General features: G+C 68.5%; 61 protein-coding genes (1 of these 61 cut by a window edge). 56 read left to right on the top strand and 5 right to left on the bottom strand.

Translation table 11 applies throughout. From position 1 onward, the window contains the following. The 6 genes from ACZ4TG_RS28320 to ACZ4TG_RS28295 all read left to right on the top strand — a co-directional run. On the top strand, positions 1-382 hold the final stretch of the coding sequence (locus tag ACZ4TG_RS28320) for an SCO4651 family lipoprotein (protein ID WP_468167656.1). It extends 491 nt beyond the left edge of the window; 382 of the gene's 873 nt are visible here — the last part of the coding sequence; its start codon lies beyond the left edge, outside the window; it ends in the stop codon at positions 380-382. A 53-nt stretch (positions 383-435) separates the two neighbouring features. Further along, a complete protein-coding gene (locus ACZ4TG_RS28315; RefSeq protein WP_468167654.1) occupies positions 436-1,347 on the top strand; it encodes an SCO4651 family lipoprotein in 912 nt (303 codons plus the stop codon). 283 nt (positions 1,348-1,630) lie between these two features. Next, positions 1,631-2,161 carry a 50S ribosomal protein L10 gene (gene rplJ, locus ACZ4TG_RS28310; protein ID WP_385000460.1) on the top strand — a complete coding sequence of 177 codons (531 nt, stop codon included), beginning with the start codon at positions 1,631-1,633 and terminating at the stop codon, positions 2,159-2,161. A 110-nt stretch (positions 2,162-2,271) separates the two neighbouring features. Continuing rightward, positions 2,272-2,655 carry a 50S ribosomal protein L7/L12 gene (rplL, locus tag ACZ4TG_RS28305; protein ID WP_468167652.1) on the top strand — a complete coding sequence of 128 codons (384 nt, stop codon included), beginning with the start codon at positions 2,272-2,274 and terminating at the stop codon, positions 2,653-2,655. Between the two features lie 597 nt (positions 2,656-3,252). Then, positions 3,253-6,735 carry a DNA-directed RNA polymerase subunit beta gene (gene rpoB / locus ACZ4TG_RS28300; RefSeq protein ID WP_468167650.1) on the top strand — a complete coding sequence of 1,161 codons (3,483 nt, stop codon included), beginning with the start codon at positions 3,253-3,255 and terminating at the stop codon, positions 6,733-6,735. Between the two features lie 97 nt (positions 6,736-6,832). Further along, entirely contained in the window at positions 6,833-10,732 is a 3,900-nt protein-coding gene (locus ACZ4TG_RS28295; RefSeq protein ID WP_468167648.1) for a DNA-directed RNA polymerase subunit beta', read from the top strand. 128 nt (positions 10,733-10,860) lie between these two features. Here the strand turns inward: ACZ4TG_RS28295 and ACZ4TG_RS28290 are convergent, their stop codons facing one another. Next, positions 10,861-13,335, bottom strand: a complete 2,475-nt coding sequence (locus ACZ4TG_RS28290; RefSeq protein WP_468167742.1) for a YfhO family protein — start codon at positions 13,333-13,335, stop codon at positions 10,861-10,863. Positions 13,336-13,798: 463 nt separating this feature from the next. Between ACZ4TG_RS28290 and rpsL the strand changes: the two genes are divergently transcribed. From rpsL to tuf, 4 genes are all read left to right on the top strand, one after another. Further along, entirely contained in the window at positions 13,799-14,170 is a 372-nt protein-coding gene (gene rpsL, locus ACZ4TG_RS28285) for a 30S ribosomal protein S12 (protein ID WP_007265893.1), read from the top strand. Between the two features lie 2 nt (positions 14,171-14,172). Beyond that, positions 14,173-14,643 (top strand): 30S ribosomal protein S7, encoded by a 471-nt coding sequence (gene rpsG, locus ACZ4TG_RS28280; protein ID WP_007265894.1) that lies wholly within the window; start codon positions 14,173-14,175, stop codon positions 14,641-14,643. Positions 14,644-14,682: 39 nt separating this feature from the next. Next, complete coding sequence (gene fusA / locus ACZ4TG_RS28275) at positions 14,683-16,809, top strand: elongation factor G (RefSeq protein WP_468167646.1); 2,127 nt, start codon at positions 14,683-14,685, stop codon at positions 16,807-16,809. 154 nt (positions 16,810-16,963) lie between these two features. Next, complete coding sequence (gene tuf, locus ACZ4TG_RS28270; RefSeq protein WP_468167644.1) at positions 16,964-18,157, top strand: elongation factor Tu; 1,194 nt, start codon at positions 16,964-16,966, stop codon at positions 18,155-18,157. Positions 18,158-18,253: 96 nt separating this feature from the next. Here the strand turns inward: tuf and ACZ4TG_RS28265 are convergent, their stop codons facing one another. Next, positions 18,254-18,754 carry a hypothetical protein gene (locus ACZ4TG_RS28265; protein WP_468167642.1) on the bottom strand — a complete coding sequence of 167 codons (501 nt, stop codon included), beginning with the start codon at positions 18,752-18,754 and terminating at the stop codon, positions 18,254-18,256. 322 nt (positions 18,755-19,076) lie between these two features. Here ACZ4TG_RS28265 and ACZ4TG_RS28260 point away from each other — a divergent pair, with 322 nt between their 5' ends. The 37 genes from ACZ4TG_RS28260 to glmM all read left to right on the top strand — a co-directional run bounded on the left by ACZ4TG_RS28260 (position 19,077) and on the right by glmM (position 43,511). Next, positions 19,077-20,264: a hypothetical protein gene (locus ACZ4TG_RS28260; RefSeq protein WP_468167640.1), complete on the top strand. Its 1,188-nt coding sequence runs from the start codon at positions 19,077-19,079 to the stop codon at positions 20,262-20,264. A 460-nt stretch (positions 20,265-20,724) separates the two neighbouring features. After that, positions 20,725-21,033: a 30S ribosomal protein S10 gene (gene rpsJ / locus ACZ4TG_RS28255; protein ID WP_003948644.1), complete on the top strand. Its 309-nt coding sequence runs from the start codon at positions 20,725-20,727 to the stop codon at positions 21,031-21,033. Positions 21,034-21,047: 14 nt separating this feature from the next. Beyond that, positions 21,048-21,692 carry a 50S ribosomal protein L3 gene (gene rplC / locus ACZ4TG_RS28250; RefSeq protein WP_007265899.1) on the top strand — a complete coding sequence of 215 codons (645 nt, stop codon included), beginning with the start codon at positions 21,048-21,050 and terminating at the stop codon, positions 21,690-21,692. 4 nt (positions 21,693-21,696) lie between these two features. Further along, a complete protein-coding gene (rplD, locus tag ACZ4TG_RS28245; RefSeq protein ID WP_031146574.1) occupies positions 21,697-22,347 on the top strand; it encodes a 50S ribosomal protein L4 in 651 nt (216 codons plus the stop codon). Then, the gene (gene rplW, locus ACZ4TG_RS28240) at positions 22,347-22,670 is read left to right on the top strand and encodes a 50S ribosomal protein L23 (protein ID WP_037792012.1); all 324 of its coding nucleotides are present in this window, start codon (positions 22,347-22,349) and stop codon (positions 22,668-22,670) included. Before rplD ends, rplW begins: the two co-directional genes overlap by 1 nt. A gap of 39 nt (positions 22,671-22,709) precedes the next feature. Beyond that, positions 22,710-23,546, top strand: coding sequence for a 50S ribosomal protein L2 (gene rplB / locus ACZ4TG_RS28235; protein WP_136213227.1), 837 nt, complete (start codon positions 22,710-22,712; stop codon positions 23,544-23,546). Positions 23,547-23,558: 12 nt separating this feature from the next. Beyond that, positions 23,559-23,840, top strand: a complete 282-nt coding sequence (gene rpsS, locus ACZ4TG_RS28230; protein ID WP_023539342.1) for a 30S ribosomal protein S19 — start codon at positions 23,559-23,561, stop codon at positions 23,838-23,840. Between the two features lie 43 nt (positions 23,841-23,883). After that, the gene (gene rplV / locus ACZ4TG_RS28225) at positions 23,884-24,231 is read left to right on the top strand and encodes a 50S ribosomal protein L22 (RefSeq protein WP_007265904.1); all 348 of its coding nucleotides are present in this window, start codon (positions 23,884-23,886) and stop codon (positions 24,229-24,231) included. Beyond that, positions 24,231-25,070 carry a 30S ribosomal protein S3 gene (gene rpsC / locus ACZ4TG_RS28220; protein WP_007265905.1) on the top strand — a complete coding sequence of 280 codons (840 nt, stop codon included), beginning with the start codon at positions 24,231-24,233 and terminating at the stop codon, positions 25,068-25,070. Before rplV ends, rpsC begins: the two co-directional genes overlap by 1 nt. A 5-nt stretch (positions 25,071-25,075) precedes the next feature. Then, positions 25,076-25,495: a 50S ribosomal protein L16 gene (gene rplP / locus ACZ4TG_RS28215; protein WP_030026326.1), complete on the top strand. Its 420-nt coding sequence runs from the start codon at positions 25,076-25,078 to the stop codon at positions 25,493-25,495. After that, positions 25,495-25,719, top strand: a complete 225-nt coding sequence (gene rpmC, locus ACZ4TG_RS28210; protein ID WP_008739703.1) for a 50S ribosomal protein L29 — start codon at positions 25,495-25,497, stop codon at positions 25,717-25,719. Before rplP ends, rpmC begins: the two co-directional genes overlap by 1 nt. Next, complete coding sequence (gene rpsQ / locus ACZ4TG_RS28205) at positions 25,719-26,000, top strand: 30S ribosomal protein S17 (protein WP_030008467.1); 282 nt, start codon at positions 25,719-25,721, stop codon at positions 25,998-26,000. The genes rpmC and rpsQ overlap by 1 nt, the downstream gene beginning before the upstream one ends. Before the next feature lie 124 nt (positions 26,001-26,124). After that, positions 26,125-26,493, top strand: coding sequence for a 50S ribosomal protein L14 (rplN, locus tag ACZ4TG_RS28200; protein ID WP_053682618.1), 369 nt, complete (start codon positions 26,125-26,127; stop codon positions 26,491-26,493). Between the two features lie 2 nt (positions 26,494-26,495). Continuing rightward, a complete protein-coding gene (gene rplX / locus ACZ4TG_RS28195) occupies positions 26,496-26,819 on the top strand; it encodes a 50S ribosomal protein L24 (protein WP_053682617.1) in 324 nt (107 codons plus the stop codon). Further along, entirely contained in the window at positions 26,819-27,370 is a 552-nt protein-coding gene (gene rplE, locus ACZ4TG_RS28190; protein WP_030388859.1) for a 50S ribosomal protein L5, read from the top strand. The genes rplX and rplE overlap by 1 nt, the downstream gene beginning before the upstream one ends. 5 nt (positions 27,371-27,375) lie before the next feature. After that, a complete protein-coding gene (locus tag ACZ4TG_RS28185; protein WP_003956452.1) occupies positions 27,376-27,561 on the top strand; it encodes a type Z 30S ribosomal protein S14 in 186 nt (61 codons plus the stop codon). Between the two features lie 222 nt (positions 27,562-27,783). Next, a complete protein-coding gene (rpsH, locus tag ACZ4TG_RS28180; protein ID WP_007265911.1) occupies positions 27,784-28,182 on the top strand; it encodes a 30S ribosomal protein S8 in 399 nt (132 codons plus the stop codon). A 20-nt stretch (positions 28,183-28,202) separates the two neighbouring features. Beyond that, positions 28,203-28,742, top strand: a complete 540-nt coding sequence (rplF, locus tag ACZ4TG_RS28175; protein WP_468167636.1) for a 50S ribosomal protein L6 — start codon at positions 28,203-28,205, stop codon at positions 28,740-28,742. Positions 28,743-28,744: 2 nt separating this feature from the next. Further along, entirely contained in the window at positions 28,745-29,128 is a 384-nt protein-coding gene (rplR, locus tag ACZ4TG_RS28170) for a 50S ribosomal protein L18 (RefSeq protein WP_030008471.1), read from the top strand. Between the two features lie 45 nt (positions 29,129-29,173). Beyond that, complete coding sequence (gene rpsE / locus ACZ4TG_RS28165) at positions 29,174-29,776, top strand: 30S ribosomal protein S5 (RefSeq protein WP_254372698.1); 603 nt, start codon at positions 29,174-29,176, stop codon at positions 29,774-29,776. Then, positions 29,776-29,958, top strand: coding sequence for a 50S ribosomal protein L30 (gene rpmD / locus ACZ4TG_RS28160; RefSeq protein ID WP_053682614.1), 183 nt, complete (start codon positions 29,776-29,778; stop codon positions 29,956-29,958). Before rpsE ends, rpmD begins: the two co-directional genes overlap by 1 nt. A 1-nt stretch (position 29,959) precedes the next feature. Beyond that, the gene (gene rplO, locus ACZ4TG_RS28155) at positions 29,960-30,415 is read left to right on the top strand and encodes a 50S ribosomal protein L15 (RefSeq protein WP_053682613.1); all 456 of its coding nucleotides are present in this window, start codon (positions 29,960-29,962) and stop codon (positions 30,413-30,415) included. 187 nt (positions 30,416-30,602) lie between these two features. Next, entirely contained in the window at positions 30,603-31,916 is a 1,314-nt protein-coding gene (secY, locus tag ACZ4TG_RS28150) for a preprotein translocase subunit SecY (protein WP_468167634.1), read from the top strand. Then, positions 31,916-32,563 (top strand): adenylate kinase, encoded by a 648-nt coding sequence (locus ACZ4TG_RS28145; protein WP_468167632.1) that lies wholly within the window; start codon positions 31,916-31,918, stop codon positions 32,561-32,563. Before secY ends, ACZ4TG_RS28145 begins: the two co-directional genes overlap by 1 nt. Positions 32,564-32,658: 95 nt before the next feature. Then, the gene (map, locus tag ACZ4TG_RS28140; RefSeq protein WP_468167630.1) at positions 32,659-33,495 is read left to right on the top strand and encodes a type I methionyl aminopeptidase; all 837 of its coding nucleotides are present in this window, start codon (positions 32,659-32,661) and stop codon (positions 33,493-33,495) included. Positions 33,496-33,633: 138 nt separating this feature from the next. Further along, positions 33,634-33,855, top strand: a complete 222-nt coding sequence (infA, locus tag ACZ4TG_RS28135; RefSeq protein WP_003956442.1) for a translation initiation factor IF-1 — start codon at positions 33,634-33,636, stop codon at positions 33,853-33,855. A gap of 73 nt (positions 33,856-33,928) precedes the next feature. After that, positions 33,929-34,042, top strand: coding sequence for a 50S ribosomal protein L36 (gene rpmJ / locus ACZ4TG_RS28130; protein WP_003956441.1), 114 nt, complete (start codon positions 33,929-33,931; stop codon positions 34,040-34,042). A gap of 199 nt (positions 34,043-34,241) precedes the next feature. After that, the gene (rpsM, locus tag ACZ4TG_RS28125) at positions 34,242-34,622 is read left to right on the top strand and encodes a 30S ribosomal protein S13 (RefSeq protein ID WP_347727990.1); all 381 of its coding nucleotides are present in this window, start codon (positions 34,242-34,244) and stop codon (positions 34,620-34,622) included. Positions 34,623-34,676: 54 nt separating this feature from the next. Further along, on the top strand, positions 34,677-35,081 hold the full coding sequence (rpsK, locus tag ACZ4TG_RS28120; RefSeq protein ID WP_003956432.1) for a 30S ribosomal protein S11: 405 nt from the start codon (positions 34,677-34,679) through the stop codon (positions 35,079-35,081). A gap of 158 nt (positions 35,082-35,239) precedes the next feature. Further along, positions 35,240-36,262: a DNA-directed RNA polymerase subunit alpha gene (locus tag ACZ4TG_RS28115; RefSeq protein WP_008739666.1), complete on the top strand. Its 1,023-nt coding sequence runs from the start codon at positions 35,240-35,242 to the stop codon at positions 36,260-36,262. An 89-nt stretch (positions 36,263-36,351) separates the two neighbouring features. Further along, the gene (gene rplQ / locus ACZ4TG_RS28110) at positions 36,352-36,825 is read left to right on the top strand and encodes a 50S ribosomal protein L17 (RefSeq protein ID WP_319733898.1); all 474 of its coding nucleotides are present in this window, start codon (positions 36,352-36,354) and stop codon (positions 36,823-36,825) included. A 96-nt stretch (positions 36,826-36,921) separates the two neighbouring features. Then, complete coding sequence (gene truA / locus ACZ4TG_RS28105; RefSeq protein WP_468167627.1) at positions 36,922-37,773, top strand: tRNA pseudouridine(38-40) synthase TruA; 852 nt, start codon at positions 36,922-36,924, stop codon at positions 37,771-37,773. Between the two features lie 53 nt (positions 37,774-37,826). Further along, positions 37,827-39,446 (top strand): ABC-F family ATP-binding cassette domain-containing protein, encoded by a 1,620-nt coding sequence (locus tag ACZ4TG_RS28100; RefSeq protein ID WP_468167625.1) that lies wholly within the window; start codon positions 37,827-37,829, stop codon positions 39,444-39,446. Between the two features lie 64 nt (positions 39,447-39,510). Further along, a complete protein-coding gene (locus tag ACZ4TG_RS28095; RefSeq protein WP_468167623.1) occupies positions 39,511-40,782 on the top strand; it encodes a glycosyltransferase family 87 protein in 1,272 nt (423 codons plus the stop codon). A 233-nt stretch (positions 40,783-41,015) separates the two neighbouring features. Then, entirely contained in the window at positions 41,016-41,459 is a 444-nt protein-coding gene (gene rplM, locus ACZ4TG_RS28090; RefSeq protein ID WP_030230678.1) for a 50S ribosomal protein L13, read from the top strand. A gap of 42 nt (positions 41,460-41,501) precedes the next feature. Next, complete coding sequence (gene rpsI, locus ACZ4TG_RS28085; RefSeq protein ID WP_030864407.1) at positions 41,502-42,017, top strand: 30S ribosomal protein S9; 516 nt, start codon at positions 41,502-41,504, stop codon at positions 42,015-42,017. Between the two features lie 135 nt (positions 42,018-42,152). Continuing rightward, a complete protein-coding gene (gene glmM / locus ACZ4TG_RS28080) occupies positions 42,153-43,511 on the top strand; it encodes a phosphoglucosamine mutase (protein ID WP_468167620.1) in 1,359 nt (452 codons plus the stop codon). A gap of 10 nt (positions 43,512-43,521) precedes the next feature. Here glmM and ACZ4TG_RS28075 read toward each other — a convergent pair whose 3' ends face one another. Together ACZ4TG_RS28075 and coaA are read right to left on the bottom strand one after the other, a co-directional pair. Continuing rightward, positions 43,522-44,469 (bottom strand): DUF389 domain-containing protein, encoded by a 948-nt coding sequence (locus tag ACZ4TG_RS28075; protein WP_468167618.1) that lies wholly within the window; start codon positions 44,467-44,469, stop codon positions 43,522-43,524. 24 nt (positions 44,470-44,493) lie between these two features. Next, on the bottom strand, positions 44,494-45,513 hold the full coding sequence (gene coaA / locus ACZ4TG_RS28070; RefSeq protein WP_468167616.1) for a type I pantothenate kinase: 1,020 nt from the start codon (positions 45,511-45,513) through the stop codon (positions 44,494-44,496). 306 nt (positions 45,514-45,819) lie between these two features. On the opposite strand from coaA, the gene ACZ4TG_RS28065 reads away from it, so the two are divergent. The 9 genes from ACZ4TG_RS28065 to ACZ4TG_RS28025 all read left to right on the top strand — a co-directional run bounded on the left by ACZ4TG_RS28065 (position 45,820) and on the right by ACZ4TG_RS28025 (position 54,841). Then, a complete protein-coding gene (locus ACZ4TG_RS28065; protein WP_468167614.1) occupies positions 45,820-46,593 on the top strand; it encodes a hypothetical protein in 774 nt (257 codons plus the stop codon). A gap of 28 nt (positions 46,594-46,621) precedes the next feature. After that, positions 46,622-47,446, top strand: a complete 825-nt coding sequence (locus ACZ4TG_RS28060; RefSeq protein WP_468167612.1) for a hypothetical protein — start codon at positions 46,622-46,624, stop codon at positions 47,444-47,446. A gap of 150 nt (positions 47,447-47,596) precedes the next feature. Further along, on the top strand, positions 47,597-49,444 hold the full coding sequence (gene glmS, locus ACZ4TG_RS28055; RefSeq protein WP_468167610.1) for a glutamine--fructose-6-phosphate transaminase (isomerizing): 1,848 nt from the start codon (positions 47,597-47,599) through the stop codon (positions 49,442-49,444). A 22-nt stretch (positions 49,445-49,466) separates the two neighbouring features. After that, a complete protein-coding gene (locus tag ACZ4TG_RS28050; protein ID WP_468167608.1) occupies positions 49,467-49,835 on the top strand; it encodes a holo-ACP synthase in 369 nt (122 codons plus the stop codon). Positions 49,836-49,956: 121 nt separating this feature from the next. Further along, a complete protein-coding gene (locus ACZ4TG_RS28045; protein WP_468167606.1) occupies positions 49,957-51,354 on the top strand; it encodes an NAD(P)H-hydrate dehydratase in 1,398 nt (465 codons plus the stop codon). A 207-nt stretch (positions 51,355-51,561) separates the two neighbouring features. Continuing rightward, positions 51,562-52,698 carry an alanine racemase gene (alr, locus tag ACZ4TG_RS28040; RefSeq protein ID WP_468167604.1) on the top strand — a complete coding sequence of 379 codons (1,137 nt, stop codon included), beginning with the start codon at positions 51,562-51,564 and terminating at the stop codon, positions 52,696-52,698. Positions 52,699-52,715: 17 nt separating this feature from the next. Further along, entirely contained in the window at positions 52,716-53,906 is a 1,191-nt protein-coding gene (locus tag ACZ4TG_RS28035; RefSeq protein WP_468167602.1) for an alpha/beta fold hydrolase, read from the top strand. After that, entirely contained in the window at positions 53,863-54,444 is a 582-nt protein-coding gene (gene tsaE / locus ACZ4TG_RS28030; RefSeq protein WP_468167600.1) for a tRNA (adenosine(37)-N6)-threonylcarbamoyltransferase complex ATPase subunit type 1 TsaE, read from the top strand. The genes ACZ4TG_RS28035 and tsaE overlap by 44 nt, the downstream gene beginning before the upstream one ends. Positions 54,445-54,679: 235 nt before the next feature. Continuing rightward, positions 54,680-54,841, top strand: a complete 162-nt coding sequence (locus ACZ4TG_RS28025; protein WP_468167598.1) for a hypothetical protein — start codon at positions 54,680-54,682, stop codon at positions 54,839-54,841. A gap of 66 nt (positions 54,842-54,907) precedes the next feature. On the opposite strand, the gene ACZ4TG_RS28020 is transcribed toward ACZ4TG_RS28025, so the two are convergent. Next, positions 54,908-55,468, bottom strand: a complete 561-nt coding sequence (locus ACZ4TG_RS28020) for a hypothetical protein (RefSeq protein ID WP_468167596.1) — start codon at positions 55,466-55,468, stop codon at positions 54,908-54,910. Positions 55,469-55,563 lie beyond the last annotated feature (95 nt).

Here is a 55,563-nt window from a genome sequence, read left to right as displayed (position 1 = left end):
GGCCGGCGAACTGCTCAAGGCCCAGGACCTCAAGGTGGTCGGCGACGAGACCGTCGACGGCGTGAAGACGAAGCACCTCTCCGGCACCGTCACGCTCGACCAGATGCGGGCCGCGGCCGCGGCGGCCTCCCCGGAGGCCAAGGCGCGCCAGGAGAAGTCGGTCACGAAGCTCGAGGCCGAGGGCGTCCGGAGCCTGGCCGTCGACATGTGGATCGACGAGAGCGACCACACCAAGCAGGTCCGCACCCGGGGTGAGTCGGCCAAGGGCCCGATGGACCTGACCATGAAGTTCACCGACCTCAACAAGCCCGTCGAGGTGACCGCCCCGCCGGCCGACCAGGTCATGGACCTGGCGCAGATGATGAAGGACGGCGAGAGCTGACCGGCTCGCACCGCCCGCACGAAGAGATCCGTATTTCCATGGGGGAGCACAAGATGAACAAGGCTGTCTGGACGCGAACCGGTGCCGCCCTCGCGGGCGCCGCACTGCTCGCGGGCGGCCTCACGGCCTGCGACGGCGAAGCGGCCGCCACGGGCGAGAACGACAGCACCGGGAGCTCGGCCGGGAGCAAGGGCGCGGCCAAGCCCCCGGCCCCCGCGGAGGCGGTGAAGGCGGCGTACCTGAAGACGGTGCCGGCCAGGTTCGCGACGATGGACATGACCATCACCGGGCGCTCGGGCAAGACCGAGCAGTTGCGCGGGACCAAGGGCTGGTACCCGTCCAGCACCGGCATCGAAGCCCAGGGCCCGGGCACCGAGCCCCAGATCATGCTGGGCGACGTCATCTACACCCACATGGACAAGCCCCTGGAGGGCAAGTCCTGGATGAAGATGCAGCTGAACAAGGACGGGAAGCCCCGCCCCCGGTTCAACGACGACCCCGCCGACTACCTCGCGCTGCTGCTGGGCCAGGAGAAGCTGAAGCTGGTCGGCACGGAGCAGACCGACGGCGCGGAGGCCCAGCACTACAAGGGCAGCTTCACCAACGCCGACCTGCTCGCGGCGGACGAGTCCACCAAGGTGATGGAGCAGGCGAACCGCCAGTACCTCCACGAGGCGCTGAAGGACTACACGAGCATGGAAGTCGACCTGTGGATCGGCAAGGACGGCCTTCCCGTCCGCGTCGACAGCGTGCAGGGGACCAAGGACGCCACGACGAAGATCTCCGCCAAGTTCTCCGGCTACGGGACCGCCGCGCCGGTGGTCGCACCGCCCGCGGACCAGGTGGCCGACTTCGACGCGGTCATGAAGGGCATCGACGACACCCTCAAGGACGCCGACGACAAGCTCGACGAGGCCGACCAGACGCTGAAGGACGCCGGACTGGGCGGTCTGAAGCGCTCCTGAGGCGCTCCGACCTGCGCCCCGGGGGCTTTGCTGAGGCGATTTGCCTTGGCTCGACCCCTTCACGTACGCTTCACCAGAAGCCAAAGACCGCTGGTCGTTGCCGTGCTCGCAAGAGCGCGGTGGCCGAAGGATCCGCTGAGTGCGGACGTCCTGCGCAGGTGTTCGTGGAGAAGCTCCCGGAGTGATTCGGTCGAGCTTACGCCCCGTGCGCTTGCGCCGGGGCGTTCGTGTTTTTCAGCCCCTTCTGAGCGGTCCTCATCACCCGGAAGGAGGCCGACGCTCTATGGCAAGGCCCGACAAGGCTGCCGCGGTAGCCGAGCTCACGGACGCGTTCCAGAGCTCGAACGCCGCCGTGCTGACCGAGTACCGGGGTCTCACCGTCGCGCAGCTCAAGACGCTGCGTCGTTCGCTCGGTGAGAACGCCCAGTACGCCGTGGTGAAGAACACGCTGACCAAGATTGCGGCCAACCAGGCCGGGATCACCGCGCTGGACGAGCACTTCGCTGGTCCGACCGCGGTCGCCTTCATCACCGGTGACCCGGTGGAGTCGGCGAAGAGCCTGCGTGACTTCGCCAAGGACAACCCGAACCTCATCATCAAGGCGGGTGTCCTTGATGGTAAGGCGCTCACCGCCGATGAGATCAAGAAGCTTGCGGACCTCGAGTCCCGCGAGGTTCTGCTCAGCAAGCTGGCCGGCGCGTTCAAGGGCAAGCAGTCTCAGGCTGCCTCGCTCTTCCAGGCGCTGCCGTCGAAGTTCGTCCGCACCGCGGAAGCGCTTCGCGTCAAGCTCGCCGAGCAGGGCGGTGCCGAGTAATTCGGCTCGCGCACTGATCCACGCCGCCTAGTGCGTGGGTCGTAGCGGGCCGTTACGCCCGCCTCTATATACATCCGGCACCTGCCGAATTAGTGGAAGGATCGCCCATCATGGCGAAGCTCTCTCAGGACGACCTCCTCGCCCAGTTCGAGGAGATGACCCTCATCGAGCTCTCCGAGTTCGTGAAGGCCTTCGAGGACAAGTTCGACGTCACCGCCGCCGCGGCCGTCGCCGTTGCCGGTCCGGCCCAGGGTGGCCCGGTTGCCGACGCCGCCGAGGAGCAGGACGAGTTCGACGTCATCCTCACCGGTGCCGGCGACAAGAAGATCCAGGTCATCAAGGTCGTGCGCGAGCTGACCTCCCTGGGTCTGAAGGAGGCCAAGGACCTCGTCGACGGCGCTCCGAAGCCGGTCCTCGAGAAGGTCGCCAAGGAGGCCGCTGACAAGGCCGCCGAGTCCCTCAAGGCTGCCGGCGCGGCTGTCGAGGTCAAGTAACACCTCAGAGGCTCTCTGAAGCCTCTTCAAAGGGCGATCACCCGTAAGGGTGGTCGCCCTTTGGCATGCCCGGAGAGCCTGACTTGCCCTGGTCCCGTTGGGGAGTAGGGTGATCTTCGTTGCCTCGAGGCTGGGTCCGGAGATGATCCGCTCGGAGCAGGGGGCCTTGACGAACGGCCAGCGGCGCGCAATTCTCAGACCCGTTGTGGGCCGGTCGACGCGATCCGGAATCCGAGGCACGGATTGACGATCCGAGGCATGGATCGACTACGAAGAGGGCAGTACTGATACGCGCTCTGTGTACGGGGTACCGGGGCCGCAACGTTGGACGCAGGGTTGGTTTGAACGACATGGGGAAGGCCTGTTGCCGGTTTCCGGAAACCTGGTCTGGACATCAGTGAGCCGAGTGGCTACACTGACCCTTTGCGCTGCCTGTTAGCTGCCCCCTGCCCGTCGCCAGGGGCATGCCCACGCTTGAGCACACCTGACTGATCCGCCCTGACCTGGTCTTTCCGGCCAGATTGAAAGCGTCTGTCTTCTGTGTCGGCTGGGACCGGTACGCGCGTAGTGAGTCCGAGCCCTCGGAAGGACCCCCTCTTGGCCGCCTCGCGCAACGCCTCGACCAATACGAACAACGGTGCCAGCACCGCCCCGCTGCGCATCTCCTTTGCAAAGATCAAGGAGCCCCTCGAGGTTCCGAACCTCCTGGCGCTGCAGACCGAGAGCTTTGACTGGCTGCTCGGCAACTCCGCCTGGAAGTCTCGCGTCGAGTCGGCGCTTGAGAGTGGACAGGACGTCCCCACCAAGTCCGGTCTGGAAGAGATCTTCGAGGAGATCTCGCCGATCGAGGACTTCTCCGGGTCGATGTCGCTGACCTTCCGCGACCACCGTTTCGAGCCGGCGAAGAACTCTGTCGACGAGTGCAAGGACCGCGACTTCACGTACGCGGCGCCGCTGTTCGTCACGGCCGAGTTCACGAACAACGAGACCGGAGAGATCAAGTCTCAGACGGTCTTCATGGGCGACTTCCCGCTCATGACCAACAAGGGCACGTTCGTGATCAACGGCACCGAGCGTGTCGTCGTATCGCAGCTTGTCCGTTCCCCTGGTGTCTACTTCGACTCCTCCATCGACAAGACGTCCGACAAGGACATCTTCTCCGCCAAGATCATCCCGTCCCGGGGTGCCTGGCTGGAGATGGAGATCGACAAGCGCGACATGGTCGGCGTCCGCATCGACCGCAAGCGCAAGCAGTCCGTCACCGTCCTCCTGAAGGCTCTCGGCTGGACCACCGAGCAGATCCTCGAGGAGTTCGGCGAGTACGAGTCCATGCGCGCCACCCTGGAGAAGGACCACACCCAGGGCCAGGACGACGCGCTGCTCGACATCTACCGCAAGCTGCGTCCGGGCGAACCGCCGACCCGCGAGGCCGCTCAGACGCTGCTCGAGAACCTCTACTTCAACCCGAAGCGCTACGACCTCGCGAAGGTCGGCCGCTACAAGGTGAACAAGAAGCTCGGCGCGGACGAGCCGCTGGACGCCGGTGTGCTCACCACCGATGACGTCATCGCGACGATCAAGTACCTGGTCAAGCTGCACGCCGGCGAGACCGAGACGACCGGCGAGTCCGGCCGTTCGATCGTCGTCGAGACCGACGACATCGACCACTTCGGCAACCGTCGTCTGCGCAACGTCGGCGAGCTCATCCAGAACCAGGTCCGCACGGGTCTGGCTCGTATGGAGCGCGTCGTCCGCGAGCGGATGACCACCCAGGACGTCGAGGCGATCACGCCGCAGACCCTGATCAACATCCGGCCGGTCGTCGCCTCCATCAAGGAGTTCTTCGGCACCAGCCAGCTGTCGCAGTTCATGGACCAGAACAACCCGCTGTCGGGCCTCACCCACAAGCGCCGCCTGTCGGCGCTCGGCCCCGGTGGTCTGTCCCGTGAGCGGGCCGGCTTCGAGGTCCGAGACGTCCACCCGTCGCACTACGGCCGCATGTGCCCGATCGAGACCCCTGAAGGCCCGAACATCGGTCTGATCGGCTCGCTCGCGTCCTACGGCCGCGTCAACGCGTTCGGTTTCGTCGAGACCCCGTACCGCAAGGTCGTCGACGGTGTCGTCACCGACGAGGTCGACTACCTCACGGCCGACGAGGAAGACCGCTTCGTGATCGCCCAGGCCAACGCCGGCCTGAACGACGAGATGCGCTTCACCGAGAACCGCGTGCTGGTCCGCCGTCGTGGTGGCGAGATCGACTACATCGCCGGTGACGACGTCGACTACATGGACGTCTCGCCGCGCCAGATGGTGTCCGTCGCGACCGCGATGATCCCCTTCCTCGAGCACGACGACGCCAACCGTGCCCTCATGGGCGCGAACATGATGCGCCAGGCCGTTCCGCTCATCAAGGCGGAAGCGCCGCTCGTCGGCACCGGCATGGAGTACCGCTGTGCGGTCGACGCCGGTGACTCGATCAAGGCGGAGAAGGACGGTGTCGTCCAGGAGGTCTCGGCCGACTACATCACCGTCGCCAACGACGACGGCACGTACACCACGTACCGCGTCGCCAAGTTCTCCCGCTCGAACCAGGGCACCTCGGTCAACCAGAAGGTCATCGTCAACGAGGGTGACCGCATCATCGAGGCCCAGGTCCTCGCCGACGGTCCTGCGACCGAAGAGGGCGAAATGGCCCTCGGCAAGAACCTGCTCGTCGCGTTCATGCCCTGGGAAGGCCACAACTACGAGGACGCGATCATCCTGTCGCAGCGCCTCGTACAGGACGACGTCCTCTCCTCGATCCACATCGAGGAGCACGAGGTCGACGCCCGTGACACCAAGCTGGGCCCCGAGGAGATCACCCGGGACATCCCGAACGTCTCCGAGGAGGTCCTCGCCGACCTCGACGAGCGCGGCATCATCCGCATCGGTGCGGACGTCGTCGCCGGCGACATCCTGGTCGGCAAGGTCACGCCCAAGGGTGAGACCGAGCTGACCCCGGAGGAGCGTCTGCTCCGCGCGATCTTCGGTGAGAAGGCCCGCGAGGTGCGTGACACCTCGCTCAAGGTCCCTCACGGTGAGATCGGCAAGGTCATCGGTGTCCGCGTCTTCGACCGCGAGGAGGGCGACGAGCTTCCTCCGGGCGTGAACCAGCTGGTCCGCGTCTACGTCGCCCAGAAGCGCAAGATCACCGACGGCGACAAGCTCGCCGGCCGCCACGGCAACAAGGGTGTCATCTCCAAGATCCTTCCGATCGAGGACATGCCCTTCCTGGAAGACGGCACGCCGGTCGACATCATCCTGAACCCGCTGGGTGTCCCGTCCCGAATGAACCCGGGACAGGTCCTGGAGATCCACCTCGGCTGGCTCGCCAGCCGCGGCTGGGACGTCTCCGGCCTGGCGGAGGAGTGGGCCGAGCGTCTGAAGGTCATCGGCGCCGACAAGGTCGCGCCCGGTACCAACGTCGCCACCCCGGTGTTCGACGGTGCGCGTGAGGACGAGCTCGCCGGCCTGTTCGAGCACACCATCCCGAACCGCGACGGTGACCGTCTGGTCCTGCCGTCCGGCAAGGCGCGTCTGTTCGACGGCCGCTCCGGTGAGCCGTTCCCGGACCCGATCTCGATCGGGTACATGTACATCCTCAAGCTCCACCACCTGGTCGACGACAAGCTCCACGCGCGGTCGACCGGTCCGTACTCGATGATCACGCAGCAGCCGCTGGGTGGTAAGGCGCAGTTCGGTGGCCAGCGCTTCGGTGAGATGGAGGTGTGGGCGCTCGAGGCTTATGGCGCCGCTTACGCCCTCCAGGAGCTGCTGACCATCAAGTCCGACGACGTCACCGGCCGCGTGAAGGTCTACGAGGCCATCGTCAAGGGCGAGAACATCCCCGAGCCGGGCATTCCCGAGTCCTTCAAGGTGCTCATCAAGGAAATGCAGTCGCTCTGCCTCAACGTGGAGGTGCTGTCCTCGGACGGCATGTCCATCGAGATGCGCGACACCGACGAGGACGTCTTCCGCGCGGCGGAGGAGCTCGGTATCGACCTGTCCCGGCGCGAGCCGAGCAGCGTCGAAGAGGTCTGACGGGCCTGACGGGGGGCTCGCTCAAGAGCCCCCCGTCATCCCCGGGACCGTTCAGACCATGATTGAGACTCGACCCCGAAAGAGGGATTGACGCACAGTGCTCGACGTCAACTTCTTCGACGAGCTGCGGATCGGCCTTGCCACCGCGGACGACATCCGAACCTGGTCGCACGGCGAGGTCAAGAAGCCGGAGACCATCAACTACCGCACCCTCAAGCCCGAGAAGGACGGACTCTTCTGCGAGAAGATCTTCGGTCCGACCCGGGACTGGGAGTGCTACTGCGGTAAGTACAAGCGTGTCCGCTTCAAGGGCATCATCTGCGAGCGCTGTGGCGTCGAGGTCACGCGCGCCAAGGTGCGTCGTGAGCGGATGGGCCACATCGAGCTTGCCGCTCCCGTCACCCACATCTGGTACTTCAAGGGCGTCCCGTCGCGCCTTGGCTACCTGCTGGACCTCGCGCCGAAGGACCTCGAAAAGGTCATCTACTTCGCCGCGTACATGATCACGTTCGTGGACGACGAGCGCCGCACCCGCGACCTCCCGTCGCTGGAGGCCCACGTCTCCGTCGAGCGCCAGCAGATCGAGAACCGCCGTGACGCGGACCTCGAAGGCCGTGCCAAGAAGCTCGAGACCGACCTGGCCGAGCTCGAGGCCGAGGGCGCGAAGGCCGACGTGCGCCGCAAGGTGCGCGAAGGTGCCGAGCGCGAGATGAAGCAGCTGCGCGACCGTGCGCAGCGCGAGATCGACCGTCTCGACGAGGTCTGGGCGCGCTTCAAGAACCTCAAGGTCCAGGACCTCGAGGGCGACGAGCTGCTCTACCGCGAGCTGCGCGACCGCTTCGGTACGTACTTCGACGGTTCGATGGGTGCCGCGGCGCTGCAGAAGCGCCTGGAGTCCTTCGACCTCGAGGAGGAGGCCGAGCGCCTCCGCGAGATCATCCGTACCGGCAAGGGCCAGAAGAAGACCCGCGCGCTCAAGCGCCTCAAGGTCGTCTCCGCGTTCCTGCAGACCAGCAACAGCCCCAAGGGCATGGTTCTGGACTGCGTCCCGGTCATCCCGCCGGACCTGCGTCCGATGGTGCAGCTGGACGGTGGCCGCTTCGCGACCTCCGACCTGAACGACCTGTACCGCCGCGTGATCAACCGCAACAACCGTCTGAAGCGTCTGCTCGACCTCGGTGCCCCCGAGATCATCGTGAACAACGAGAAGCGGATGCTCCAGGAGGCGGTCGACGCCCTCTTCGACAACGGCCGTCGCGGTCGCCCGGTCACGGGCCCCGGCAACCGTCCGCTGAAGTCCCTGAGCGACATGCTCAAGGGCAAGCAGGGTCGATTCCGTCAGAACCTTCTCGGTAAGCGCGTGGACTACTCCGCGCGTTCCGTGATCGTCGTCGGTCCGCAGCTGAAGCTGCACCAGTGCGGTCTGCCCAAGGCCATGGCGCTGGAGCTCTTCAAGCCGTTCGTGATGAAGCGCCTGGTCGACCTGAACCACGCGCAGAACATCAAGTCGGCGAAGCGCATGGTCGAGCGCGGCCGCACGGTCGTCTACGACGTGCTCGAAGAGGTCATCGCCGAGCACCCGGTCCTGCTGAACCGTGCGCCCACGCTGCACCGCCTCGGCATCCAGGCCTTCGAGCCCCAGCTGGTCGAAGGCAAGGCCATCCAGATCCACCCGCTCGTCTGCACCGCGTTCAACGCGGACTTCGACGGTGACCAGATGGCCGTGCACCTTCCGCTCTCCGCGGAGGCGCAGGCCGAGGCCCGCATCCTGATGCTGTCCTCGAACAACATCCTCAAGCCGGCCGACGGCCGTCCGGTCACGATGCCGACCCAGGACATGGTCCTCGGTCTGTTCTTCCTGACCACCGACGGTGAGCTCCGTGACGTCAAGGGCGAGGGCCGTGCGTTCGGCTCGACCGCCGAGGCGATCATGGCGTTCGACGCCGGCGAGCTCGCGCTCCAGTCGTCCGTCGACATCCGCTTCCCGGTCGGCACCATGCCGCCGCGCGGCTGGGTGGCGCCGGTCGCCGAGGAAGGCGAGCAGGAGTTCCAGCCGGGCGACAGCTTCCGTCTGAAGACCACCCTGGGTCGCGCGCTCTTCAACGAGCTGCTGCCCGAGGACTACCCGTTCGTCGACTACTCGGTGGGCAAGAAGCAGCTCTCCGAGATCGTCAACGACCTGGCGGAGCGCTACCCCAAGGTCATCGTGGCGGCGACGCTCGACAACCTGAAGGCGGCCGGCTTCCACTGGGCGACCCGTTCGGGCGTCACCGTGGCCATCTCCGACGTTGTCGTGCCCGAGGCCAAGAAGGCCATCGTCGCGGGCTACGAGGCGATGGACGAGAAGGTCCAGAAGCAGTACGAGCGCGGTCTGATCACCAAGGACGAGCGCACGCAGGAGCTCATCGCGATCTGGACCAAGGCGACCAACGAGGTTGCCGAGGCGATGAACGCGAACTTCCCCAAGACGAACCCCATCTTCATGATGGTTGACTCGGGTGCCCGAGGAAACATGATGCAGATGCGACAGATCGCCGGTATGCGTGGTCTGGTGTCGAACGCGAAGAACGAGACCATCCCGCGTCCGATCAAGGCGTCCTTCCGTGAGGGCCTCACCGTTCTGGAGTACTTCATCTCCACGCACGGTGCCCGTAAGGGTCTGGCGGACACCGCCCTGCGTACCGCCGACTCGGGTTACCTCACCCGTCGTCTGGTGGACGTCTCGCAGGACGTCATCATCCGCGAGGAGGACTGCGGCACCGAGCGCGGCCTCAAGCTCAAGATCGGTGTCAAGGACGAGGCCGGCGTTCTGCGCAAGGCCGACGACGTCGAGACCTCCATCTACGCCCGCATGCTGGCCGAGGACGTCGTCATCGACGGCAAGGTCATCGCGCCGGCGAACGTGGACCTCGGTGACGTGCTCATCGACGCCCTCATCGCGAACGGCGTCGAGGAGGTCAAGACCCGCTCGGTCCTGACCTGTGAGTCCGCGGTCGGCACCTGTGCCTTCTGCTACGGACGCTCGCTCGCCACCGGCAAGCTGGTCGACATCGGTGAGGCGGTCGGCATCATCGCCGCCCAGTCCATCGGTGAGCCCGGTACCCAGCTGACGATGCGTACCTTCCACACCGGTGGTGTGGCCGGTGACGACATCACGCAGGGTCTGCCGCGTGTCGTCGAGCTCTTCGAAGCCCGTACCCCGAAGGGTGTCGCCCCGATCTCCGAGGCCGCCGGCCGCGTGCGGATCGAGGAGACCGAGAAGACGAAGAAGATCGTCATCACGCCCGACGACGGCAGCGAGGAGACGGCGTTCCCGATCTCCAAGCGCGCCAAGGTCATCGTGCACGAGGGCGACCACGTCGAGGTGGGCCAGAAGCTCACCATGGGTGCCACCAACCCGCACGACGTGCTGCGCATCCTCGGCCAGCGTGCCGTCCAGGTCCACCTGGTCGGCGAAGTCCAGAAGGTCTACAACTCGCAGGGCGTGTCGATCCACGACAAGCACATCGAGATCATCATCCGGCAGATGCTGCGCCGCGTGACGATCATCGAGTCCGGCGACGCGGAGCTCCTGCCGGGCGAGCTCGTCGAGCGGTCGAAGTTCGAGACCGAGAACCGTCGTGTGGTCACCGAGGGCGGGCACCCCGCCTCCGGCCGTCCGCAGCTGATGGGTATCACCAAGGCCTCGCTCGCCACCGAGTCGTGGCTGTCGGCGGCGTCCTTCCAGGAGACGACCAGGGTTCTGACGGACGCGGCGATCAACGCCAAGTCCGACTCCCTGATCGGCCTCAAGGAGAACGTCATCATCGGTAAGCTCATCCCGGCCGGTACGGGTCTGTCCCGCTACCGCAACATCCGGGTCGAGCCCACCGAGGAAGCCAAGGCCGCGATGTACTCGGCCGTCGGCTACGACGACATCGACTACTCGCCCTTCGGCACCGGCTCCGGCCAGGCTGTCCCGCTGGAGGACTACGACTACGGCCCGTACAACGGCTAAGGCTCGTAAGTCGAAGCCCCCCGCCGCTCCGAGAGGAGTGGCGGGGGGCTTCTTCGTGTTCGGGGGCGGGGGCGGGGACGGTGCCGGGGGCTGCGGGGACGGGGACGGTGCCCCGGCCGCCTGCGCCGTCAGCCGCGGCGGCGGCGGAGGTACGTGGCCGTGGTGACCGAGAGGAGGGTCAGCAGGGCCAGGGCGGCCGCCGCCAGGCCCGGGGTGAGGCCCTTCGGGGTGAAGGTGCAGGCGACCTTGTCGGTGCCCGCGGGGAGGGGCAGGGAGACCAGGCCGTTGAAGGAGGCCGGGTCGGCGGCCGCCCGGGAGCCCGCCGAGCACTGCCAGCCCGGGACGGCCGTCATGGCGAAGACGGCGGTGCCGGAGGCGCCCCGGGGGAGGGTGGCTTCGATGGTGTGCCCGCCCGCGGTGACCTTGGTGGCGCCGGTGGCGGTGAGGCGCTGGACCGCCGCGTCGAGCCGGGCCCGGTCGAGGCAGCCCACGGGGTGCGCCCCGGCGGTGGCGTTCTCGGTCCGGGTGTGGACCGTGATGTCGAGCCGGCCCGAGGCGGGGACCTCGCCGAGCGGCACGACGCCGCTCATCCGGTCCTCCAGCGGGCGGGTGGCGCCGCCGGTCGCGAGGGTTCCGTAGATCTCGGGGGAGTACCAGTACGCCCGGGAGCCGGGTGTGCAGCGGGCCGCGTACGTCTGCTCGGTGGCGGTGCCGCCGCGCGTGACCTGCGGGACCTCGTAGACGGTGGAGCCCAGGACGGTCTCCTGGCGGGCCCAGACGCTGTCCGCCGGGTTGGGGGAGGCGTACTCCCCGCTGCGGACCGTCACCAGGGGCGGAGCCGGGAACTTCGAGCCCGTCCAGGTGCTCGGGGCGGAACCCGGGCGGACCCGGGCCCCGATCGAGAAGATCGCGTCGAGGACGGGGTTGTCGGCGCCGAAGAAGGTCCGGCCGTCGTTCTTGAAGCCGTATCCGAGGGGCTCCAGGGCCTGGTACGTGACCTCCGGGAGGTAGCTGCTGTAGTACTGCGGGCCCTCCGCCTGAAGGGCCAGGGCGTCGTTGTACGAGGTCTGCGGCGCGCCCGAGTCGGTCCGGTACGCGGGCCACCCGTCCACCCCCCGGACGGCGTCGAGGTGGTTGCCGATCGACTGGCTGGAGGTGGCGGCCGGCTTCGCCCAGCGCTCGCGGGCCCGCCGGGCGTCGGCGCTCGCCGCGGCGACGGTGGACTCCGCGAAGACGACGCCGACCATCAGGACGGCCGCGACGGGGATCAGTACCCGGCGCTTCTCGCCCAGCCCCAGCAGGATCAGCGCGAGCAGCGAGACGGCCCCGCCGCCGAGCACGGCCGGCCAGGTCCAGCCGCCGAAGTCGTCGGTGTGCCGGAGCACGAAGGTGGCCACGACCAGCAGGCCGGCCGTCAGCGCCAGGTGCAGCGGGCGCGGCCGGTTGGCCAGCGCCAGCCAGGCGACGATCACCACCATGCCGCTGAAGACGAAGGCTTCCCGGTACGGATTGCCGTTCGGGACGGCCAGGCCGTGCCAGACGTACTGGGTCGGCGGGAACTGGAAGGAGACGACCACCAGCAGCGTCGCCGCGGCCCACACGAGCCGGGTCTTCTTCGCGATCGCGGTGTTGAACAGGAAGGCGCCGGCCAGGATCAGCCCCAGCGAGGCCACGTACAGCCGCGGGCGCCCGCCCCACAGGTGCGTGGCCGGCAGCATCCCCGCCAGGAAGATCTCGATCCGTACCGGGTCGAAGGCGGCGGCCTTGGTGGGCTGCGCGGCGCCGCTGGAGAGGAAGGACGGCAGCAGCAGGGGCAGGGTGAGCAGGATTCCGGTCGCGGCGGCGGTGCCGGCCCGCGCCACCGCGCGCAGCCGCTGGGCGCCGGTCATGTCGAGGATGACGAGCCGGATCCCGAGCAGCACGCAGGCGGCCATCGTGGCCATCATCGCGGTGTAGAAGTTCCCGAACCAGGCCAGGGCGACGAGCAGCGCCACCCCCGGCCAGCGCCGCCCCTCCAGGCACCACTCGACGGCGATGCCGAGCATGGGCAGCGCCACCAGCCCCCACAGCCACATCGGGATGTACGAGGCGTCGCTCAGCGCCCAGCCGCACAACCCGTACGTGGCTCCGAGCACGCCCCGCTGCCACCACGGGCCGGGCTGGAGCTTGCCGAGGTACACCGCCATCAGCGCGGCGGCGGTGCCCATGGTGACCGGGGAGACCACGAAGACGGCCAGGTCCACGTGCTCGCGCGGGACCAGCACGGCCAGCCAGGAGAAGGGGTTGCCGAGGTACGTGTAGTAGTCGGACAGGAACTGCTGGCCGAAGCCGCCGCGCCAGCTGAAGAACAGGTCGCCGGCGGCCTGGCCGTGCACGAGGTCCCACAGGGCGCGGTGGAAGGGCACGTACTGGTTGGCCTGGTCGTTGATGGCCCGGCCGGTGTTGCCGAAGGGGAAGCTGCCGCGGGCGGCCCAGGCCGAGCAGAAGGCGGCCGAGGTGATGAGGAAGGCGAGCAGCGGGCCGTACCAGCCGCGCAGGCGGCGCCGGGCCGGCGGGTCCGGCCGAGCGGACGGAGCGTCCTGAGCCCTGGGCTCCGAGGCCACGGTTCCCAATGCTCTGCTCCCTGCTGATCGTGATCGACGGCGCCGGGTGGCGGTTTTGTCCGGCTCGTCAGTCTAGGGCGAGCGGGGGAGGCCTCCGGCGAGCGCGTGTCGACGTACCACATCCGAGCGGTTCCCGCACAACCGCGCTATCGCGCCGGGGCCGTCCGGGCGCCGAACCCTTGGCGCGTCTGGCCTGTGGGTGTGTGGCGCAGGAGGGGCCTCCGGGGCTGCCGGGCTTTTGTTTTGACCGGAGTGGATGAGGTAGGTACGCTCAGACCTTGTGCCTGGGGTGTGCCTGGGCTCCCGTGCGTGTCCATCAACCGCATAAGAGCCGAATCAGCCGCCGCGATCCAAGCGTTTCCGTGCTTGCACGGAGGTCCGCCGGATCCGACACACCCGACCGCGTGGGTCGGCAACGTTCCAGGTTAGCTTCACTACACGGCACACAGAAACCGGAGAAGTAGTGCCTACGATCCAGCAGCTGGTCCGTAAGGGCCGGCAGGACAAGGTCGAGAAGACAAAGACCCCCGCGCTCGAGGCTTCGCCCCAGCGTCGCGGCGTCTGCACGCGTGTGTTCACGACCACCCCGAAGAAGCCGAACTCGGCGCTGCGTAAGGTCGCGCGTGTGCGTCTGACCTCTGGCATCGAGGTCACCGCTTACATTCCGGGTGAGGGACACAACCTGCAGGAGCACTCGATCGTGCTCGTGCGTGGTGGCCGTGTGAAGGACCTGCCGGGTGTTCGTTACAAGATCATCCGCGGTGCGCTTGACACCCAGGCTGTCAAGAACCGCAAGCAGGCCCGCAGCCGCTACGGCGCCAAGAAGGAGAAGTAAGAATGCCTCGTAAGGGCCCCGCCCCGAAGCGCCCGGTCATCATCGACCCGGTCTACGCATCTCCTCTGGTGACCTCGCTCATCAACAAGATCCTCCTGAACGGCAAGCGCTCCACCGCCGAGCGCATCGTCTACGGCGCCATGGAAGGCCTCCGCGAGAAGACCGGCAACGACCCGGTCATCACGCTGAAGCGCGCGCTGGAGAACGTCAAGCCGTCCCTCGAGGTCAAGTCCCGCCGTGTCGGTGGCGCGACCTACCAGGTTCCCGTCGAGGTCAAGCCGGGTCGTCAGTCGACCCTGGCGCTGCGCTGGCTCGTGGGTTACTCCCGCGCCCGCCGCGAGAAGACCATGACCGAGCGCCTGATGAACGAGCTGCTCGACGCCTCCAACGGTCTTGGCGCTGCCGTCAAGAAGCGCGAGGACACGCACAAGATGGCCGAGTCCAACAAGGCCTTCGCGCACTACCGCTGGTAGTCCCACCCCACATCGAGACCGAGAGAAGACCGAAGCCTTATGGCTACCACTTCGCTTGACCTGGCCAAGGTCCGCAACATCGGGATCATGGCCCACATCGACGCGGGCAAGACGACCACCACCGAGCGCATCCTGTTCTACACCGGTGTGTCGTACAAGATCGGTGAGGTCCACGACGGCGCCGCCACGATGGACTGGATGGAGCAGGAGCAGGAGCGTGGTATCACCATCACGTCTGCCGCGACGACCTGCCACTGGCCTCTTGAAGAGGTCGACCACACCATCAACATCATCGACACCCCGGGTCACGTCGACTTCACCGTCGAGGTGGAGCGTTCGCTCCGCGTCCTCGACGGCGCCGTCACCGTCTTCGACGGTGTCGCCGGTGTGGAGCCGCAGTCCGAGACGGTCTGGCGTCAGGCCGACCGTTACGGCGTGCCGCGCATCTGCTTCGTCAACAAGCTGGACCGTACCGGCGCCGAGTTCTTCCGCTGCGTAGACATGATCACGGACCGCCTCGGCGCGACCCCGATCGTCATGCAGCTGCCGATCGGCGCCGAGATGGACTTCCAGGGCGTTGTCGACCTGGTCCGCATGAAGGCCCTCGTCTGGTCCGCCGAAGCCTCCAAGGGCGAGATGTACGACGTCGTCGACATCCCCGCCTCGCACACCGAGCTCGCCGAGGAATGGCGCGGCAAGCTCGTCGAGGCCGTCGCGGAGAACGACGAAGAGCTGATGGAACTGTTCCTGGAGGGCGTCGAGCCCACCGAGGAGCAGCTCTACGCCGCTGTTCGCCGTATCACCATCGCGTCCGGCAAGGGCGGCGACACCACCGTCACCCCCGTGTTCTGCGGCACCGCGTTCAAGAACAAGGGCGTTCAGCCCCTGCTCGACGCCGTCGTGCGCTACCTGCCTTCCCCCCTGGACGTCGAGGCCATCGAAGGCCACGACGTCAAGGACCCGGAGGTCGTGGTCTCGCGCAAGCCGTCCGAGGCGGAGCCCCTGTCGGCCCTCGCGTTCAAGATCGCGAGCGACCCGCACCTGGGCAAGCTCACCTTCGTCCGGATCTACTCCGGTCGCCTGGAGGCCGGCACCGCGGTGCTGAACTCCGTCAAGGGCAAGAAGGAGCGCATCGGCAAGATCTACCGCATGCACGCGAACAAGCGTGAGGAGATCGACTCGGTGGGCGCCGGCGACATCGTCGCCGTCATGGGCCTGAAGCAGACCACCACCGGTGAGACGCTGTGTGACGAGAAGAACCCGGTCATCCTGGAGTCCATGGACTTCCCGGCCCCGGTTATTCAGGTCGCCATCGAGCCCAAGTCCAAGGGTGACCAGGAGAAGCTGGGTGTTGCCATCCAGCGTCTCGCGGAGGAGGACCCCTCCTTCCAGGTTCACTCGGACGAGGAGACCGGCCAGACCATCATCGGTGGTATGGGCGAGCTTCACCTCGACATCCTCGTCGACCGCATGCGTCGCGAGTTCAAGGTCGAGGCGAACGTCGGCAAGCCGCAGGTTGCCTACCGTGAGACGATCCGCAAGACCGTCGAGCGTCACGACTACACCCACAAGAAGCAGACCGGTGGTACCGGTCAGTTCGCCAAGGTGCAGATCGCGATCGAGCCCATCGAGGGTGGCGAGGCGACCTACGAGTTCGTGAACAAGGTCACCGGTGGCCGCATCCCGCGTGAGTACATCCCGTCGGTGGATGCCGGTGCGCAGGAAGCCATGAAGTTCGGCATCCTCGCCGGCTACGAGATGACTGGCGTCCGCGTCATTCTTCTCGACGGTGGTTACCACGAGGTCGACTCCTCCGAGCTCGCGTTCAAGATCGCCGGTTCGCAGGCCTTCAAGGAGGCCGCGCGCAAGGCTTCTCCCGTGCTCCTTGAGCCGATGATGGCCGTTGAGGTCACCACGCCCGAGGACTACATGGGTGAGGTCATCGGCGACATCAACTCTCGCCGTGGCCAGATTCAGGCCATGGAGGAGCGTCACGGTGCTCGCATCGTGAAGGGCCTCGTGCCGCTTTCGGAGATGTTCGGCTACGTCGGAGACCTCCGCAGCAAGACCTCGGGTCGCGCCAGCTACTCGATGCAGTTCGACTCCTACGCCGAGGTTCCCCGGAACGTCGCTGAGGAGATCATCGCGAAGGCCAAGGGCGAGTAACTCTTCCGAGTACACGCTTTAGGCTTGTCACCGGCAGCCTCTGGGGCAACAGGAGCAACACGCTCTTGTTGCCCCGGGACCGGCCGGCTTTCCAGCAAAGATCACCTGGCGCCGATCTGTAAGGCGTACAGAACCACTCTCCAGGAGGACCCCCGTGGCGAAGGCGAAGTTCGAGCGGACTAAGCCGCACGTCAACATCGGCACCATCGGTCACATTGACCACGGTAAGACGACCCTCACGGCCGCCATTACCAAGGTGCTGCACGACGCGTACCCGGACCTGAACGAGGCCTCGGCCTTCGACCAGATCGACAAGGCTCCTGAGGAGCGCCAGCGCGGTATCACCATCTCCATCGCGCACGTCGAGTACCAGACCGAGGCGCGTCACTACGCCCACGTCGACTGCCCGGGTCACGCGGACTACATCAAGAACATGATCACCGGTGCCGCGCAGATGGACGGTGCCATCCTCGTGGTCGCCGCCACCGACGGCCCGATGCCGCAGACCAAGGAGCACGTGCTCCTGGCCCGCCAGGTCGGCGTCCCCTACATCGTCGTCGCCCTGAACAAGGCCGACATGGTGGACGACGAGGAGATCCTGGAGCTCGTCGAGCTCGAGGTCCGTGAGCTGCTCTCCGAGTACGACTTCCCGGGCGACGACCTTCCGGTCGTTCAGGTCTCCGCTCTGAAGGCGCTCGAGGGCGACAAGGAGTGGGGCGAGAAGCTCCTCGGTCTCATGGCTGCGGTCGACGAGTCGATCCCGACCCCGCCGCGTGACACCGACAAGCCCTTCCTGATGCCGGTCGAGGACGTCTTCACGATCACCGGTCGCGGTACGGTCGTCACCGGCCGTATCGAGCGTGGTGTCCTGAAGGTCAACGAGACCGTCGACATCATCGGTATCAAGGAAGAGAAGACCACCACCACGGTCACCGGTATCGAGATGTTCCGCAAGCTGCTCGACGAGGGCCAGGCCGGCGAGAACGTCGGTCTGCTCCTCCGTGGCATCAAGCGCGAGGACGTCGAGCGCGGCCAGGTCATCATCAAGCCCGGTTCGGTTACGCCGCACACCGAGTTCGAGGCCGCCGCGTACATCCTGTCGAAGGACGAGGGTGGCCGTCACACCCCGTTCTTCAACAACTACCGCCCGCAGTTCTACTTCCGTACCACGGACGTTACGGGCGTTGTGACCCTCCCCGAGGGCACCGAGATGGTCATGCCGGGTGACAACACCGACATGACGGTCAACCTCATCCAGCCTGTCGCGATGGAAGAGGGCCTGAAGTTCGCCATCCGTGAGGGTGGTCGTACGGTCGGCGCCGGCCAGGTCACCAAGATCACGAAGTAATTTCGCGGTCTGACCTGGTAGCTCGCGCGAGCGGGCACCACGTTTGACAGAGGGGCCCCTTCCCCGACGCTTCGGCGCCGGGGGAGGGGCCCTTCGTCATGCGGGCGCGCCGAGAAGTACGTCCTTCGCCCTGATCCGATCGGCTCCCTCGCCGATGAGGGTGGCCCTGCCCTTCGGCAGGCGGTTCGTCGAACCAGGTCGCAGGGGATCCCAGGCGACCTTCGCCAGCCGTACCTCCACGCCGGGTGCGGCAGTGGAACGGAACGCCATTCCGATCCGGGCTTCGCCGGTGAAGTTCAGGACGACGCACCCCAGCTCGCTCGCGGCACTGCTCGTCACGGCGTCGACGAGCAGGCGCACCGCCAGGGGCGAGGGGGGCTGCGCGGCGATCGCCTCGATGATGAGATCCAGGTCCTCGGAGGCGGCGATGCAGAATGCCTGGTCCTCTCGGCTGATGGCCGCCATCGCCTCGTGGTGATTGCGCCCGTCGGGACCGGATTCCGATACGGCGCGAGCCGTACGGATGAGCGAATTCTTCCTTTCCTGGAAAACCCATGCGGTATTCCGTGGCGCGTCACGCGCCACGGCGGTGAACATGTCGCGAAGCTCTTCGTGCGGCTCGGAGAACCGCCAGCCCAGGGAAGGGGGTTGGGCGAGACCGGACTCGGTGTGGTCCCCTCCCGGAGCCCTGAGCCAAGAGATCGGGGCGAACCGTTCGAGCGCCGCCCGAGCCCGCTGGAACTGTGATGACCGATCCTCCATCGCGCCTCATCTCCCCTTGGCCGGCGAGTTCCGCTCGGCCAACCCCGCCCCCGGTCTGTGGTCACGTTAATCCGGGACGCGGGGGCCGGGCGGTGTTACCCGCGAGGCGGTGTGAGAGGCTCCGCACCGCATGGTGCGGATCTTTCAGGGTGGGGACATGGGGAACAGCGACGACGCGGGCAGAACCGGGGTTTCCGACGAGGAGTGGGAGCGGTTCGCGCGGGAGGCCGGGAGCGGGGGAGGGGCGGCGCCCAAGGAGCCGTCCGCGCGGGCGCGGATGGTGACCGAGCGGCTGCGCCGGGAGGACGAGGAGCGGGCCGCGCGGGAGGCGGGGCGCAGGGGGCGCACGGCCCGGCAGGCCGCCGAGCCCGCCGGGTGGCGGACCGGGCCGGCCTGGCAGGAGATGGAGGGCCGCGGGAGGGGCAAGCGGCGGCTCAAGGCGGTCGCGGGCGTCCTGTGCATAGCCGCGCTGGCGCTGATCGTCGTACGGCCGGAGCTGCTCATAGACCGGCTCACGGGCAAGACGGAGGCCCGGGCGAGCGCCGCGAAGGCCGCCCCGCTGCCCGCGGAGACGGCGCGGCCGTCCGCCGCGCCCTCGCGGCTCTACCCGGACCGGCCGACCCTCCAGGACCCCTTCAGGGGCTCCCCGGCCCAGCAGTGGGGCGACGGCGCGGCGGCCATCGAGCTGCCCGAGGCCAACGCGCTCAACGGGGTGTCGCGCCAGCAGGTCGCCGACGGCCTCGCGGTGGTCAAGCGCTTCCTCGTCACCGCCAACCTGGACCCCGCCACCCTGCGCGGCGAGCGGCCGCAGGCGGCGCTCGACCTGATCGACCCGGCCCAGGGCGAGCTGCTGGGCCTCCTCGACCAGGGCCTGGCCAAGCCCGGCAAGGAGCAGGACCCCCTGCAGATGTTCACCCGCTTCAACGGCGCCGAGGTGCGGCCGGCCGGGGACGTGGTGAAGGTGCGCGGGCGGATGTGGCTGGAAGCGGGGGAGAAGCCCGGCCTGGTGGACGTCCACGCCGACTACACCTTCGTCTACCCGCTCGTGCGGGCGAAGGCGGGGTCCGAGGAGGTCAGCCGGTCGATCATGCGGCGGCAGATCGAGTTCAGCCTCGCCGACCCGGCGCAGTGGCGGGTCAAGTCCGGGACGATGCAGATCGGGCCCTACGTGTACGACATCGCCAACAGTGACTGCTTCACCTACGACGGCTACCTGCACCCGGAATTCTCGGACTCGCGCTTCTCGGGTCCCGAGCCGTCCGGCACGCCCCGGGACCCGTACGACCGGAGCGAGGAACTCGACCGGGCCACGGCCGAAGAGTGCGGGACGGCTTCGCGCCTCTGACCAGCCCCCGCAAGGGATCCCCACGCGCGGCGCAGTTTGACGTGATCGCGCGGCGGGGTATTCTCTTCCGCCCGATTGGCGCAGTACGTGTCTCGTATGGCAGACTACTCAAGTTGCTCGGTTGAGTGCCGATGCTGCGCGCCTCCCGCCGGGAGGACCGGAAGCGAGTCCCACAGTACTCGTCGTCCCTATCTGCCCCTCGGGGCAGCAATGGGGACGGACGTACGGGAATCTTCTGGGAAGTGTCAGCACGGTGCGAACCAGGCACCCGGTGGGTGTTTCTCCCCCGAAGCGCGGTCCAGGGACCGCACCCCCTTGGACGAGGGAATTTCCGTATGGGAATTTTCTGTAGAGGGAGTGCGACACGCCCGACCGCGTGGGTCGGAGGGAAGCGGTGGAGAGATCCACAGCCGCCCGGGAGCCAGAGCGTTTCCACAACAGACAGGACTACGGAGTAGCCATGGCGGGACAGAAGATCCGCATCCGGCTCAAGGCCTACGACCACGAGGTCATCGATTCGTCGGCGAAGAAGATCGTCGAGACGGTGACGCGCACTGGTGCGTCGGTCGCGGGCCCGGTGCCGCTGCCCACTGAGAAGAACGTGTACTGCGTCATCAAGTCGCCGCACAAGTACAAGGACTCGCGCGAGCACTTCGAGATGCGCACGCACAAGCGCCTGATCGACATCCTCGACCCGACTCCCAAGACCGTTGACTCGCTGATGCGCCTGGACCTTCCGGCCGGCGTTGACATCGAGATCAAGCTCTGAGAGGCGTCGAGAAGATGGCAAAGCAGATCAAGGGCGTCCTGGGCGAGAAGCTCGGCATGACCCAGGTCTGGGACGAGAACAACCGTGTCGTCCCGGTGACCGTGGTCAAGGCCGGACCCTGCGTCGTTACCCAGGTCCGTACGAACGACATCGACGGCTACGAGTCGGTCCAGATCGCCTTCGGCGAGATCGACCCGCGCAAGGTGAACAAGCCCCTCAAGGGCCACTTCGCCAAGGCCGACGTGACCCCCCGCCGCCACCTGGTGGAGCTCCGCACCTCCGACGCCAGCGAGTACACGCTCGGCCAGGAGATCACTGCTGAGGTGTTCGAGTCCGGCGTCAAGGTTGACGTCACGGGCAACAGCAAGGGCAAGGGCTTCGCCGGTGTCATGAAGCGGCACAACTTCCGGGGCCTCGGCGCCGGTCACGGTGTGCAGCGCAAGCACCGCTCCCCCGGTTCGATCGGTGGCTGCGCCACCCCTGGGCGTGTCTTCAAGGGCATGCGCATGGCTGGTCGTATGGGCAACGAGCGCGTCACCACCCAGAACCTGACCATCCACGCGGTTGACGCGGAGAAGGGTCTGCTCCTCATCAAGGGTGCGGTCCCCGGTCCGAACGGCGGCCTCGTCCTGGTCCGTACCGCGGCCAAGGGGGCTTGAGGTAATGAGCACCATTGACATCCTTTCGCCGGCAGGCGACAAGGCCGGTACCGTCGAGCTCCCCGCGGAGATCTTCGACGCGAAGACCAGCGTTCCGCTGATCCACCAGGTCGTTGTCGCTCAGCTGGCTGCTGCCCGTCAGGGCACGCACAAGACCAAGCGTCGTGGCGAAGTCCGTGGTGGTGGCCGCAAGCCGTACCGCCAGAAGGGCACCGGCCGCGCCCGCCAGGGTTCGACCCGTGCGCCGCAGTTCGTCGGCGGTGGCGTCGTCCACGGCCCGCAGCCGCGTGACTACTCGCAGCGGACCCCGAAGAAGATGAAGGCCGCCGCTCTCCGCGGTGCCCTCTCGGACCGCGCGCGTCACTCCCGCATCCACGTCGTCACCGGCGTGGTCGAGGGTGCCGCCTCCACGAAGGCCGCCAAGACGCTGTTCGGCAAGATCTCGGAGCGCAAGAACCTGCTCCTGGTCGTCGACCGCGCCGACGAGGCCGCGTGGCTGTCCGCCCGCAACCTGCCCCAGGTTCACATCCTGGAGCCGGGCCAGCTGAACACGTACGACGTGATCGTCTCTGACGACGTGGTCTTCACCCAGGCCGCTTTCGAGTCCTTCGTGTCTGGCCCCAAGGCCGATGAGACCGAAGGGAGCGACGCCTGATGTCTGAGGCGACCGTTACCAGCAAGACCTTCACTGACCCGCGCGACCTGCTGATCAAGCCGGTTGTCTCGGAGAAGAGCTACGCGCTGCTGGACGAGAACAAGTACACGTTCATCGTCGCGCCCGGCGCCAACAAGACCCAGATCAAGCAGGCCGTCGAAGCGGTCTTCTCGGTCAAGGTCACCGGGGTCAACACGATCAACCGTCAGGGTAAGCGCAAGCGCACCAAGACCGGTTTCGGCAAGCGCGCCAACACCAAGCGCGCCATCGTGACCCTCGCTGAGGGCGACCGAATCGACATCTTCGGCGGCCAGGCCTCCTAACGGAGGTCTAGTCGTCCGGAATCGGACGAGGACTGAGAAATGGGTATCCGCAAGTACAAGCCGACGACCCCGGGCCGTCGTGGCTCCAGCGTCGCCGACTTTGTCGAGATCACGCGGTCCACGCCGGAGAAGTCGCTGGTTCGCCCGCTGCACAGCAAGGGCGGCCGTAACAACACCGGTCGGATCACCGTTCGCCACCAGGGTGGTGGACACAAGCGTGCCTACCGCGTGATCGACTTCCGTCGTCACGACAAGGACGGCGTGCCGGCCAAGGTCGCGCACATCGAGTACGACCCCAACCGCACCGCGCGCATCGCGCTGCTGCACTACGCCGACGGCGAGAAGCGCTACATCATCGCGCCGCGCGGTCTGCAGCAGGGTGACCGGATTGAGAACGGCCCCACGGCCGACATCAAGCCCGGCAACAACCTGGCGCTTCGCAACATCCCGGTTGGTACGACCATCCACGCGATCGAGCTGCGTCCCGGTGGCGGTGCGAAGTTCGCCCGCTCCGCCGGTGCGTCCGTGCAGCTGCTGGCGAAGGAGGGCACGATGGCCCACCTTCGTATGCCGTCCGGTGAAATCCGCCTGGTCGACGCGCGCTGCCGCGCCACCGTCGGTGAGGTCGGCAACGCCGAGCAGTCGAACATCAACTGGGGCAAGGCCGGCCGCATGCGCTGGAAGGGCGTTCGCCCCTCCGTCCGCGGTGTCGCGATGAACCCGGTCGACCACCCGCACGGTGGTGGTGAGGGTAAGACCTCCGGTGGTCGTCACCCGGTCTCCCCGTGGGGTCAGAAGGAGGGTCGTACTCGCTCGCCGAAGAAGGCTTCGAGCAAGTACATCGTCCGCCGCCGCAAGACGAACAAGAAGCGCTAGGAGCGGGTTTAGATGCCGCGCAGTCTCAAGAAGGGACCCTTCGTCGACGGACACCTCATCAAGAAGGTGGACGTACAGAACGAAGCTGGTACCAAGAACGTCATCAAGACCTGGTCCCGTCGCTCGATGATCATCCCGGCCATGCTGGGTCACACCATCGCGGTGCACAACGGCAAGATCCACGTCCCGGTGTTCGTCACCGAGTCGATGGTCGGCCACAAGCTCGGCGAGTTCTCGCCGACTCGCACCTTCCGCGGCCACGTCAAGGACGACCGGAAGTCGAAGCGCCGCTAAAGGCGGGGTGGTAACGACTATGACTTACACCGAAGGGACAACCATGGAAGCCAGGGCCCAGGCGCGGTACATCCGCGTCACGCCCATGAAGGCCCGCCGAGTGGTGGACCTTATCCGTGGCATGGATGCCACGGAGGCTCAGGCGGTCCTGCGTTTCGCCCCGCAGGCCGCGAGCGTGCCGGTCGGCAAGGTGCTGGACAGCGCCATTGCCAACGCCGCACACAACTACAACCACCCGGACGCCTCCACGCTGGTCATCAGCGAGGCGTACGTGGACGAGGGCCCGACCCTGAAGCGGTTCCGTCCGCGTGCGCAGGGCCGTGCCTACCGGATCCGCAAGCGGACCAGCCACATCACCGTGGTCGTCAGCAGCAAGGAAGGTTCCCGGTAATGGGCCAGAAGGTAAACCCGCACGGGTTCCGGCTCGGCATCACCACCGACTTCAAGTCGCGTTGGTACGCCGACAAGCTGTACAAGGACTACGTCAAGGAAGACGTCGCCATCCGTCGGATGATGACGTCCGGCATGGAGCGCGCCGGCATCTCGAAGGTTGAGATCGAGCGCACCCGTGACCGCGTGCGTGTGGACATCCACACCGCTCGTCCGGGCATCGTCATCGGCCGCCGTGGCGCCGAGGCCGACCGCATCCGCGGTGACCTCGAGAAGCTCACGGGCAAGCAGGTCCAGCTGAACATCCTCGAGGTCAAGAACCCCGAGCTCGACGCTCAGCTGGTTGCCCAGGCCGTTGCCGAGCAGCTCTCCTCCCGCGTCTCCTTCCGTCGCGCCATGCGTAAGAGCATGCAGGGCACGATGAAGGCCGGCGCCAAGGGCATCAAGATCCAGTGTGGCGGCCGTCTCGGCGGCGCCGAGATGTCCCGCTCCGAGTTCTACCGCGAGGGTCGTGTGCCGCTGCACACGCTGCGCGCGAACGTGGACTACGGCTTCTTCGAGGCCAAGACCACCTTCGGCCGTATCGGTGTGAAGGTCTGGATCTACAAGGGCGACGTCAAGAACATCGCCGAGGTTCGCGCCGAGAACGCTGCGGCCCGTGCGGGTAACCGCCCGGCCCGTGGTGCCGGCGCTGGCGACCGTCCCGCCGGCCGTGGTGGCCGTGGTGGCGAGCGCGGCGGCCGTGGTGGCCGCAAGCCGCAGCAGGCTGCTGGTGCCGAGGCCCCCAAGGCCGACGCTCCCGCCGCCGCTCCGGCTGAGAGCACCGGAACGGAGGCCTGACCGACATGCTGATCCCTCGTAGGGTCAAGCACCGCAAGCAGCACCACCCGAAGCGCCGCGGTATGGCCAAGGGCGGTACTGAGGTCTCGTTCGGCGAGTACGGCATCCAGGCGCTTACCCCCGCCTACGTGACGAACCGCCAGATCGAGGCGGCTCGTATCGCGATGACCCGCCACATCAAGCGTGGCGGCAAGGTCTGGATCAACATCTACCCGGACCGTCCGCTGACGAAGAAGCCGGCCGAGACCCGCATGGGTTCCGGTAAGGGTTCTCCCGAGTGGTGGATCGCGAACGTGCACCCGGGCCGGGTCATGTTCGAGCTGTCCTACCCGAACGAGAAGATTGCTCGTGAGGCGCTCACCCGCGCTGCTCACAAGCTTCCGATGAAGTGCCGGATTGTTCGGCGCGAGGCAGGTGAGTCGTGATGGCGACGGGAACCAAGGCGTCCGAGCTGCGTGAGCTCGGCAACGAGGAGCTCGTTGGCAAGCTGCGCGAGGCCAAGGAAGAGCTGTTCAAGCTGCGCTTCCAGGCGGCCACGGGCCAGCTGGAGAACAACGGCCGGCTCAAGTCCGTCCGTAAGGACATCGCTCGCATCTACACCCTGATGCACGAGCGTGAGCTCGGTATCGAGACGGTGGAGAGCGCCTGATGAGCGAGAACAACGTGACTGAGAAGACCGAGCGCGGCTTCCGCAAGACCCGTGAGGGTCTCGTCGTCAGCGACAAGATGGACAAGACCGTCGTCGTCGCCGTCGAGGACCGCGTGAAGCACGCCCTGTACGGCAAGGTCATCCGCCGTACGAACAAGCTCAAGGCCCACGACGAGCAGAACGCTGCTGGCGTCGGCGACCGCGTCCTCATCATGGAGACGCGTCCGCTGTCGGCGAGCAAGCGCTGGCGCATCGTCGAGATCCTCGAGAAGGCCAAGTAAGTATCTGAGGCCCTGGGCAACAAGCCCAGGGGCCCCTCAGGTTCGTTCCGCCAGGCTCGGTGGGGGCTGCCGCTCTTCGGAGTGAAGCCCCCGCCGGGAACCGGCAGACAAACAGGAGATAGACGTGATCCAGCAGGAGTCGCGACTGCGTGTCGCCGACAACACTGGTGCCAAGGAGATCCTTTGCATCCGTGTTCTCGGTGGCTCCGGTCGCCGCTACGCGGGCGTCGGTGACGTCATCGTCGCCACCGTCAAGGACGCGATCCCCGGCGGCAACGTGAAGAAGGGTGACGTCGTCAAGGCTGTCATCGTTCGCACCGTCAAGGAGCGCCGCCGCCAGGACGGCTCGTACATCCGTTTCGACGAGAACGCCGCTGTCATTCTCAAGAACGACGGCGACCCTCGTGGCACCCGTATCTTCGGCCCCGTGGGCCGTGAGCTGCGCGAGAAGAAGTTCATGAAGATCATCTCGCTCGCGCCGGAGGTGCTGTAAGCATGAAGATCAAGAAGGGCGACCTGGTTCAGGTCATCACCGGTAAGGACAAGGGCAAGCAGGGCAAGGTCATCACGGCCATCCCTACTGAGAACCGCGTCCTGGTCGAGGGTGTCAACCGGGTCAAGAAGCACACCAAGGCCGGCCAGACCGCTGGTGGCTCGCAGACCGGTGGCATCGTGATCACCGAGGCGCCGATCCACGTCAGCAACGTTCAGCTGGTTGTGGAGAAGGACGGCCAGAAGGTCGTCACCCGCGTCGGATACCGCTTCGACGACGAGGGCAACAAGATCCGCGTTGCCAAGCGGACGGGTGAGGACATCTGATGGCTACCACTCCGCGTCTCAAGACGAAGTACCGCGAGGACATCGCGGGCAAGCTGCGTGAGGAGTTCTCCTACGAGAACGTCATGCAGATCCCCGGCCTCGTGAAGATCGTGGTCAACATGGGTGTGGGCGACGCCGCCCGCGACTCCAAGCTGATCGACGGCGCCATCAAGGACCTGACGACGATCACCGGTCAGAAGCCGGCCGTCACGAAGGCCCGCAAGTCCATCGCGCAGTTCAAGCTGCGCGAGGGTCAGCCGATCGGCTGCCACGTCACCCTCCGCGGTGACCGCATGTGGGAGTTCCTGGACCGTACGCTGTCGCTCGCGCTGCCGCGTATCCGTGACTTCCGTGGTCTGTCGCCGAAGCAGTTCGACGGCCGTGGCAACTACACCTTCGGTCTCACGGAGCAGGTCATGTTCCACGAGATCGACCAGGACAAGATCGACCGCACCCGGGGTATGGACATCACCGTGGTCACCACGGCGACGAACGACGACGAGGGCCGCGCCCTCCTTCGTCACCTCGGCTTCCCCTTCAAGGAGGCGTAAGCGAGATGGCGAAGAAGGCTCTCATCGCGAAGGCTGCCCGCAAGCCCAAGTTCGGTGTGCGTGCGTACACCCGCTGCCAGCGCTGCGGTCGTCCCCACTCCGTGTACCGCAAGTTCGGCCTGTGCCGCGTCTGCCTTCGTGAGATGGCTCACCGTGGCGAGCTGCCGGGCGTGACCAAGAGCTCCTGGTAATTCCCTTCGTCCGCAAGGACTTGGGAAGTTCCAGAGACTCTCGGTAAGCATCTGGTCGGCGGGTGCCCAGCTCCACATGCCGTAGGCTTGTGTGGTTGGGCGTCCGCTGCCCATAACGACTTACTACGCCGTAGGTCCCCGCACCGCACCCGTCCCGCCACTGAGTGGGGAGAGGGATGGCGCATACAGGAAACCCCGGCGAGAGAGGCCGAAGGCCACTTCATGACCATGACTGACCCGATCGCAGACATGCTCACGCGTCTGCGTAACGCTAACTCGGCGTACCACGACACCGTCGTGATGCCGCACAGCAAGATCAAGTCGCACATCGCGGAGATCCTCAAGCAGGAGGGTTTCATCACCGGCTGGAAGGTCGAGGACGCCGAGGTCGGCAAGAACCTCGTCCTCGAGCTGAAGTTCGGGCCGAACCGTGAGCGCTCCATCGCGGGCATCAAGCGGATCTCGAAGCCCGGTCTGCGCGTGTACGCGAAGTCCACCAACCTGCCGAAGGTGCTCGGCGGCCTGGGCGTGGCGATCATCTCCACGTCCCACGGTCTGCTCACCGGCCAGCAGGCAGGCAAGAAGGGCGTAGGTGGGGAAGTCCTCGCCTACGTCTGGTAGTCGGGAACGGAGGAAAAGCAATGTCGCGAATCGGCAAGCTCCCCATCCAGGTTCCCGCCGGTGTGGACGTCACCATCGATGGCCGCACGGTCGCAGTGAAGGGCCCCAAGGGTTCCCTCACGCACACCGTCGCTGCGCCCATCGCCGTCGCCAAGGGTGAGGACGGCGTTCTGAACGTCATCCGCCCGAACGACGAGCGTCAGAACAAGGCCCTGCACGGCCTGTCCCGCACGCTGGTGGCGAACATGATCACCGGTGTGACCACGGGATACGTCAAGGCTCTCGAGATCAGCGGTGTCGGTTACCGCGTCGCCGCGAAGGGCTCCGACCTGGAGTTCCAGCTTGGTTACAGCCACCCGATCCTGATCGAGGCGCCCGAGGGCATCTCCTTCAAGGTCGAGTCGCCCACCAAGTTCACGGTTGAGGGCATCGACAAGCAGAAGGTCGGCGAGGTCGCCGCCAACATCCGCAAGCTGCGGAAGCCCGACCCGTACAAGGCCAAGGGTGTCAAGTACGCCGGCGAAGTCATCCGCCGCAAGGTCGGAAAGGCTGGTAAGTAGCCATGGCATACGGTGTGAAGATCGCCAAGGGCGACGCGTACAAGCGCGCTGCCAAGGCTCGCCGCCACATCCGCATCCGCAAGAACGTCTCGGGTACGGCGGAGCGTCCGCGCCTCGTCGTGACGCGTTCCAACCGCAACATCGTTGCTCAGGTCATCGACGACCTCCAGGGTCACACCCTGGCGTCGGCGTCGACCCTGGACGCTTCGATCCGCGGTGGCGAAGGCGACAAGAGCTCGCAGGCCCAGGCTGTCGGCGCGCTCGTCGCCGAGCGTGCCAAGGCTGCGGGTGTCGAGACCGTCGTGTTCGACCGCGGTGGCAACCGATACGCCGGGCGCATTGCCGCTCTGGCTGACGCCGCCCGCGAAGCCGGGCTGAAGTTCTAAGCCCCGGTTCCGGGACTCACGGACGTAACAGAGAGAGGTAATCCAATGGCTGGACCCCAGCGCCGCGGAAGCGGTGCCGGTGGCGGCGAGCGGCGGGACCGGAAGGGTCGCGACGGTGGCCCTGCCGCCGAGAAGACCGCTTACGTTGAGCGCGTTGTCGCGATCAACCGCGTCGCCAAGGTTGTCAAGGGTGGTCGCCGCTTCAGCTTCACCGCGCTGGTCGTGGTGGGCGACGGTGACGGCACTGTAGGTGTCGGTTACGGCAAGGCCAAGGAAGTTCCCGCGGCCATCGCCAAGGGTGTCGAGGAAGCCAAGAAGAACTTCTTCAAGGTTCCGCGCATCCAGGGCACCATCCCGCACCCGATCCAGGGCGAGAAGGCGGCCGGCGTTGTCCTGCTGAAGCCTGCTTCCCCCGGTACCGGTGTTATCGCCGGTGGCCCGGTGCGCGCCGTTCTGGAGTGCGCCGGCGTTCACGACATCCTGTCGAAGTCCCTGGGCTCCGACAACGCGATCAACATCGTGCACGCGACCGTGGCGGCCCTCAAGGGCCTGCAGCGTCCCGAGGAGATCGCGGCTCGCCGTGGTCTGCCCCTCGAGGACGTCGCCCCCGCGGCTCTGCTTCGTGCGCGTGCTGGGGCGGGTGCGTAATGGCTCGCCTCAAGATCACGCAGACGAAGTCGTACATCGGCAGCAAGCAGAACCACCGCGACACTCTGCGTTCGCTCGGGCTCAAGCGCCTGAACGACGTGGTCGTCAAGGAGGACCGCCCCGAGTTCCGCGGAATGGTGCAGACCGTCCGCCACCTCGTGACGGTTGAGGAGGTTGACTAACATGGCTGAGAACAGCCCGCTGAAGGCCCACAACCTCCGTCCCGCCCCCGGCGCCAAGACCGCGAAGACCCGTGTCGGTCGTGGTGAGGCGTCGAAGGGTAAGACGGCCGGTCGTGGTACGAAGGGCCAGAAGGCCCGCTACCAGATCCCGCAGCGCTTCGAGGGTGGGCAGATGCCCCTCCACATGCGTCTGCCGAAGCTCAAGGGCTTCAAGAACCCGTTCCGCACCGAGTTCCAGGTTGTCAACCTGGACAAGCTCGGCGCTCTCTACCCCGAGGGTGGAGAGGTCACGGTGGCCGACCTGGTCGCCAAGGGCGCGGTTCGCAAGAACAGCCTCGTCAAGGTCCTGGGCCAGGGCGAGATCTCCGTTGCGCTGCAGGTTTCGGTTGACGCCGTTTCCGGCTCCGCCAAGGAGAAGATTGCCGCCGCTGGTGGCACGGTCACCGAGCTCGTCTAAGACGAAAACTCAGTGATTAATAGCTGAAACCCGACCGGGGATGCCTCACATATGGGGCATCCCCGGTCGGTCGTTCCACGGAGGGCCGTGTCGCCGGTAAGGTGGCCTGCACCTTTGCTTGTACGTATTCGTCGATCCCTCAGACCGTCACCTCTGACGCAGTAGCGCGGGGGTCGCAGGAGGCACCGTGCTCACCGCGTTCGCCCGGGCGTTCAAGACGCCCGACCTGCGCAAGAAGCTGTTCTTCACGCTCGCCATCATCGTGTTGTTCCGCCTCGGGTCCCACATCCCGGTGCCCGGCGTGAACTACAAGAACGTTCAGTTCTGTGTGGACCAGGCGGGGAGTGGCAACAGCCTCTTCGGCCTCGTCAACATGTTCAGCGGTGGCGCGCTGCTGCAGATCACGATCTTTGCGCTCGGCATCATGCCGTACATCACGGCGAGCATCATCCTGCAGCTGCTGACCGTGGTCATTCCGAAGCTGGAGAACCTCAAAAAAGAGGGCCAGTCCGGTACCGCGAAGATCACCCAGTACACGCGCTATCTGACGGTCGCGCTCGCGATCCTCCAGGGCACCGGCCTCGTCGCCACCGCGAAGACCGGCGCCCTCTTCGGGACCTGCCAGCGCCGCAGCCAGATCGTCCCGGACCACTCGATCTTCACGATGGTCGTCATGGTCATCACCATGACCGCCGGTACCTGCGTCGTCATGTGGCTCGGCGAGCTCATCACCGACCGCGGCATCGGCAACGGCATGTCGATCCTCATGTTCATCTCGATCGCCGCCGGCTTCATCGGCGCCCTCTGGCAGATCAAGCTCCAGGGCAAGATCGCTGACGGCTGGGTCGAGTTCGGTGTCGTCATCCTGGTCGGTTTGGCGATGGTCGCGCTCGTGGTCTTCGTCGAACAGGCGCAACGCCGGATCCCGGTCCAGTACGCGAAGCGCATGATCGGCCGCCGTGCGTACGGCGGCACCTCGACGTACATCCCGCTCAAGGTGAACCAGGCCGGTGTCATCCCGGTCATCTTCGCCTCGTCGCTGCTGTACATCCCCGCCCTGATCGTGCAGTTCAGCGGCTCGACCGCCGGCTGGGCCACCTGGATCCAGAAGCACTTCGTCAAGGGCGACCACCCGTACTACATCGCCGTCTACTTCCTCCTGATCGTCTTCTTCGCGTTCTTCTACGTGGCGATCTCGTTCAACCCCGAGGAAGTTGCCGACAACATGAAGAAGTATGGTGGGTTCATCCCGGGCATCCGCGCCGGCCGGCCTACCGCCGAGTACCTGAGCTACGTACTCAACCGGATCACCTGGCCGGGGTCGCTGTACCTGGGTCTCATCGCTCTTGTGCCGACGATGGCGTTGGCCGGCTTCGGAGCGAACCAGAACTTCCCCTTCGGCGGGACGAGCATCCTGATCATCGTGGGTGTGGGTCTGGAAACCGTGAAGCAGATCGAGAGCCAGCTCCAGCAGCGTAATTACGAAGGGTTCCTCCGCTGATGCGAATCGTCCTCGTCGGACCCCCCGGTGCGGGCAAGGGAACGCAGGCCGCGTTCCTTGCCAAGAACCTGTCGATCCCGCACATCTCCACGGGTGACCTGTTCCGCGCCAACATCAGCCAGGGCACCGAGCTCGGCAAGAGCGCCAAGTCGTACATGGACGCAGGCGAGCTGGTCCCGGACTCGGTCACCATCGGCATGGCCAAGGACCGGATGGAGCAGCCCGACGCCGCGAACGGCTTCCTGCTCGACGGCTTCCCCCGGAACCTCTCGCAGGCCGAGGCGCTCGACGAGATCCTCAAGGCCGCGGGCCTGCGCCTGGACGCGGTCCTCGACCTGGAGGTCGAGGAGGACGAGGTCGTCAAGCGCATCGCCGGCCGCCGGACCTGCCGCAAGGACTCCGCGCACGTCTTCCACGTGACGTACGCGCCGCCGAAGACCGACGGCGTCTGCGACCACTGCGGCGGCGAGCTGTACCAGCGCGGGGACGACTCCGAGGACACGGTCCGCAACCGGCTCGCGGTCTACCACGCGGAGACCGAGCCGATCATCGACTACTACAAGGCCCAGGGCCTCGTGTCGACGATCCCCGCCCTCGGCGAGGTCGCGGAGATCACGCGGCGCGCGATGGACGCCCTGAACAAGTAGTAACCCCTTGCTGTGCAGGTACGGCCGCGGTGTCCCCAGGGCATCGCGGCCGTACTGTTGAGAAGACCCGTTCCGAAGGCTGGAAGGTACGTTCCATGGTCCAGATCAAGACCCCCGAGCAGATCGCGAAGATGCGAGAGGCGGGGCTGGTCGTCGCCGCGATCCACGCGGCGACCCGTGAGGCGGCCGTGCCGGGCGCCACGACGCGGGATCTGGACATGGTGGCCCGCAAGGTGATCGCGGACGCCGGCGCGAAGTCGAACTTCCTCGGCTACGGCGGCTTCCCCGCGACCATCTGCACCTCGGTGAACGAGGTCGTCGTCCACGGCATCCCGGACGACAAGACGGTGCTCAAGGACGGCGACGTCATCTCGATCGACGCCGGTGCCATCGTCGACGGCTGGCACGGCGACGCCGCGTACACCGCCTTCGTGGGCACCGGGCACGCGCCTGAGCTCCTGGAGCTCTCCCGGGTGACCGAGGAGTCCATGTGGGCCGGCATCGCCGCCATGAAGCTCGGCAACCGCCTCGTGGACATCTCCAAGGCGATCGAGGGCTACATCCGCCGCCAGCCGCGTCCCGCGACCGGCAAGTACGGGATCATCGAGGACTACGGCGGCCACGGGATCGGGTCCGAGATGCACATGGACCCCCACCTGCTGAACTACGTCTCGCGCAAGCGGGGCAAGGGGATCAAGCTCGTCCCGGGCGTCTGCCTGGCGATCGAGCCGATGGTCTCCCTGGGCACCCCCCAGACGGAGGTACTGGCGGACGACTGGACGGTCATCACGACCGACGGCACCTGGTCCTCGCACTGGGAGCACTCCATCGCCCTGACCGAGGCCGGGCCCATCGTCCTGACCAGCCCGGACTGCGGCAAGGCGAAGCTGGCGGAGTACGGGGTCACCACGGCCCCGGACCCCCTCGGTTAATGATCTACACTCTGGGGCAAACTTTCCGGATTCGTCTTTCTGGGAGCCCTGACGTAGACTGACTCGTCGGCTCTCGTGCATTTCCATGCCCTGCATGGGCGCGAAGCCGATCAAGGTAGCCGATTCGAAAGGCGAAGCGTGGCCAAGAAGCAAGGTGCCATCGAAATCGAGGGCACCGTGATCGAGTCCCTCCCGAACGCCATGTTCAAGGTGGAACTCCAGAACGGTCACAAGGTCCTCGCGCACATCAGCGGCAAGATGCGCATGCACTACATCCGCATCCTCCCTGATGACCGGGTTGTCGTGGAGCTTTCCCCGTACGACCTGACGCGTGGCCGGATCGTCTACCGATACAAGTAGATCTTGTCTTCACTCCTGACCGGGCATCTCGTCCGGCGCGGGTGGTGGCACTGACCCGGAGAACCTCACCAACATGAAGGTCAAGCCGAGCGTCAAGAAGATCTGCGACAAGTGCAAGGTGATCCGCCGTCACGGTCGGGTCATGGTCATCTGCGACAACCTGCGCCACAAGCAGCGCCAGGGCTGACGCACGCCGACCGACCTGCACTCCGCAGTTCTTCGCGCGACGTAAGAAAAACGTACATACGCAGAACCCGCCCAGCCCTCAACGGGCCGGCGGTACCTCCGGCGGGGGCCGGGGACCCGGGCGTACCACCACCCATCAGGTGTGGTCGGCGGTCGGGGCTGGTTCTGCGGAAGACCCCCGAACACACAGGAGCCATTGAATGGCACGCGTTTCCGGTGTTGACATCCCGCGCGAAAAGCGCGTGGAGATCGCACTCACCTACGTCTTCGGTGTCGGTCGCACCCGGTCCAAGGAGATCCTTGCGGCCACCGGTGTGAACCCGAACACCCGCGTTCGTGACCTGGCCGAAGAGGACCTGGTCAAGATCCGCGAGTACGTGGACGCCAACCTCCGCACCGAGGGTGACCTCCGCCGCGAGATCCAGGCCGACATCCGCCGCAAGGTCGAGATCGGCTGCTACCAGGGTCTGCGTCACCGTCGTGGCCTGCCGGTCCACGGTCAGCGCACCAGCACGAACGCCCGTACCCGCAAGGGTCCGCGTCGCGCGATCGCCGGTAAGAAGAAGCCGGGCAAGAAGTAGTCCTGTTCAGCGGTCTTGCGCTGTAGGACCGACCACCTCCCGTAGGAGATTTAGATGCCCCCCAAGGGTCGTCAGGGCGCTGCCAAGAAGGTGCGCCGCAAGGAAAAGAAGAACGTCGCTCACGGGCACGCCCACATCAAGAGCACGTTCAACAACACCATCGTTTCGATCACCGACCCCTCGGGCAACGTGATCTCCTGGGCCTCCGCCGGCCACGTCGGCTTCAAGGGCTCGCGCAAGTCCACCCCCTTCGCCGCGCAGATGGCCGCCGAGTCGGCCGCCCGCCGCGCGCAGGAGCACGGCATGCGCAAGGTCGACGTCTTCGTCAAGGGTCCGGGCTCCGGCCGCGAGACCGCGATCCGCTCCCTCCAGGCCACCGGCCTCGAGGTCGGCTCGATCCAGGACGTCACCCCCACCCCGCACAACGGTTGCCGCCCGCCGAAGCGCCGCCGCGTCTGACGCAGCGCGCCGGGCGTACGTGAACTCGTACGCCGTGCGTTCCTGAGAGTCCGGGCGGCACGACCCCTTCGGGGGACGTGCCGCCCGTACCCTTGCTGTACCTGGCTTTACCCGTCGGGCGTCAAATAGTGGGCGTCCACGAATGAAGGAACACAGACATGCTTATCGCTCAGCGTCCTTCGCTGACCGAAGAGGTCGTCGACGAGTACCGCTCGCGGTTCGTGATCGAGCCGCTGGAGCCGGGCTTCGGCTACACCCTCGGCAACTCCCTGCGCCGCACGCTCCTGTCCTCGATCCCGGGTGCCGCTGTCACCAGCATCCGCGTGGACGGCGTCCTGCACGAGTTCACCACCGTGCCGGGTGTCAAGGAAGACGTCACCGACATCATCCTCAACATCAAGCAGCTGGTCGTCTCCTCGGAGCACGACGAGCCGGTCGTGATGTACCTGCGCAAGCAGGGTCCCGGCCTGGTCACCGCTGCCGACATCGCGCCCCCGGCCGGTGTCGAGGTGCACAACCCGGACCTGGTCCTCGCCACGCTCAACGGCAAGGGCAAGCTGGAGATGGAGCTGACCGTCGAGCGCGGTCGCGGCTACGTCTCCGCCGTCCAGAACAAGCAGCTGGGCCAGGAGATCGGTCGCATCCCGATCGACTCCATCTACAGCCCGGTCCTCAAGGTCACCTACAAGGTCGAGGCGACCCGAGTCGAGCAGCGCACCGACTTCGACAAGCTGATCGTCGACGTCGAGACCAAGCAGGCCATGCGCCCGCGCGACGCCATGGCGTCCGCCGGCAAGACCCTGGTCGAGCTGTTCGGTCTGGCCCGCGAGCTCAACATCGACGCCGAGGGCATCGACATGGGCCCCTCGCCGACGGACGCGGCCCTGGCCGCCGACCTGGCGCTGCCGATCGAGGAGCTGGAGCTCACGGTCCGCTCGTACAACTGCCTCAAGCGCGAGGGCATCCACTCCGTGGGTGAGCTCGTCGCCCGCTCCGAGGCCGACCTGCTCGACATCCGCAACTTCGGTGCGAAGTCGATCGACGAGGTCAAGGCGAAGCTGGCCGGCATGGGCCTGGCGCTCAAGGACAGCCCGCCCGGATTCGACCCGACCGCCGCCGCCGACGCCTTCGGCGCCGACGACGACGCGGACGCCGGTTTCGTCGAGACCGAGCAGTACTAAGCACCACCAGAACTTTCCCGGGGCAGCCGCTCCGGGGGAACTGACACCGGTACCTGACACGGCCGGTGCAGATATGAAGGAGTAACACCATGCCGCGTCCCGCAAAGGGTGCCCGTCTGGGCGGCAGCGCCGCGCACGAGAAGCACCTCCTCGCGAACCTCGCGAAGGCGCTCTTCGAGCACGGCCGCATCACCACCACCGAGGCCAAGGCCCGTCGCCTGCGTCCCTACGCCGAGCGTCTGGTCACCAAGGCCAAGAAGGGCGACATCCACAACCGTCGCCTGGTGCTGCAGACGATCACGGACAAGAGCATCGTGCACACGCTGTTCACCGAGATCGCCCCGCGCTACGAGAACCGCCCCGGTGGTTACACGCGCATCACCAAGATCGGCAACCGTCGTGGCGACAACGCCCCGATGGCCGTCATCGAGCTGGTCGAGGCCCTGACGGTCGCCCAGCAGGCCACTGGTGAGGCCGAGGCCGCCACCAAGCGCGCGGTGAAGGAGGCGGAGGCCAAGGCCGAGGCCACCGAGACCCCCGCCGAGGAGACCAAGGAGGCCTGATCCCGCTTCGGGATCGAGCTTGCTTGATCGGCTCTGAACGGGCCCGCCCCTTTTTGGGGCGGGCCCGTTCTGCATCTCTGAGAGAGGATCTGTCACGTGAGTGACGAGGTGGAGCCCGGGCACGTCCGGGTGCGGCTGGACCTGTCGTACGACGGCAAGGACTTTTCCGGCTGGGCGAAGCAGCGGACGCTGCGGACCGTGCAGGGAGAGCTGGAGAGCGCCCTGCAGACCGTGATGCGCCTCAAGGAGCCCGTCGACCTGACCGTGGCCGGCCGGACGGACGCCGGGGTGCACGCGCGCGGGCAGGTCGCGCAGTTCGACATCGCCGAGGAGGTGTGGGCCGAGCACCAGGACAAGCTGCTGCGCAGGCTCGCGGGTCGGCTGCCGCACGACGTACGGGTATGGAAGGCCGCCGAGGCCCCCGAGGGCTTCAACGCGCGGTTCTCGGCCGTCTGGCGCCGCTACGCGTACCGGGTCGGCGACCACCAGGCCGGCGTCGACCCGCTGCGCCGCGGGCACGTGCTGTGGCACCAGTGGCCGCTGGACGTGGACGCCATGAACGAGGCCGCCGCCCCGCTGCTCGGCGAGCACGACTTCGCCGCGTACTGCAAGAAGCGCGAGGGGGCCACGACGATCCGTACCCTCCAGCAGCTCAGCTGGGAGCGCGCCGAGGACGGGATCGTCACCGCGACCGTCCGGGCCGACGCCTTCTGCCACAACATGGTCCGCTCGCTCGTCGGCGCCCTGCTGCACGTGGGTGACGGGCACCGGCCGGTCCAGTGGCCCGGGCAGGTGCTGGCCGCCGCCGTACGGGACTCCTCGGTCCACGTCGTGAAGCCGCACGGGCTCACCCTGGAAGAGGTCGGCTACCCGGCGGACGAGCTGCTGGCCGCCCGCAGCAAGGAAGCGCGCAACGTGCGCACCCTGCCCGGAGCCGGCTGCTGCTGAGCCCCGCCCAATCCGGTTGGGTGGATCGCGGCCGGACCGGGAGAATGCCCCGCATGGGACATCTCGAAGCCAGCCACCTGGAGTACTACCTTCCCGACGGGCGGGTCCTGCTCCCCGACGTCTCCTTCCGGGTGGGGGAGGGCTCGGTGGTCGCCCTGGTGGGGGCGAACGGGGCCGGCAAGACCACCCTGCTCAAGCTGATCTCCGGCGTCCTCCAGCCGCACGGCGGCGGGGTCACCGTCAGCGGCGGGCTCGGTGTGATGTCGCAGTTCGTGGGCTCCGTCCGGGACGAGACGACCGTGCGCGACCTGCTGGTGTCGGTGGCGCAGCCGCGCATCCGGGAGGCCGCGAAGGCCGTCGACCGCGCCGAGCAGCTGATCCTGACGGTGGACGACGAGGCCGCGCAGATGGCGTACGCGCAGGCCCTGAGCGACTGGGCCGACGTACAGGGGTACGAGGCGGAGACGCTGTGGGACGTCTGCACCACGGCCGCGCTGGCGATCCCGTACGACACCGCGCAGTTCCGCGAGGTGCGCACGCTGTCGGGCGGTGAGCAGAAGCGCCTCGTCCTGGAGGCGCTGCTGCGCGGGCCGGACGAGGTGCTGCTGCTCGACGAGCCGGACAACTACCTCGACGTCCCGGGCAAGCGGTGGCTGGAGGAGCAGCTGAAGGCCACCCGCAAGACGGTGCTCTTCGTCTCGCACGACCGGGAGCTCCTCACCCAGGCCGCAGAGAAGATCATCAGCCTGGAGGCGAGCCCCACGGGCAGCGACGTGTGGGTGCACGGCGCGGGCTTCGGGACCTACCACGAGGCCCGCAAGGAGCGCTTCGCGCGCTTCGAGGAGCTCAAGCGGCGCTGGGACGAGGAGCACGCCCGGCTGAAGGCGCTGGTGCTGCGGCTGCGCAACCAGGCCGCCTCCAGCCCCGACATGGCCTCGCGGTACCGGGCGATGCAGACGCGCTTCCAGAAGTTCGAGGAGGCGGGCCCTCCGCCGGAGCCGCCGCGCGAGCAGGACATCCGGATGCGGCTCAAGGGCGGACGTACGGGGGTGCGCGCCCTGACCGTCGAGAACCTGGAGCTCACCGGGCTGATGAAGCCCTTCTCCCTGGAGGTGTTCTACGGCGAGCGCGTCGCGGTCCTCGGCTCGAACGGCTCCGGGAAGTCGCACTTCCTGCGTCTGATGGCGGGCGAGGAGGTCAAGCACACGGGTACGTGGAAGCTCGGCGCCCGCGTGATCCCCGGCCACTTCGCGCAGACGCACGCCCATCCGGAGCTGTTCGGGCGCACCCTCGTCGACATCCTGTGGACGGAGGCGGCGAAGCCGCTCGGTGCGGCGATGGGCGCCCTGCGCCGCTACGAGCTGGAGCGCCAGGGCGACCAGCCCTTCGAGAAGCTCTCGGGCGGGCAGCAGGCGCGCTTCCAGATCCTGCTCCTGGAGCTGGCCGGGACCACGGCGCTGCTGCTGGACGAGCCGACGGACAACCTCGACCTGGAGTCGGCGGAGGCCCTGCAGGACGGCCTGGAGTCGTACGACGGAACGGTGCTGTGCGTGACGCACGACCGCTGGTTCGCGCGCACATTTGACCGCTACCTGGTCTTCGGTTCCGACGGTGTTGTGCGGGAGACTCAGGAGCCGGTCTGGGACGAACGTAGGGTCGAGCGCAAGCGCTAGGGGAGACCACCCCCGCGCGGGTCGAGGGGGAGGCGTTGTGGGGCTGCGGCCTAGCATCTGGCTCATGAAGTGGGAATCCCGCCGCGACACGGGTGAGCCGGACCCCGCGGCCGGCCGCCTCGCCTGGCTGCTGCGGCCCGCGCCCCGCTCGTGGTGGGCCGTCTCCCTCGTGATCGTGCTGGCGATCGCCGTCTCGACGAGCCTGCGGGAGAACTGGGGCTCGGACAACGCCTTCGTCGTCAAGGCGGCGGACGCGCTGCTGGCGGGCCGGTCCCCGTACGAGGACAAGCGCTTCCTCTACCTGCCCAGCGCGGTGATCATGGCGGTGCCGGAGGCGCTGGTGCCGCGGTGGGCGCTGCGCTGGCTGCTGCCGCTCGGCATGTCGGGGCTGATCGGTCTCGGGTGGTGGGCCGCGCTGCGGCTGTTCCGGGTACCGGTGCGGTCCCGGTTCGCGGTCGGCGGGTTCGGGCTCTTCGCGCTGGCCTACAAGCCGTACGCGAACCTGGTGCTGATCGGGAACTGGACGGCGATCTCGGCGGCCGCCCTGCCGGTGGCGCTGCTGCTGGCGCACCGCCGGTCGTGGGGGGCGGCCGCCCTGGTGGTGGGGCTGGCGATCGCCTGCAAGCCGATGCTGGTGCCGATCGGGGTGCTGTTCGTGGTGTGCCGGCAGTGGCGGGGGCTGGCGGTGGCGGTGGCGGTGCCGGTGGCGCTCTCGCTGGTGGGGGCGCTGATGATGCCGAGCCCGACGCTGTTCTTCACCAAGACGCTGCCCTTTCTGTTCCAGGGGCAGGACGCGTACGCGCTGCCCTGGGACGCCTCGCCGATCGCGGCGCTGCCGCGGCTGGGGGCGCCGGGCTCCTTCGCCGTGCTGCTGGCGGGCGCGGGGGCGGTGGGCGGTCTGTGGTCGGCCTGGGTGCGCTGGCGGCGTACGGACGACGGCGATGACGGTGAGCTGCGGCTGGCGGAGACGGCCTGCATGGTGATGCTCGCCGCATTCCTGGTGTCGCGGCCGTCCTTCGACCACTACCTGCTGGTGGTGCTTCCGCTGCTGCTGGCGTCGGGGGTGCGGGCGGGCTCGATGCCGCGTTCGCCCTGGTTCTGGGTGGCGCTGGTGCCGCAGACGGCGGGCATTCCGTGGCCGTCGGAGTTCGAGCACAAGCGGCGGGCGTTCCGGGACATGGTGACCCTGTGCTCGCTCACCGGATTGCTCGTGTGGCGTTCGCAGCGGCCGGGCCGGGTTATGGTGGAAGTCGTACGAACTGCGGGGTCCCGACCCAGGACCGAACCGGAGTGCGCCACGACTTCCGTCGAGACGGGGTCGAGGACCGCGTTTTGACCCTTCTTGGGCCTCACGGGTATCCTGCTGGTTCGTCATGCGTATTGGCTTGCTCATTCTCACGTGAGAGGGCATTACGCCGGTCCACCGGGCCGATGACCAGCGGTACACACGGGTTGCGTCCCCGTTGTGGACCAGGGCTGTCGTGATCGTCCGTGGTGACCTTGTCAGGACCCGTCCCTTGGGGCTAACGCCTCGGGGATGCCCACCACTGAAGAAGCGAAGGCATACGCGTGCGTACGTTCAGCCCCAAGCCCGGCGACATCTCGCGCCAGTGGCTCGTCATTGACGCCCAGGACGTTGTCCTCGGCCGTCTGGCGACCCAGGCCGCTGCCCTCCTGCGGGGCAAGCACAAGCCGACTTACGCCCCCCACATGGACATGGGCGACTTCGTCATCATCGTCAACGCCGACAAGGTTCACCTGTCCGGCAACAAGGCGACCCAGAAGATGGCGTACCGCCACTCCGGCTTCCCGGGTGGTCTCCGCTCGGTCCGCTACGACGACCTCCTGGCGAACAACCCGGAGAAGGCCGTCGAGAAGGCCATCAAGGGCATGCTCCCCAAGAACACCCTGGGCCGTCAGATGCTCTCGAAGCTGAAGGTCTACTCGGGCGACCAGCACCCCCACGCTGCCCAGCAGCCGGTGCCGTTCGAGATCACCCAGGTCGCGCAGTAGTTCCGGCCACCCCCTAAGACGTAGAAAATTCTGAGGAGCATCGTGGCCGAGACCACCGCCGAGACCCCCGTCGAAGAGTTCGAGGGCGTCGAGGAGTACACCACCGAGTCTGAGGTCGTCGTCGAGGGCGACTACACCTCCGAGTCCCTTGCCGGTCGTTTCGGCGACCCCCAGCCGGCCGCCGGCCTGGGCCGTCGCAAGAACGCCATCGCCCGCGTCCGGATCGTTCCGGGCACCGGCAAGTGGAAGATCAACGGTCGCACCCTTGAGGACTACTTCCCCAACAAGGTGCACCAGCAGGAAGTCAACGAGCCGTTCAAGCTCCTTGAGCTGGACAACCGCTACGACATCATCGCCCGCATCTCGGGTGGCGGCGTCTCCGGCCAGGCCGGCGCCCTGCGCCTCGGCGTGGCCCGTGCGCTGAACGAGGCGGACGTGGACAACAACCGCCCGGCGCTGAAGAAGGCCGGCTTCCTCTCCCGCGACGACCGTGCGGTCGAGCGCAAGAAGGCCGGTCTCAAGAAGGCCCGTAAGGCTCCGCAGTACAGCAAGCGTTAATCTGCGCCTGCTGTTCTGCAACGAAACCGCCCCGGCAGCACTCTGTGTGCTGTCGGGGCGGTTCGTTTACCGCCACAAGCGGCAAATACCTGTCACTAGCGGTCACAAGCGAAGCGCGAACTCGGGAGGACAACAGTGGGACGACTCTTCGGGACGGACGGTGTACGAGGCGTTGCCAACGCGGATCTGACGGCTGAGCTCGCGCTCGGCCTCTCCGTGGCGGCCGCGCACGTACTGGCCGAGGCCGGCACCTTCGAGGGCCACCGGGCCACCGCGGTGGTCGGCCGGGATCCCCGCGCGTCCGGCGAGTTCCTGGAGGCCGCGGTCGTCGCGGGCCTCGCGAGCGCGGGCGTGGACGTCCTGCGCGTCGGTGTGCTGCCCACCCCGGCGGTGGCGTATCTCACCGGTGCGCTGGGCGCCGACCTCGGCGTGATGCTCTCCGCCAGCCACAACGCGATGCCCGACAACGGCATCAAGTTCTTCGCCCGCGGCGGCCACAAGCTCGCCGACGAGCTGGAGGACCGCATCGAGTCCGTCTACGAGGAGCACCGCACCGGCGCTCCCTGGGACCGGCCCACCGGATCCGGCGTCGGCCGGATCTCCGACTACAACGAGGGCTTCGACAAGTACGTCGCCCACCTCATCGGGGTCCTGCCCAACCGCCTCGACGGCCTGAAGGTGGTCCTGGACGAGGCCCACGGCGCGGCCGCCTTCGTCTCGCCCGAGGCCTTCACCCGGGCGGGCGCGGAGATCGTCACGATCGGCGCCGAGCCGGACGGCCTGAACATCAACGACGGCTGCGGCTCCACCCACCTCGACCTGCTCAAGGCGGCCGTGGTCGAGCACGGCGCCGACCTCGGCATCGCGCACGACGGCGACGCCGACCGCTGCCTCGCCGTGGACGGCGACGGGGCGGAGGTCGACGGCGACCAGATCCTCGCGGTGCTGGCGCTGGCCATGCGCGAGGCGGGCGGCCTGCGCGAGAACACCGTGGTCGGCACCGTCATGTCGAACCTGGGCTTCAAGCTCGCCATGGAGGCCGAGGGCATCCAGGTCGTACAGACCGGGGTCGGCGACCGCTACGTGCTGGAGTCGATGAAGGAGCACGGCTACGCCCTGGGCGGCGAGCAGTCCGGCCACGTGATCATCCTCGACCACGCGACCACCGGTGACGGCACGCTGACCGGCCTGCTGCTCGCGGCACGGGTCGCGGCCACCGGCCGTTCCCTCGCCGACCTGGCGGGCGTGATGCAGCGGCTGCCGCAGGTCCTGATCAACGTCCCGGACGTGGACAAGTCCCGCGTCTCCACCTCGGGCGAGCTGGCGGCGGCGGTCTCCGACGCCGAGCGCGAGCTGGGCGCCACCGGCCGGGTGCTGCTCCGTCCGTCCGGTACGGAGCCGCTCGTACGGGTGATGGTGGAAGCCGCCGACATCGAGCAGGCCCGCGCGGTCGCGGGACGCCTCGCGGACGTGGTGAAGTCGGCCCTCGGCTGACCGTAGGCGTTCAGGCCTTGCCGTGGCGGACCCAGTGACCGAGCTGGGTCCGCCACAGCAGTTTCTGCCCGTACAGGGTCAGCACGCCCGCCAGCATGATCCCGCCCAGGTTCAGCAGGAGCTGCTCCACCGAGCCCCACATCTGGCCGAACTCCCCGTAGCTGAAGGCCAGGGCGGCGTTCGCGGCGGCCGGGACGGTGGTCACCGAGATCGCCACGCCGACCAGGGCCCCCGACTTCGCGGAGGTCAGGGAGAGCACCCCGGCCACTCCCGCCAGCAGCGAGACCACGAACGAGAGCGAGTCCGGCTGCCAGATGAAGCCGGTGTTGGGCCGGGGCCGGTCGAGCATGCCGGGCTCGAACTGGCCGATCGCGTCCATGCAGAGGCTGAAGACGGTGGTGGCGACCATCGCCGCCGCGAAGCCGATCAGCAGCGCCAGCAGGGACCGCAGCGCGAGCCGCCGCTCGCGCCGTACGACGCCGACGCACACCCCCGCGAGCGGGCCGAACTCCGGGCCGACCACCATCGCGCCCACGATCAGGATGGCGTTGTCGAGCGCCACACCGCAGGCCGCGATCATGGTTGCGATGATCATGAACGCGCAGTAGGTGATGGTGAGCGTGGACTCCTCGTGCGTGACCTCGCTCAGCTGCCCCCACAGCACCGCGTCGGCCGCCTCGCCCGGAGCCTCCTCCTCGGCCTCGTCGGCCCGCCGGGACAGGGACAGGTCGATGTCCTCGACGGCGATCGAGCCGTCCTCCACGAGACCCAGCGCCTGGAGCCCGTGCAGCAGCTCGTCGCCCGCCTCCCGGGCCACGTCGCACAGGACGAGGTCACCGGGGGGAACCAGGGCCGCGCCCGTCAGGACGACCAGATGCGTGGTGCCGACCGTCTCCTCGACGAGCCGGAGCACCGCGTGCGTCCGGTCAGGCGGGATGATCATCCGCAGGTGCAGCATGCCCGCACCCTAGTTCGCGGGCGGTCAGAGCTTGCGGAGGCTCAGCTTCTGCACCTTGTGGTCGGGGCCCTTGCGCACGACGAGGGTGGCGCGGCCGCGGGTGGGCGCCACGTTCTCCAGCAGGTTGGGCTTGTTGATGGTCCGCCACATGGTCTGTGCGTACTCCATGGCCTCCTCCTCGGAGACCTGCGTGTACTTGCGGAAGTAGGAGAAAGGATTCTGGAAGGCGGTCTCGCGCAGTTTCCGGAAGCGGTTGAGGTACCAGCGCTCGATGTCCTCGGGACGCGCGTCCACGTACACGCTGAAGTCGAAGTAGTCCGCGAGACCGACCCTGGTCCGGCCGTCGGTGCCAGGCAGGGCCGGCTGGAGGACGTTGAGCCCCTCCACGATCAGGATGTCCGGGCGGCGTACGACGAGCTGCTCGCCCGGGACGATGTCGTAGATCAGGTGCGAGTAGACCGGGGCCGTGACCTCGTCCTTGCCCGCCTTGATGTCCGCGACGAAGCGGGTGAGCGCGCGGCGGTCGTACGACTCCGGGAAGCCCTTGCGGGAGGTCAGGCCGCGGCGCTGGAGCTCCTTCATCGGGTACAGGAAGCCGTCGGTGGTGACCAGCTCGACGCGCGGGTGCTCGGGCCAGCGGGCCAGCAGGGCCTGGAGCAGACGGGCCACGGTCGACTTGCCGACGGCGACGGAGCCGGCGACCCCTATGACGAAGGGGGTGCCCGTCTGGGCGCCGTGACCGTTGCCCGCGTCCCCGAGGAAGGTGTTGAGGGTGCCCCGGAGGTTGCTGGTGGCGCCGACGTAGAGGTTCAGCAGGCGGGACAGCGGGAGGTAGACGTCCCGGACCTCGTCGAGGTCGATGACGTCGCCGAGGCCGCGGAGCCGCTCGACCTCGTCGGCGGTGAGGGGCAGGGGCGTGCGCTCGCGCAGGGCGCTCCACTCGGCCCGGGTGAGGTCGACGTAGGGGGAGGCGTCGGGGGCCCGGCGATGTCCGGGGCGCTCCGTTGCGCGGTCCGGCGTCCTTCGTGGCGGCGAAGTGATCACAGTGCCATTGTCGGGGCTCGGGGGCGCTTGTGGGTGGTGTGGTCGGTCACGTGCCAGGGGTGGTGGAGGGGGCCCGCGGCGGGTACACGGGAAGGGTTGTGGTGCGCCCGGTCTCGATTGGACGCTCTTGAGGTATCGCGAGGGTCACGATTGGCGGGACGGGCGGATAAACCCGATCGGGTGATCGGGACCAGCCGTAGATTGTCGGTGATCACAGCTCCGACGTACGCCCTTGCACGGGTGTTTCCGGGGCTGTTCGCTCTGCCTTTTTCGTTTTCTGTGTGTTTTCTGTGGGGGAGATCCTTCGTGCGTACCGCTCTTGTCCGTCGTACCGTCCTGACCGCTTCCGCCGTGTCCCTGACGCTGCTGGCCACCGCCTGCGGCTCCGACAAGGCGGATGACACCAAGGCGGACGCCAAGCCGTCCGCGGGTGCCTCGGCCTCCGCCCCGGCCGCCGCCGGCGCGAAGGGCAAGACGGCCGAGCAGCTGACCGCGCTGCTGATCACCCAGGCCGACCTGCCGACGCACAAGGTCGAGCCGGTCAAGGACGAGAAGGCCGGCCCCGTCGACACCGACAAGCCCGAGTGCAAGGTGCTGGCCCAGGCCCAGTCCATGCAGGCGATCGGCACGACCACCGGGCTGGCCCGCACCATGGCCCTCGAACTGCCGAAGCCGGCCGCCGAGGGCGCCACCGTGGAGGAGAAGCTGGACGCGGCGCTGGGCGCCCTCAAGAGCACCGCCACCTCGGTCACCCTCACCTCCTACGACGGCAAGGGCGCCGAGGAGGCCTTCGCCTCCGTCAAGACCGCGGTCCAGGCCTGCGCCGGCGGCTTCTCCGTCACGCAGGACGGCGAGAAGACCCCCGTCGAGGGCATCAAGGCGGACCCCGCGCTGACCGCCGGCGACGAGGCCGTCACCTTCACCAGCGTCATGGACCTGGGCGACGGCGACAAGAAGGCGACCCACTCGGTCGTCGTCCGCAAGGGCAACACCCTGGCCGCGTTCTGGGCGATCAACCTGGGCGGCGAGTCCCAGCAGCCGAAGGCCGTCGTCGACGCGCAGGCCAAGAAGCTCGGCTGAACTCGGGATGAGCCCCTGGGCGGACGGCATGCGCAGGACCGGACCTGCCCGGCGGTGCGCGCTGACCTTGGGCGCCGCGACGCTGGTGCTGCCGCTCAGCGGCTGCGAGGGCGGCCCGGACCCGTCGGCGGCCGGGACCGGTGCACGCACCGGCACGGCCGCCGCAGCCACGGCCCCGACGCCGGCCGTCGCGCCGACCGAGACGGCCGAGTTCGGCCGGACGGACCAGGAGGTGGCCCCGGTGCTGGTCACCGACTCCCCGGCTGATCTCCCGACGCACGTCGTCACACGGCTCACCCGCGCGCAGTTGCGCGACGCGTACGCGCTCTACCGGACCCCCGAGCCCGCGTGCACGCCGCTCGCCTGGGCGCAGATGGGCCAGTCGGCCGGTGTCGCCCAGGCTTCCGGCTGGGGGGCCGCCAAGGCGGTCACCCGGCCGGTGCAGCCGCCGGCGAACGCCTCCGCGGCCGACCGGGGGAAGGCGGTGGTCGCCGCCCTCGGCGAGGCGACCACGACCATCACGGTCAGCTCGTACGACAGGAAGCACGTCACGGAGGCCTTCCAGTCCCTGCAGACCGCCGGCCGGGCGTGTGCCGGCGGTTACCCGACGGAGCGCGAGGACGTCATGGGGAAGATCACCAAGGTGACCCCCGGAGCGCCGGTCACCGCCGGTGACGCGGCGATCAGCTACGTCATCGAACGGGTGAAGGACGGCCGGACGGAGACCGGCCAGCTGGTCGCCGTGCGCAAGGGCAGCGAGGTCGTCACCTTCTACGCGGACGCCCCCGCGCTCGGGACCGCGCGCCAGCCGTCGAAGCCGTTCATCGACGTGCAGATCAAGAAGCTGGGCTGAGCTGGGCTGAGCCGGGATGAAGCTGGGCTGAGCCCCGCGGCGCCCTGCCGCGCCTCGCCGTCCACCCCGTTCCGGCACTTTCGCCGGGGCGGGGTTTTCGTCCTGTTCAGGTACCGGGCAGGAGGCCAACTACGGCGTACCCTGCGGCCTATGTGCGGAATTGTGGGTTACGTAGGAGCGCAGTCGGCGCTCGATGTGGTCATCGCCGGACTCAAGCGGCTGGAGTACCGCGGCTACGACTCGGCGGGAGTCGCCGTGCTCGCCGACGGGGAGCTCGCCGCCGTCAAGAAGGCCGGCAAGCTGGTCAACCTGGAGAAGGAGCTGGTCGGGCACCCGATGCCGGCCGGGTCCACGGGGCTCGGGCACACCCGGTGGGCGACCCACGGAGGCCCCACCGACCTCAACGCGCACCCGCACCTCGACAATTCGGGGCGCGTGGCCGTCGTACACAACGGCATCATCGAGAACTTCGCCGCGCTGCGCGCCGAGCTGGCCGAGCGCGGGCACCGGCTGGAGTCCGAGACAGACACCGAGGTGGTCGCGCACCTGCTGGCGGAGGAGTTCGACCCCTCCCGCGGCCTCGCGGAGGCGATGCGGCAGGTGTGCCGGCGGCTTCAGGGGGCGTTCACGCTGGTCGCGGTGCACGCCGACGAGCCGGAGGTGGTGGTCGGGGCGCGCCGGAACTCGCCTCTGGTGGTGGGCGTTGGAGAGGGCGAGAACTTCCTCGCCTCGGACGTGGCCGCGTTCATCGCCCACACCCGGTCCGCGATCGAGCTGGGGCAGGATCAGGTCGTCGAGCTCCGCCGCGAGGGGGTCACGGTGACCAACTTCGACGGTTCGGCCGCGTCCGTGCGGGCGTACCACGTGGACTGGGACGCCTCGGCGGCCGAGAAGGGGGGGTATGACTACTTCATGCTCAAGGAGATCGCCGAGCAGCCGAAGGCTGTCGCCGACACCCTCCTGGGCAGGATCGACGCGAGCGGCCTGCTGACCCTGGACGAGGTGCGCATCCCCACCTCGGTGCTCCGGGAGGTCGACAAGGTCGTGATCGTGGCGTGCGGTACGGCGTACCACGCGGGCATGATCGCGAAGCTGGCCATCGAGCACTGGACCCGCATCCCGTGCGAGACCGAGCTGGCCAGCGAGTTCCGCTACCGCGACCCGATCCTGGACCAGCGGACGCTGGTGATCGCGATCTCGCAGTCCGGCGAGACCATGGACACCCTGATGGCGCTGCGCCACGCGCGCGAGCAGGGTGCCAAGGTGCTGGCCGTCTGCAATACGAACGGGTCGACGATCCCGCGCGAATCGGACGCCGTGCTCTACACGCACGCCGGTCCGGAGGTGGCCGTCGCCTCCACCAAGGCGTTCCTGACGCAGCTGGTGGCCTGCTACCTGGTCGCGCTGTACCTAGGGCAGGTGCGGGGTACGAAGTGGGGCGACGAGATCGAGGCGGTGATCCGGGAGCTGTCGGACATCGCGGCGGCCGTGGACACCGTGCTGGAGACCATGGAGCCGGTACGGGCGCTGGCGCGCTCGCTCGCCGACAAGAACACCGTGCTGTTCCTGGGGCGGCACGTCGGGTACCCGGTGGCGCTGGAGGGTGCGCTCAAGCTGAAGGAGCTGGCGTACATGCACGCCGAGGGCTTCGCGGCGGGCGAGCTCAAGCACGGGCCGATCGCGTTGATCGAACAGGACCTGCCGGTGGTGGTGGTCGTGCCGTCGCCGCGCGGGCGCTCGGTGCTGCACGACAAGATCGTGTCGAACATCCAGGAGATCCGGGCGCGCGGGGCGCGGACGATCGTCATCGCGGAGGAGGGCGACGAGGCGGTGGTCCCGTACGCCGACCACCTGATCCGGATCCCGGCGACGCCGACGCTGCTCCAGCCGCTGGTGGCGACGGTGCCGCTGCAGGTGTTCGCGTGCGAGCTGGCGACGGCGCGGGGCAACGAGGTGGACCAGCCGCGTAACCTCGCCAAGTCGGTGACGGTGGAGTAGAGGCTGCGTAGGGGTTTGCGTTGTGATTATCGGTGTGGGGATTGACGTTGCCGAGATCGAGCGGTTCGGCGCGGCGCTGGAACGGACGCCGAACCTGGCACAACGCCTCTTCCTCGACGCCGAGTTGACGCTTCCGAGCGGCGAGCGGCGCGGTACCGCCTCGCTCGCCGCCCGGTTCGCGGCCAAGGAAGCACTGGCCAAGGCGCTCGGCGCGCCGGGCGGGCTGCTGTGGACGGACGCCGAGGTGTACGTCGAGGACACCGGGCAGCCCCGGCTGCGGGTGTCCGGGACGGTCGAGGCCCGGGCGCTGGCGCTGGGCGTGAAGTCCTGGCACATCTCGCTGAGTCATGACGCGGGGGTGGCCTCGGCGGTGGTGATCGCGGAGGGGTAGGCCGGCGTCGGTGCGTCGGTGCGTCGGTGCGTCGGTGCGTCGGTGCGTCGGTGCGTCGGTGCGTCGGGGCGTCGGGGCCGTGGGCGGGTGAGGGGGCGCGGGCTTCGGGCAGGCTGGTGCCATGCGTACTGCTTACAGCGTGGAGACCGTACGGAGCGCCGAGCGCGAGCTGATGGCCGGGCTGCCGGAGGGCGCCCTGATGCAGCGGGCCGCGGCCGGGCTGGCCGCCGTGTGCGCGCAGCTGCTGCCGAAGGTCTACGGAGCGCGGATCGTGCTGCTGGTCGGGCCCGGGGACAACGGAGGCGACGCGCTGTACGCGGGCGCCCGGCTGGCCCGGCGCGGGGCCGGGGTGACGGCGGTGCCGATGGATCCGGCGCGGATGCACCCGGGCGGGCTCGCCGCGCTGCGGGCCGCCGGGGGGCGGGTGGCCCCGGAGGTCCCCGGCCGGGCGGACCTCGTACTGGACGGGCTCGTCGGGATCGGGGGCCGCGGCGGGCTGCGGCCGCCGGCCGCCGCGCTGGTGGAGCGGATCCCCTCCGGGGCGGTGGTGGTCGCGGTGGACCTGCCGAGCGGGGTGGACGCTGACACCGGGGAGGTGGCGGGGCCGGCCGTACGGGCCGACGTCACGGTGACGTTCGGCGCGCACAAGCCGGGGCTGCTGATCGACCCCGGGGCCGCGCGGGCCGGGGTGGTGCGGCTGGTGGACATCGGGCTCTCGCTCCCCGCGCCGGATGCGGAGGCCCTGCAGCACGCCGACGTGGCGCGGCTGCTGCCGGAGCCGACGGCGTCGAGCGACAAGTACCGGCGGGGCGTGGTCGGGGTCGTCGCCGGGTCGGTGCGGTACCCGGGCGCGGCGGTGCTGGCCGTCGCCGGGGCGCTGCGGGGTGGTGCGGGTGCGGTGCGCTACGTCGGGCCGGCGGCGGACGCGGTGCTCGCGCGGTACCCGGAGACGCTGATCGGGCGGGGCCGGGTCCAGGCGTGGGTGGTGGGGCCGGGGCTCGGCGATGCGCGGGGCGGGGAGGTCGCGGAGTTGCTGGAGCAGGGCGACGTCCCGGTGCTGGTGGACGCGGACGGGCTGCGCGGGCTCGACGCCGGGGTGCTGCGGGGGCGGTCCGCCCCGACCCTGCTGACCCCGCACGCGGGGGAGGCGGCGGCGCTGCTGGGGGTGGCGCGCGAGTCGGTCGAGACGGGGCGGCTGGCGGCGGTGCGGGAGCTCGCGGAGCGGTACGGGGCCTCGGTGCTGCTGAAGGGCTCCACGACGCTGGTCGCCTCCGGCGGGCACCCCGTGCGGGTGAACCCGACGGGGACGCCGTGGCTGGCCACCGCCGGGAGCGGGGACGTGCTGTCGGGGCTCGCGGGGTCCCTGCTGGCGGCGGGGCTCTCCGGGGCGGACGCGGGGGCCGTCGGCGCGTACCTGCACGGCCTGGCGGGACGCCTCGCCGCCGCGGGCGCGCCGGTACCGGCGCAGGAGGTGGCCGCAGCGCTGCCCCGAGCCTGGCGCGACGTCCGCTCCGCCTGACGGGGCCCGGAGCGCCAGCCCTGCCGACCCGGTCGCCCCGGCCGCCGCCGGGGTGGTTGGGTCCACCTGGGGTACCGCTCCGCGGGGCGGGCGGCCTGCCGTCGGGGTGGGTGTGGCCGGCGGGCGGCGGAGTGGCGGCGGGGCGGGGGTTTTCGGGGCGTCGGTCGGGCGAACCGAGTTCCGGAGGGTTCTGAGAGACTGTGCGGGATGAACGAGACACCCAGGCGCGCCTACGCCGAGATCGATCTTGCCGCCGTGCGCAGCAACGTGCGTGCGCTGCGCGCGCGGGCGCCCCGGGCCGGGCTGATGGCAGTCGTCAAGTCGGACGCCTACGGGCACGGGGCCGTCCCCTGCGCCCGGGCGGCCCTCGAGGCCGGAGCGAGCTGGCTGGGGACCGCCACGCCCGAGGAGGCGCTCGCGCTGCGCGCCGCCGGTATCGAGGCGCGGATCCTGTGCTGGCTGTGGACCCCCGGCGGGCCCTGGCGGGAGGCCGTCGAGGCCGACGTGGACGTGGCCGTCAGCGGGATGTGGGCGCTGGACGAGGTGCGCGAAGCCGCGCGCGCGGCCGGACGTACCGCACGGATCCAGCTCAAGGCCGACACCGGGCTCGGCCGCAACGGGTGCCAGCCCGCGGACTGGGCGGAGCTCGTCGGGGCGGCCGTCGCCGCACAGGCCGAGGGGACGGTCGACGTCACCGGCGTCTGGTCGCACTTCGCCTGCGCCGACGAGCCCGGGCATCCCTCGATCGGGCTACAGCTCGCCGCCTTCCGCGACATGCTCGCGTACGCCGAGAAGGAGGGCATCGAGCCCGAGGTCCGGCACATCGCCAACTCGCCCGCCACGCTGACCCTGCCGGAGGCCCACTTCGACCTGGTGCGCTGCGGGATCGCCGTCTACGGCGTGTCGCCCGCACCGGAGCTGGGGACCCCGGCCGAGCTGGGGCTGCGGCCCGCGATGTCCCTCAGGGCCTCGGTCGCGCTGGTGAAGACCGTGCCGGCCGGGCACGGGGTGAGCTACGGGCACCACTACGTGACCGACCGGGAGACCCGCCTCGCCCTGATCCCCGTGGGCTACGCGGACGGCGTGCCGCGCCACGCCTCCGGGAGCGGCCCCGTGCTGGTGGGCGGAGAGGTCCGCCGGGCGGCCGGGCGCGTGGCCATGGACCAGTTCGTCGTCGACATCGGCGACGCCGACGTGGCGGCCGGGGATCCGGCGATCCTCTTCGGAGCCGGTGATCTGGGTGAACCCACCGCCGAGGACTGGGCTCAAGCGGCACACACGATCGCGTATGAGATCGTCACACGTATCGGGGGGCGCGTGCCTCGGGTGTACCGCAACGGCTGAGTGAGGACGGCGACGGCGTGAGCGAGAACTGGCGCAAGGCCGGCTGGGCCGGAGCGGCCATCGGTGTCATAGCCGCAGGCGCGGCCGCCGGCGTCGCGGTCGAACGGATCACGGTCGGGCGCGGCCTCCGGATGAAGGCGCGCCTGGCGCTCGACGCCGCCGGGGACTACGGCTCGCTGCGCGGCACCGAGGGGATCTGCCGGGCCGAGGACGGTACCGAGCTCTACTACGAGGTCGACGAGCTGCCAGCCGAGGACGCGGGCAAGCGCCGCCGGCTGCGCCGCAAGACCCCGCCCGCGGTCACCGTCGTCTTCTGCCACGGCTACTGCCTGGGCCAGGACTCCTGGCACTTCCAGCGCGCCGCCCTGCGCGGCGTGGTGCGCAGCGTCTACTGGGACCAGCGCAGCCACGGCCGCAGCATGCGCGGCCTCGCCCAGGCCGACGGCGAACCGGTGACCATCGAGCAGCTCGGCCGTGATCTGAAGGCGGTCATCGACGCCACCGCCCCGGAGGGCCCGCTGGTCCTCGTCGGCCACTCCATGGGCGGCATGACGATCATGGGCCTGGCCGAGCAGTTCCCCGAGCTGGTACGGGACCGCGTGCTCGGGGTGGCTCTGGTCGGCACGTCGAGCGGGCGGCTCGACGAGGTCACGTACGGGCTGCCGGCCGTCGGCATGGGCGCGGTACGCCGTCTGCTGCCCGGGGTGCTCAAGGTGCTCGGCTCCCAGGTGGAGCTGGTGGAACGGGGCCGCCGGGCCACCGCCGACCTCTTCGCGGGCATGATCAAGCAGTACTCGTTCGGCTCGCGGGACGTGGATCCGGGCGTGGCGCGCTTCGCCGAGCGGCTGATCGAGGCGACCCCCATCGACGTGGTCGCGGAGTTCTACCCGGCGTTCCAGATCCACGACAAGACCACCGCGCTCCAGCAGTTCGCGAACCTCCCCGTCACCGTCGTGGCCGGGGACCGGGACATGATCACCCCGGTCGAGCACAGCATCGCCATCAAGGAGGCGCTCCCGGCCGCCGAGCTGGTGGTCCTGGAGAACACCGGGCACCTGATGATGCTGGAGCGTCCGGAGACCGTGACGGGCCTGCTGACCGGGCTGCTGGCGCGCACCGGAGCCGTGCCCGGCACGGGATCGGAAGCGGCTAACGTTGGCGGGCATGGAAGAAGTACCGCGGGAAGCGCAGCGCAGCCAGGCTCCTGAGGCCGGGCCCGGGGCCGCTGCCGAGACCCTGATCACCGTCGACTCGCCCGGCTCCATGCAGGAGCTCGGCCGCCGCATCGCGGGCCTGCTGCGCCCCGGCGACCTCGTCCTGCTGACCGGCGAGCTCGGCGCGGGCAAGACCACCCTGACCCGGGGCCTGGGCGAGGGCCTGGGCGTGCGCGGGGCCGTGACCTCGCCGACCTTCGTGATCGCCCGGGTGCACCCGTCCCTGAGCGGCGGTCCGGCACTGGTGCACGTGGACGCGTACCGGCTCGGCGGCGGGCTGGAGGAGATGGAGGACCTGGACCTCGACGTCTCGCTGCCCGAGTCCGTGGTGGTCGTGGAGTGGGGCGACGGCAAGGTCGAGGAGCTCTCCGACGACCGGCTGCACGTGGTGATCGCTCGGGCCGTGGGCCACGAGGAGGTCCTGGACGACGTACGGCAGGTCACCGTCCGCGGGGTCGGGGCGCGCTGGGCGGACGCCGGGCTCGCCGGGCTGGCGGAGCGGGACGGCCGGGTGGGGCAGGCCGCGCGGTAGCGGGACGGGCCGCACGGAGGCCGGTCCGGAAGCCGGTCCGAAACCCGGTCCGAAACCCGGTCCGCGAAAACGTACCGACAACTCGTCGGGAAAAATATTGCGCTGGTGGATGCGCTCGTGGTGACATGGTATCGAGCGCTGGTTAGGTGTACCTAACTTCAGGTACGGAGTACGGCGCCCCGGGCACGTCCAGGAGGCAGCCATGTCGGCAGCAGGAGCAGCAGGAGCAGGGCGAGTGCCGCGCACGGACGTGTCCATGCGGGCTCTGCTCGCCTCGTGCGCGGCCGCCACGGTGGTGTCGACGCCGCCCTCGCGGGAGCCCGCGGTGAAGCCCGACATCGGTGCCGGGCCGGATGGGGAAACGGCGCAGGCCGCCCCGGACTCCGAAGCGGCCTGATCCCCCGTACGGGTGAAAACGCGTACGGCGGCAAGAAGGGTGGGTCGGAGACGGGCCAGGGGCCCGTCAGGGAACGACGACGACCTTCGAGTTGATCGTCGCGAAGGCCCACATCGCGTCGCCGTCCGCCCGCGAGGTGCGGATCCCGCCGGTCCTCTTGGTCGTGTCCGGCTCCGGCATCGAACCGTCGACCCGGGCGCTGAACCCGATCGCGATGCCGTCCGCGCTCGCGAACCGTACGACGTGCTCGACCGGCACCCCGTCCGAGCCGGTGACCGCGCCCGAGCGCGAACCGACCACGTAGGCGCCCGCCGCCGGGTGCACCGTGCTGGGCATCACCGGGAAGGTCCGCTGCTCGCGCCCGTCCTCGCCCACCAGCCAGACCCGCTTCAGGGACATCGAGTACACGACCCGCGCGCCGGTCCCGGAATCCGCCGGCACCGGGATCGGCTTCGCCGGGTCCTGCTTGGCGGGAGCCTGGTTCGGGGCGCCGGAGGCGGGGGCCTGCGGGGCGGCCTTCGCGGGGTGCGCGGGCGCGGTCGCGGACGCCTGGTAGCCGAGGAAGCCGACGGCGGCGAGTGCCAGGACGGTGAGCCCGGCCACGATTCCCGAGCTGCTGCGTGCCACCTTGCTCCACCTCTCCGCGTTGTGCTGGAACGGGCCCGACCGGGAAATGCCCGGGGCGCCTGGACGGGCACCTCGCGATACCCCGGTCGAAAGGT

This window comes from Streptomyces sp. NPDC028314 (assembly GCF_055565795.1).
Note: the sequence above shows the minus strand (reverse complement) of the source record. Positions and strands in the feature narration are given on the sequence as shown.

Bases quoted from the DNA above. Each gene is read 5' to 3' on its own strand.
- ACZ4TG_RS28315 (WP_468167654.1), top strand. From the start codon at position 436: ATGAACAAGGCTGTCTGGACGCGAACCGGTGCCGCCCTCGCGGGCGCC.
- rplJ (WP_385000460.1), top strand. From the start codon at position 1,631: ATGGCAAGGCCCGACAAGGCTGCCGCGGTAGCCGAGCTCACGGACGCG.
- rplL (WP_468167652.1), top strand. From the start codon at position 2,272: ATGGCGAAGCTCTCTCAGGACGACCTCCTCGCCCAGTTCGAGGAGATG.
- rpsG (WP_007265894.1), top strand. From the start codon at position 14,173: ATGCCTCGTAAGGGCCCCGCCCCGAAGCGCCCGGTCATCATCGACCCG.
- fusA (WP_468167646.1), top strand. From the start codon at position 14,683: ATGGCTACCACTTCGCTTGACCTGGCCAAGGTCCGCAACATCGGGATC.
- ACZ4TG_RS28265 (WP_468167642.1), bottom strand. From the start codon at position 18,754: ATGTTCACCGCCGTGGCGCGTGACGCGCCACGGAATACCGCATGGGTT.
- ACZ4TG_RS28260 (WP_468167640.1), top strand. From the start codon at position 19,077: ATGGGGAACAGCGACGACGCGGGCAGAACCGGGGTTTCCGACGAGGAG.
- rpsJ (WP_003948644.1), top strand. From the start codon at position 20,725: ATGGCGGGACAGAAGATCCGCATCCGGCTCAAGGCCTACGACCACGAG.
- rplC (WP_007265899.1), top strand. From the start codon at position 21,048: ATGGCAAAGCAGATCAAGGGCGTCCTGGGCGAGAAGCTCGGCATGACC.
- rplD (WP_031146574.1), top strand. From the start codon at position 21,697: ATGAGCACCATTGACATCCTTTCGCCGGCAGGCGACAAGGCCGGTACC.
- rplW (WP_037792012.1), top strand. From the start codon at position 22,347: ATGTCTGAGGCGACCGTTACCAGCAAGACCTTCACTGACCCGCGCGAC.
- rplB (WP_136213227.1), top strand. From the start codon at position 22,710: ATGGGTATCCGCAAGTACAAGCCGACGACCCCGGGCCGTCGTGGCTCC.
- rpsS (WP_023539342.1), top strand. From the start codon at position 23,559: ATGCCGCGCAGTCTCAAGAAGGGACCCTTCGTCGACGGACACCTCATC.
- rplV (WP_007265904.1), top strand. From the start codon at position 23,884: ATGGAAGCCAGGGCCCAGGCGCGGTACATCCGCGTCACGCCCATGAAG.
- rpsC (WP_007265905.1), top strand. From the start codon at position 24,231: ATGGGCCAGAAGGTAAACCCGCACGGGTTCCGGCTCGGCATCACCACC.
- rplP (WP_030026326.1), top strand. From the start codon at position 25,076: ATGCTGATCCCTCGTAGGGTCAAGCACCGCAAGCAGCACCACCCGAAG.
- rpmC (WP_008739703.1), top strand. From the start codon at position 25,495: ATGGCGACGGGAACCAAGGCGTCCGAGCTGCGTGAGCTCGGCAACGAG.
- rpsQ (WP_030008467.1), top strand. From the start codon at position 25,719: ATGAGCGAGAACAACGTGACTGAGAAGACCGAGCGCGGCTTCCGCAAG.
- rplX (WP_053682617.1), top strand. From the start codon at position 26,496: ATGAAGATCAAGAAGGGCGACCTGGTTCAGGTCATCACCGGTAAGGAC.
- rplE (WP_030388859.1), top strand. From the start codon at position 26,819: ATGGCTACCACTCCGCGTCTCAAGACGAAGTACCGCGAGGACATCGCG.
- ACZ4TG_RS28185 (WP_003956452.1), top strand. From the start codon at position 27,376: ATGGCGAAGAAGGCTCTCATCGCGAAGGCTGCCCGCAAGCCCAAGTTC.
- rpsH (WP_007265911.1), top strand. From the start codon at position 27,784: ATGACCATGACTGACCCGATCGCAGACATGCTCACGCGTCTGCGTAAC.
- rplF (WP_468167636.1), top strand. From the start codon at position 28,203: ATGTCGCGAATCGGCAAGCTCCCCATCCAGGTTCCCGCCGGTGTGGAC.
- rplR (WP_030008471.1), top strand. From the start codon at position 28,745: ATGGCATACGGTGTGAAGATCGCCAAGGGCGACGCGTACAAGCGCGCT.
- rpsE (WP_254372698.1), top strand. From the start codon at position 29,174: ATGGCTGGACCCCAGCGCCGCGGAAGCGGTGCCGGTGGCGGCGAGCGG.
- rpmD (WP_053682614.1), top strand. From the start codon at position 29,776: ATGGCTCGCCTCAAGATCACGCAGACGAAGTCGTACATCGGCAGCAAG.
- rplO (WP_053682613.1), top strand. From the start codon at position 29,960: ATGGCTGAGAACAGCCCGCTGAAGGCCCACAACCTCCGTCCCGCCCCC.
- ACZ4TG_RS28145 (WP_468167632.1), top strand. From the start codon at position 31,916: ATGCGAATCGTCCTCGTCGGACCCCCCGGTGCGGGCAAGGGAACGCAG.
- map (WP_468167630.1), top strand. From the start codon at position 32,659: ATGGTCCAGATCAAGACCCCCGAGCAGATCGCGAAGATGCGAGAGGCG.
- rpmJ (WP_003956441.1), top strand. From the start codon at position 33,929: ATGAAGGTCAAGCCGAGCGTCAAGAAGATCTGCGACAAGTGCAAGGTG.
- rpsM (WP_347727990.1), top strand. From the start codon at position 34,242: ATGGCACGCGTTTCCGGTGTTGACATCCCGCGCGAAAAGCGCGTGGAG.
- rpsK (WP_003956432.1), top strand. From the start codon at position 34,677: ATGCCCCCCAAGGGTCGTCAGGGCGCTGCCAAGAAGGTGCGCCGCAAG.
- ACZ4TG_RS28115 (WP_008739666.1), top strand. From the start codon at position 35,240: ATGCTTATCGCTCAGCGTCCTTCGCTGACCGAAGAGGTCGTCGACGAG.
- rplQ (WP_319733898.1), top strand. From the start codon at position 36,352: ATGCCGCGTCCCGCAAAGGGTGCCCGTCTGGGCGGCAGCGCCGCGCAC.
- ACZ4TG_RS28100 (WP_468167625.1), top strand. From the start codon at position 37,827: ATGGGACATCTCGAAGCCAGCCACCTGGAGTACTACCTTCCCGACGGG.
- ACZ4TG_RS28095 (WP_468167623.1), top strand. From the start codon at position 39,511: ATGAAGTGGGAATCCCGCCGCGACACGGGTGAGCCGGACCCCGCGGCC.
- ACZ4TG_RS28075 (WP_468167618.1), bottom strand. From the start codon at position 44,469: ATGCTGCACCTGCGGATGATCATCCCGCCTGACCGGACGCACGCGGTG.
- ACZ4TG_RS28060 (WP_468167612.1), top strand. From the start codon at position 46,622: ATGCGCAGGACCGGACCTGCCCGGCGGTGCGCGCTGACCTTGGGCGCC.
- glmS (WP_468167610.1), top strand. From the start codon at position 47,597: ATGTGCGGAATTGTGGGTTACGTAGGAGCGCAGTCGGCGCTCGATGTG.
- ACZ4TG_RS28045 (WP_468167606.1), top strand. From the start codon at position 49,957: ATGCGTACTGCTTACAGCGTGGAGACCGTACGGAGCGCCGAGCGCGAG.
- alr (WP_468167604.1), top strand. From the start codon at position 51,562: ATGAACGAGACACCCAGGCGCGCCTACGCCGAGATCGATCTTGCCGCC.
- tsaE (WP_468167600.1), top strand. From the start codon at position 53,863: ATGGAAGAAGTACCGCGGGAAGCGCAGCGCAGCCAGGCTCCTGAGGCC.